General features: G+C 67.5%; 54 protein-coding genes (2 of these 54 only partly in view). 33 read left to right on the top strand and 21 right to left on the bottom strand.

The window, feature by feature from the left end:
• Both ACWDUN_RS11775 and ACWDUN_RS11770 read left to right on the top strand, forming a co-directional pair.
• Positions 1 to 1,349 carry the 3' portion of a DNA polymerase III subunits gamma/tau gene (locus ACWDUN_RS11775; protein WP_449928654.1) on the top strand. It extends 595 nt beyond the left edge of the window, so only the last 1,349 of its 1,944 coding nucleotides appear in the window; its start codon lies off the left edge, out of view; its stop codon occupies positions 1,347 to 1,349.
• 80 nt (positions 1,350 to 1,429) lie between these two features.
• Positions 1,430 to 2,560 carry a diguanylate cyclase domain-containing protein gene (locus tag ACWDUN_RS11770; RefSeq protein WP_449928652.1) on the top strand — a complete coding sequence of 377 codons (1,131 nt, stop codon included), beginning with the start codon at positions 1,430 to 1,432 and terminating at the stop codon, positions 2,558 to 2,560.
• Here ACWDUN_RS11770 and ACWDUN_RS11765 read toward each other — a convergent pair.
• Entirely contained in the window at positions 2,499 to 3,806 is a 1,308-nt protein-coding gene (locus ACWDUN_RS11765; RefSeq protein ID WP_449928650.1) for a class I SAM-dependent methyltransferase, read from the bottom strand. The genes ACWDUN_RS11770 and ACWDUN_RS11765 overlap by 62 nt on opposite strands.
• The gene (locus tag ACWDUN_RS11760) at positions 3,803 to 5,173 is read right to left on the bottom strand and encodes an FAD-binding oxidoreductase (protein ID WP_449928648.1); all 1,371 of its coding nucleotides are present in this window, start codon (positions 5,171 to 5,173) and stop codon (positions 3,803 to 3,805) included. The genes ACWDUN_RS11765 and ACWDUN_RS11760 overlap by 4 nt, the downstream gene beginning before the upstream one ends.
• 70 nt (positions 5,174 to 5,243) lie before the next feature.
• Here ACWDUN_RS11760 and ACWDUN_RS11755 point away from each other — a divergent pair, with 70 nt between their 5' ends.
• Positions 5,244 to 5,681 carry an SRPBCC family protein gene (locus tag ACWDUN_RS11755; protein WP_449928646.1) on the top strand — a complete coding sequence of 146 codons (438 nt, stop codon included), beginning with the start codon at positions 5,244 to 5,246 and terminating at the stop codon, positions 5,679 to 5,681.
• Here the strand turns inward: ACWDUN_RS11755 and ACWDUN_RS11750 are convergent.
• Complete coding sequence (locus ACWDUN_RS11750; RefSeq protein WP_449928644.1) at positions 5,678 to 6,433, bottom strand: Rv3717 family N-acetylmuramoyl-L-alanine amidase; 756 nt, start codon at positions 6,431 to 6,433, stop codon at positions 5,678 to 5,680. The genes ACWDUN_RS11755 and ACWDUN_RS11750 overlap by 4 nt on opposite strands.
• A gap of 124 nt (positions 6,434 to 6,557) precedes the next feature.
• Here ACWDUN_RS11750 and ACWDUN_RS11745 point away from each other — a divergent pair, with 124 nt between their 5' ends.
• The 3 genes from ACWDUN_RS11745 (at position 6,558) to ACWDUN_RS11735 (ending at position 8,539) form a co-directional block, all read left to right on the top strand.
• Positions 6,558 to 6,893, top strand: coding sequence for a YbaB/EbfC family nucleoid-associated protein (locus tag ACWDUN_RS11745; protein ID WP_449928642.1), 336 nt, complete (start codon positions 6,558 to 6,560; stop codon positions 6,891 to 6,893).
• A gap of 11 nt (positions 6,894 to 6,904) precedes the next feature.
• Entirely contained in the window at positions 6,905 to 7,516 is a 612-nt protein-coding gene (gene recR / locus ACWDUN_RS11740) for a recombination mediator RecR (RefSeq protein WP_449928640.1), read from the top strand.
• Between the two features lie 105 nt (positions 7,517 to 7,621).
• Positions 7,622 to 8,539 (top strand): hypothetical protein, encoded by a 918-nt coding sequence (locus ACWDUN_RS11735; protein WP_449928638.1) that lies wholly within the window; start codon positions 7,622 to 7,624, stop codon positions 8,537 to 8,539.
• A 10-nt stretch (positions 8,540 to 8,549) separates the two neighbouring features.
• Here the strand turns inward: ACWDUN_RS11735 and ACWDUN_RS11730 are convergent, their stop codons facing one another.
• Both ACWDUN_RS11730 and ACWDUN_RS11725 read right to left on the bottom strand, forming a co-directional pair.
• The gene (locus ACWDUN_RS11730) at positions 8,550 to 9,254 is read right to left on the bottom strand and encodes a type 1 glutamine amidotransferase (protein ID WP_449928636.1); all 705 of its coding nucleotides are present in this window, start codon (positions 9,252 to 9,254) and stop codon (positions 8,550 to 8,552) included.
• Entirely contained in the window at positions 9,251 to 10,474 is a 1,224-nt protein-coding gene (locus ACWDUN_RS11725) for a MurT ligase domain-containing protein (protein ID WP_449928634.1), read from the bottom strand. Before ACWDUN_RS11725 ends, ACWDUN_RS11730 begins: the two co-directional genes overlap by 4 nt.
• A gap of 73 nt (positions 10,475 to 10,547) precedes the next feature.
• On the opposite strand from ACWDUN_RS11725, the gene ACWDUN_RS11720 reads away from it, so the two are divergent.
• Complete coding sequence (locus tag ACWDUN_RS11720) at positions 10,548 to 11,537, top strand: DEDDh family exonuclease (protein ID WP_449928632.1); 990 nt, start codon at positions 10,548 to 10,550, stop codon at positions 11,535 to 11,537.
• Here ACWDUN_RS11720 and leuA read toward each other — a convergent pair.
• On the bottom strand, positions 11,519 to 13,354 hold the full coding sequence (gene leuA, locus ACWDUN_RS11715; protein WP_449928630.1) for a 2-isopropylmalate synthase: 1,836 nt from the start codon (positions 13,352 to 13,354) through the stop codon (positions 11,519 to 11,521). The two genes, ACWDUN_RS11720 and leuA, sit on opposite strands and share 19 nt — an antisense overlap.
• A 231-nt stretch (positions 13,355 to 13,585) precedes the next feature.
• Between leuA and ACWDUN_RS11710 the strand changes: the two genes are divergently transcribed.
• Genes ACWDUN_RS11710 through ACWDUN_RS11700 form a run of 3 tightly spaced genes read left to right on the top strand, consistent with a single transcriptional unit; the run spans position 13,586 to position 17,239 of the window.
• Positions 13,586 to 14,398: a WXG100 family type VII secretion target gene (locus ACWDUN_RS11710; protein WP_449928628.1), complete on the top strand. Its 813-nt coding sequence runs from the start codon at positions 13,586 to 13,588 to the stop codon at positions 14,396 to 14,398.
• The gene (locus ACWDUN_RS11705) at positions 14,398 to 14,688 is read left to right on the top strand and encodes a WXG100 family type VII secretion target (protein WP_449928627.1); all 291 of its coding nucleotides are present in this window, start codon (positions 14,398 to 14,400) and stop codon (positions 14,686 to 14,688) included. Before ACWDUN_RS11710 ends, ACWDUN_RS11705 begins: the two co-directional genes overlap by 1 nt.
• 4 nt (positions 14,689 to 14,692) lie before the next feature.
• The gene (locus ACWDUN_RS11700) at positions 14,693 to 17,239 is read left to right on the top strand and encodes a hypothetical protein (RefSeq protein ID WP_449928625.1); all 2,547 of its coding nucleotides are present in this window, start codon (positions 14,693 to 14,695) and stop codon (positions 17,237 to 17,239) included.
• 315 nt (positions 17,240 to 17,554) lie between these two features.
• Here the strand turns inward: ACWDUN_RS11700 and ACWDUN_RS11695 are convergent, their stop codons facing one another.
• From ACWDUN_RS11695 to glnT, 6 genes are read right to left on the bottom strand one after another with little or no spacing between them, the layout of a single operon-like run.
• The gene (locus ACWDUN_RS11695) at positions 17,555 to 18,202 is read right to left on the bottom strand and encodes a helix-turn-helix domain-containing protein (RefSeq protein WP_449928623.1); all 648 of its coding nucleotides are present in this window, start codon (positions 18,200 to 18,202) and stop codon (positions 17,555 to 17,557) included.
• 18 nt (positions 18,203 to 18,220) lie between these two features.
• Positions 18,221 to 19,414 carry an NAD(P)/FAD-dependent oxidoreductase gene (locus tag ACWDUN_RS11690; RefSeq protein WP_449928621.1) on the bottom strand — a complete coding sequence of 398 codons (1,194 nt, stop codon included), beginning with the start codon at positions 19,412 to 19,414 and terminating at the stop codon, positions 18,221 to 18,223.
• Positions 19,411 to 20,724 (bottom strand): FMN-binding glutamate synthase family protein, encoded by a 1,314-nt coding sequence (locus ACWDUN_RS11685; RefSeq protein WP_449928619.1) that lies wholly within the window; start codon positions 20,722 to 20,724, stop codon positions 19,411 to 19,413. The genes ACWDUN_RS11690 and ACWDUN_RS11685 overlap by 4 nt, the downstream gene beginning before the upstream one ends.
• Positions 20,724 to 21,407 (bottom strand): protein glxC, encoded by a 684-nt coding sequence (locus ACWDUN_RS11680; RefSeq protein WP_449928617.1) that lies wholly within the window; start codon positions 21,405 to 21,407, stop codon positions 20,724 to 20,726. The genes ACWDUN_RS11685 and ACWDUN_RS11680 overlap by 1 nt, the downstream gene beginning before the upstream one ends.
• Positions 21,395 to 22,264 (bottom strand): glutamine amidotransferase, encoded by an 870-nt coding sequence (locus ACWDUN_RS11675; protein WP_449928615.1) that lies wholly within the window; start codon positions 22,262 to 22,264, stop codon positions 21,395 to 21,397. The genes ACWDUN_RS11680 and ACWDUN_RS11675 overlap by 13 nt, the downstream gene beginning before the upstream one ends.
• Positions 22,265 to 22,283: 19 nt before the next feature.
• A complete protein-coding gene (glnT, locus tag ACWDUN_RS11670) occupies positions 22,284 to 23,597 on the bottom strand; it encodes a type III glutamate--ammonia ligase (protein ID WP_449928613.1) in 1,314 nt (437 codons plus the stop codon).
• A 269-nt stretch (positions 23,598 to 23,866) separates the two neighbouring features.
• Here glnT and ACWDUN_RS11665 point away from each other — a divergent pair, with 269 nt between their 5' ends.
• The 19 genes from ACWDUN_RS11665 to ACWDUN_RS11575 all read left to right on the top strand — a co-directional run bounded on the left by ACWDUN_RS11665 (position 23,867) and on the right by ACWDUN_RS11575 (position 44,397).
• The gene (locus tag ACWDUN_RS11665; protein ID WP_449928611.1) at positions 23,867 to 25,132 is read left to right on the top strand and encodes an aspartate kinase; all 1,266 of its coding nucleotides are present in this window, start codon (positions 23,867 to 23,869) and stop codon (positions 25,130 to 25,132) included.
• A complete protein-coding gene (locus ACWDUN_RS11660) occupies positions 25,132 to 26,169 on the top strand; it encodes an aspartate-semialdehyde dehydrogenase (RefSeq protein WP_449928609.1) in 1,038 nt (345 codons plus the stop codon). The genes ACWDUN_RS11665 and ACWDUN_RS11660 overlap by 1 nt, the downstream gene beginning before the upstream one ends.
• 49 nt (positions 26,170 to 26,218) lie before the next feature.
• Positions 26,219 to 27,274: a DUF4185 domain-containing protein gene (locus ACWDUN_RS11655; protein ID WP_449928836.1), complete on the top strand. Its 1,056-nt coding sequence runs from the start codon at positions 26,219 to 26,221 to the stop codon at positions 27,272 to 27,274.
• A 23-nt stretch (positions 27,275 to 27,297) separates the two neighbouring features.
• Complete coding sequence (locus ACWDUN_RS11650) at positions 27,298 to 27,723, top strand: RidA family protein (protein ID WP_449928607.1); 426 nt, start codon at positions 27,298 to 27,300, stop codon at positions 27,721 to 27,723.
• Positions 27,724 to 27,839: 116 nt separating this feature from the next.
• Positions 27,840 to 30,074, top strand: coding sequence for a maltose alpha-D-glucosyltransferase (gene treS, locus ACWDUN_RS11645; protein WP_449928605.1), 2,235 nt, complete (start codon positions 27,840 to 27,842; stop codon positions 30,072 to 30,074).
• A gap of 52 nt (positions 30,075 to 30,126) precedes the next feature.
• Positions 30,127 to 30,513: a hypothetical protein gene (locus ACWDUN_RS11640; RefSeq protein ID WP_449928603.1), complete on the top strand. Its 387-nt coding sequence runs from the start codon at positions 30,127 to 30,129 to the stop codon at positions 30,511 to 30,513.
• A 107-nt stretch (positions 30,514 to 30,620) separates the two neighbouring features.
• Positions 30,621 to 31,100, top strand: a complete 480-nt coding sequence (locus ACWDUN_RS11635) for a hypothetical protein (protein ID WP_449928601.1) — start codon at positions 30,621 to 30,623, stop codon at positions 31,098 to 31,100.
• Between the two features lie 21 nt (positions 31,101 to 31,121).
• Positions 31,122 to 31,766: a sensor domain-containing protein gene (locus tag ACWDUN_RS11630; RefSeq protein ID WP_449928599.1), complete on the top strand. Its 645-nt coding sequence runs from the start codon at positions 31,122 to 31,124 to the stop codon at positions 31,764 to 31,766.
• Positions 31,767 to 31,849: 83 nt separating this feature from the next.
• Entirely contained in the window at positions 31,850 to 33,100 is a 1,251-nt protein-coding gene (gene egtA / locus ACWDUN_RS11625) for an ergothioneine biosynthesis glutamate--cysteine ligase EgtA (protein ID WP_449928597.1), read from the top strand.
• Positions 33,097 to 34,377, top strand: a complete 1,281-nt coding sequence (egtB, locus tag ACWDUN_RS11620) for an ergothioneine biosynthesis protein EgtB (protein WP_449928595.1) — start codon at positions 33,097 to 33,099, stop codon at positions 34,375 to 34,377. Before egtA ends, egtB begins: the two co-directional genes overlap by 4 nt.
• A complete protein-coding gene (gene egtC, locus ACWDUN_RS11615) occupies positions 34,377 to 35,063 on the top strand; it encodes an ergothioneine biosynthesis protein EgtC (RefSeq protein WP_449928593.1) in 687 nt (228 codons plus the stop codon). The genes egtB and egtC overlap by 1 nt, the downstream gene beginning before the upstream one ends.
• Entirely contained in the window at positions 35,063 to 36,013 is a 951-nt protein-coding gene (gene egtD / locus ACWDUN_RS11610) for an L-histidine N(alpha)-methyltransferase (protein ID WP_449928591.1), read from the top strand. Before egtC ends, egtD begins: the two co-directional genes overlap by 1 nt.
• The gene (egtE, locus tag ACWDUN_RS11605) at positions 36,010 to 37,092 is read left to right on the top strand and encodes an ergothioneine biosynthesis PLP-dependent enzyme EgtE (protein WP_449928589.1); all 1,083 of its coding nucleotides are present in this window, start codon (positions 36,010 to 36,012) and stop codon (positions 37,090 to 37,092) included. Before egtD ends, egtE begins: the two co-directional genes overlap by 4 nt.
• A gap of 220 nt (positions 37,093 to 37,312) precedes the next feature.
• Positions 37,313 to 38,584 carry an NDMA-dependent methanol dehydrogenase gene (gene mdo, locus ACWDUN_RS11600; protein ID WP_449928587.1) on the top strand — a complete coding sequence of 424 codons (1,272 nt, stop codon included), beginning with the start codon at positions 37,313 to 37,315 and terminating at the stop codon, positions 38,582 to 38,584.
• A gap of 70 nt (positions 38,585 to 38,654) precedes the next feature.
• Positions 38,655 to 39,614: an AAA family ATPase gene (locus ACWDUN_RS11595; protein ID WP_449928585.1), complete on the top strand. Its 960-nt coding sequence runs from the start codon at positions 38,655 to 38,657 to the stop codon at positions 39,612 to 39,614.
• Positions 39,611 to 41,104 carry a MadC family VWA domain-containing protein gene (gene madC, locus ACWDUN_RS11590; RefSeq protein WP_449928583.1) on the top strand — a complete coding sequence of 498 codons (1,494 nt, stop codon included), beginning with the start codon at positions 39,611 to 39,613 and terminating at the stop codon, positions 41,102 to 41,104. The genes ACWDUN_RS11595 and madC overlap by 4 nt, the downstream gene beginning before the upstream one ends.
• A 133-nt stretch (positions 41,105 to 41,237) precedes the next feature.
• Positions 41,238 to 42,413: an iron-containing alcohol dehydrogenase gene (locus ACWDUN_RS11585; protein WP_449928834.1), complete on the top strand. Its 1,176-nt coding sequence runs from the start codon at positions 41,238 to 41,240 to the stop codon at positions 42,411 to 42,413.
• Complete coding sequence (locus ACWDUN_RS11580; RefSeq protein ID WP_449928581.1) at positions 42,410 to 43,753, top strand: MadS family sensor histidine kinase; 1,344 nt, start codon at positions 42,410 to 42,412, stop codon at positions 43,751 to 43,753. Before ACWDUN_RS11585 ends, ACWDUN_RS11580 begins: the two co-directional genes overlap by 4 nt.
• On the top strand, positions 43,750 to 44,397 hold the full coding sequence (locus ACWDUN_RS11575; protein WP_449928579.1) for a MadR family response regulator transcription factor: 648 nt from the start codon (positions 43,750 to 43,752) through the stop codon (positions 44,395 to 44,397). Before ACWDUN_RS11580 ends, ACWDUN_RS11575 begins: the two co-directional genes overlap by 4 nt.
• Here ACWDUN_RS11575 and mftM read toward each other — a convergent pair.
• The 6 genes from mftM to ACWDUN_RS11545 all read right to left on the bottom strand — a co-directional run bounded on the left by mftM (position 44,394) and on the right by ACWDUN_RS11545 (position 49,493).
• Positions 44,394 to 45,269, bottom strand: a complete 876-nt coding sequence (gene mftM / locus ACWDUN_RS11570; protein WP_449928577.1) for a mycofactocin oligosaccharide methyltransferase MftM — start codon at positions 45,267 to 45,269, stop codon at positions 44,394 to 44,396. The two genes, ACWDUN_RS11575 and mftM, sit on opposite strands and share 4 nt — an antisense overlap.
• A 78-nt stretch (positions 45,270 to 45,347) precedes the next feature.
• Positions 45,348 to 46,829 carry a glutamate--cysteine ligase gene (locus ACWDUN_RS11565; RefSeq protein WP_449928575.1) on the bottom strand — a complete coding sequence of 494 codons (1,482 nt, stop codon included), beginning with the start codon at positions 46,827 to 46,829 and terminating at the stop codon, positions 45,348 to 45,350.
• A gap of 10 nt (positions 46,830 to 46,839) precedes the next feature.
• Positions 46,840 to 47,574 (bottom strand): class I SAM-dependent methyltransferase, encoded by a 735-nt coding sequence (locus tag ACWDUN_RS11560; RefSeq protein WP_449928573.1) that lies wholly within the window; start codon positions 47,572 to 47,574, stop codon positions 46,840 to 46,842.
• Positions 47,575 to 47,576: 2 nt separating this feature from the next.
• A complete protein-coding gene (locus tag ACWDUN_RS11555) occupies positions 47,577 to 48,254 on the bottom strand; it encodes a hypothetical protein (protein WP_449928571.1) in 678 nt (225 codons plus the stop codon).
• Between the two features lie 20 nt (positions 48,255 to 48,274).
• Entirely contained in the window at positions 48,275 to 48,895 is a 621-nt protein-coding gene (locus ACWDUN_RS11550) for a PadR family transcriptional regulator (protein WP_449928569.1), read from the bottom strand.
• A 64-nt stretch (positions 48,896 to 48,959) separates the two neighbouring features.
• Positions 48,960 to 49,493 (bottom strand): PadR family transcriptional regulator, encoded by a 534-nt coding sequence (locus ACWDUN_RS11545; protein ID WP_449928567.1) that lies wholly within the window; start codon positions 49,491 to 49,493, stop codon positions 48,960 to 48,962.
• Between the two features lie 58 nt (positions 49,494 to 49,551).
• Here ACWDUN_RS11545 and ACWDUN_RS11540 point away from each other — a divergent pair, with 58 nt between their 5' ends.
• The 3 genes from ACWDUN_RS11540 (at position 49,552) to ACWDUN_RS11530 (ending at position 53,169) form a co-directional block, all read left to right on the top strand.
• Positions 49,552 to 50,865: a carotenoid oxygenase family protein gene (locus tag ACWDUN_RS11540; protein ID WP_449928565.1), complete on the top strand. Its 1,314-nt coding sequence runs from the start codon at positions 49,552 to 49,554 to the stop codon at positions 50,863 to 50,865.
• Positions 50,866 to 51,369: 504 nt separating this feature from the next.
• Positions 51,370 to 52,668 (top strand): hypothetical protein, encoded by a 1,299-nt coding sequence (locus tag ACWDUN_RS11535; protein WP_449928563.1) that lies wholly within the window; start codon positions 51,370 to 51,372, stop codon positions 52,666 to 52,668.
• Positions 52,669 to 52,722: 54 nt separating this feature from the next.
• Positions 52,723 to 53,169, top strand: coding sequence for an anthrone oxygenase family protein (locus ACWDUN_RS11530; RefSeq protein WP_449928561.1), 447 nt, complete (start codon positions 52,723 to 52,725; stop codon positions 53,167 to 53,169).
• On the opposite strand, the gene lfrA is transcribed toward ACWDUN_RS11530, so the two are convergent.
• From lfrA to ACWDUN_RS11515, 3 genes are read right to left on the bottom strand one after another with little or no spacing between them, the layout of a single operon-like run.
• Positions 53,117 to 54,670 carry an efflux MFS transporter LfrA gene (gene lfrA, locus ACWDUN_RS11525; protein ID WP_449928559.1) on the bottom strand — a complete coding sequence of 518 codons (1,554 nt, stop codon included), beginning with the start codon at positions 54,668 to 54,670 and terminating at the stop codon, positions 53,117 to 53,119. The genes ACWDUN_RS11530 and lfrA overlap by 53 nt on opposite strands.
• A gap of 8 nt (positions 54,671 to 54,678) precedes the next feature.
• On the bottom strand, positions 54,679 to 55,248 hold the full coding sequence (locus tag ACWDUN_RS11520; protein ID WP_449928557.1) for a TetR/AcrR family transcriptional regulator: 570 nt from the start codon (positions 55,246 to 55,248) through the stop codon (positions 54,679 to 54,681).
• 52 nt (positions 55,249 to 55,300) lie between these two features.
• Positions 55,301 to 56,149, bottom strand: a complete 849-nt coding sequence (locus ACWDUN_RS11515) for an RDD family protein (RefSeq protein WP_449928555.1) — start codon at positions 56,147 to 56,149, stop codon at positions 55,301 to 55,303.
• Positions 56,150 to 56,177: 28 nt separating this feature from the next.
• On the opposite strand from ACWDUN_RS11515, the gene ACWDUN_RS11510 reads away from it, so the two are divergent.
• Positions 56,178 to 56,841, top strand: the 5' portion of a protein-coding gene (locus tag ACWDUN_RS11510; RefSeq protein ID WP_449928553.1) for a stage II sporulation protein M. Its footprint extends 329 nt past the window's final position; 664 of the gene's 993 nt are visible here — the first part of the coding sequence; the start codon lies at positions 56,178 to 56,180; its stop codon lies beyond the right edge, outside the window.

Genomic DNA, 56,841 nt, shown 5'->3' with positions numbered 1-56,841 from the left:
ACGCCGTCTATCCGTTGGTGATCCGGGCCGGCGGCGGTTCGCCGCGGGACAGCCTGTCGGTGCTCGACCAGCTGGTCGCCGGCGCCGAGGGCAACCGCGTCGTCTACCAGCGCGCGTTGTCGCTGCTGGGCGCCACCGATGTCGCGCTGATCGATGATGCCGTCGACGCGCTGGCGGCCGGGGACGCCGCCGCCCTGTTCGGTGCCGTCGAATCGGTCATCGACGCCGGCCACGATCCGCGCCGGTTCGCCACCGACCTGCTCGAACGGTTCCGCGATCTCATCGTGATGCAGGCGGTTCCGGATGCCGCGGACCGTGGCGTGGTCGACGCCCCGGACGCCGTGCTGGAACGCATGCGCGAACAGGCCACCCGGCTCGGCGCGGCGACGCTGGCGCGTTACGCCGAGGTCGTGCACGCCGGGCTGGGAGAGATGCGCGGGGCCACCGCGCCGCGCCTGCTGCTGGAAGTGGTGTGCGCGCGGCTGCTGCTGCCGTCGGCCAGCGATACCGAATCGGCTCTGCTGCAACGCATCGAACGCATCGAGACCCGGCTCGACATGGCCGTGCCTGCAGCGATTCCGGGTGCGGCGCCCGCCGAGGCGCCGCCGACACCGGCCCGGCAGTTCGTCCGGGCCAGCCAGGCGCAGGCCCCGGCCGCACCCGCCGCACCGTCGCCGGCCGCGCCACCGCCTGCTGCACCACCGCCGCCTGCTGCACCACCAACACGGCCCGCGCCCCCGACACCGCCGCCGGCACCGACACCGCCGGCGCCGCGGCCGGAACCCACACCCGATCCGGTGCCCGAGCCGGAACCGCAGCCGCGTCCGGTGCCAGCTCCCGAGCCCACTCCGGTGCCGGTACCCGAACCCGGTCCCGAACCGCCACCGCCGGTGCCGACGCCGGCTGCGCCCGTCGGGCAGCCCGACGCGGGAGCAGTCCGGTCCATGTGGGACACGGTGCGCGAGAAGGTGAATCTGCGCAGCAAGCCGGTCAACGCGATGCTCGCCGATGCCATCGTCCGAGCGGTCGACGGTGACACCCTGGTGCTCAGTCACCGGGCGCCGCCGTTGGCCAAGCGGTTGAGTGAGCCGCGCAACGCCGACGTGATCCGCGAGGCGCTCAAGGATGCGCTCGGCGTCAACTGGCAGATCCGCTGCGTGCCCGACACCGGCGAGCCGGTGCCCTCGGACTCCGGGCCTGCCGCACGGCCCGATCCGGCCGCCGAGGAGGAACGGATGCTGGCCGAGGCCAGCGCCGACACCTCGGAGATGGTGCGCCGCGATCCGGAGGAAGTCGCCATCGAGCTGCTCCAGACCGAGCTCGGCGCCCGCCGCATCGACAAGGCCTAGTCCGGCAAACCGTTTGCTGACGAATTCGGCGAGACCGGCTAGGCTGTTTGCCCGGGGGCTGAATTCGGAGGAAGTGCGTTTTGCGCGGCGTAGCTGACAGATGGGGCGCACGGGAATATCGATTCGCCACCGGGGCGCTGCGTGAGGGCCGGTTCATGCGGGTGTTCATGCTCGTGGCCGGCGTCTCCTGTATCGGACTGGCCGGGTTGCTCACGGTCATGCAGTTCCACCCGCAGGGCCCGACCGGTGCTGTCGGGCGCGGCGCGCAGATCCTCGCCTCGGCGACGGCCGTCGCCGTCGGGGTGCGATGGCTGCGCGGTCCCTGGCCGACCTACCGGCAGTCCATCGCCTTCGTGATATGGGCCGATATCGCGGCGGGGCTCGGGGCGGTCACCATGTCGACGCCGGAGGCGCAGCTCAGTGGGTCCACCTACATCGGTTTGATCGGCATCTTCGCAGGATTCATCTTGGGCGCACGAATCCTGTTCATGCACTGCCTTTTTGCGTCCGCGTTCATCACCGGCGTCACCGTCTGGGCGGTGCTCTACGAACACCACGACGGCTTCGACCTGTTCATCCAGTACATCCCCGCACTGACCTGGGTGGTGGCCGTGCCGCTGATCGGATGCGCGCTGATCGACCTCGGCCGTCGGGCCATCGTGCGGACGGCACGCTCGGCGCACTACGACTCGCTGACCGGGCTGCGCAACCGGCGCGGTATGCACTCCTCGGTCGGTCGGGTGATCACCGCAGGCCCGCACACCACCGTCGCGATGGCGGTATGTGACATCGACCGTTTCAAGCAGCTCAACGACGACAACGGCCATGCGGTGGGAGATGCGGCCCTGGTCGCGCTGGCCGCCCGGCTGCGCCAGGTCGCGCGACCCGACGAGGTGACCGCGCGGATCGGCGGTGACGAACTGGTGTTGGTGTCCTTCGTCGACGACAGCGACCCGGTGATCGAGCTCGTCGAGCGGATGTCGGCGTTGACCAACGTCGAGTTGGGCGACAGCGACCTCACCGTCAGCGTCGGCATCGCCACGATGCCCGCGTCGGCCGCGCACTTCTCGATCGACGATGTGCTGCGCCACGCGGACGATGCCATGTACGAGGCCAAACGCTCCGGCGGGGCGTCGTGTGTCGTCTACGCTACGGAGCCCACCATGGCCGCAACGGCAACCCGCGGTCATGACCATGATCGTCGAGTTTGACCGCCAGAACCTGGTGCAGCTGCACCACATTGGACTCGAATCCCAGCCGTGACCCGGCCATGTAGAGCCCCCACACCCGGGCAGTGGCCAGACCCACCTCGGCGACCGCCTCATCCCAGTGCTGCACCAGATTGCGGCACCAGTCCCGCAACGTCAGTGCGTAATGGTGGCGCAGATTCTCCTCGTGCACGACCTCCAACCCGACGTCCTGGATCCCGGTGATGATGCGTCCCGAACCGGTCAACTCCCCGTCCGGGAAGACGTAGCGGTCGATGAAGAAGCTCGCCGAGGCGCCCGCACGGTTGTTGGGTCGGGTGATGCTGTGGTTGAGAAGCATTGCACCGGAACGCATCCGGGCCTGCAGGAAGGCGAAATACGCCGGGTAGTTGGCGACGCCGATGTGCTCGGTGAGCCCGATCGAGGACACCGCGTCGAAACCGGACTCCCGGACGTCGCGATAATCGCCGTGGCGCACCTCGGCCAGCTCGGACAGTCCCTCGTCGATGATGGCCTGCCGCGCCCAGGCGGCCTGCTCGGCTGAGAGCGTCACGCCGAGGGCCTTGACCCCGTGCCGCGCAGCGTATCTGACCATTCCACCCCAACCGCAGCCCACATCCAGCAGGCGGTCGCCGGGACGCAGTCTCAGCTTCTCGAACACCAACCGGTACTTGTTGTCCTGTGCCTGCTCGAGGGTCGCGTGCTCGTCCGGGTAGCAGGCGCAGGTGTAGGTCATCGACGGGCCCAGCACCCACTCGTAGAAGGTGTTGGAGACGTCGTAGTGGTGGTGGATGGCCTCGGCATCGCGGGACTTGCTGTGCCGCAGACCGTCCGCGAATCGGCGCCAGCGCGGGAGCGCCTCCTGCGGCGGCGGTGCGATGGGCAACAGATGTTCCAGGCCGACCGAGGCGATGATGTTGGCCAGTACCCGTGCCGGGGGCCGCTTGAAGGCCATCTTCTCGGCCAGCGCGCACAGCAGGTCGTAGGGGTCACCGGGATGCACGCCGAGCGGTTCGATGTCACCGGCGACGTAGGCGCGCGCCAGGCCGAGTTCGCCCGGAGCGGTGGCCAGATACGTCGTACCGCGCGGACTGCGCAGCTCGAGTCCAACCTCGGCGTCGTCGGGACCCGAGGAACTGCCGTCGTAGGCGGTGAACTTCAGCGGGAGGCGTCCCGAGGCGAAAATCTCCAATATCTCTGCGAGGCTGAGTTTGCGCTGGCCGTGTGATTGGTCCTTGAATGTCGTCACTTGTTCTGTACCGCCTTCGCATAAAGGTCGAGCAGTCGTGAGTCCGGGTCGTAGGTCTTCTTCGCGGTCCGGTATGCCTCGCCGCCGTACATGGCGTCGAATTCCGCGGCTCCGTAGAACGATTCCGAGTACAGCGATTTGTGGCCGTCGAGTTCGGCGACCTTGTCCTCGATGAGTCGATTGGTGTGTCCGGCGACGGGGCCGGCCGGTACCGACGACCAGAACCCGATGTTGACGTAGGTGTGGTGGGGTCTGATCGGATACAGCGGCCACGAGCGGTCATCGCGTAACCGCAGCGGGCACAACCACACCGGTTCGATGGGCACGGTGCGCAAGAACCAGTCGAGGAACGCTTCGCACTGCTCGATCGGCACCTCGATGTCCTGTACCACTCGTTCGCGCGGTGGTCGGCCGTGGCGTTTCTCGATGCGGTCGGCGATGCCGAACCGACGGTCGTAGCCGATCAACTTCCAGTAGAAGCTGCTGCGCCGGTAGCGGCGCGGCCACAACCGGCGCACGACGGGATGCTGGGCGCCGAAGGCCCGCGAACACCAGAACCAGTCGGTGTCCCAGCGCCACAGGTAATCGGCGATGGTCAGCCGGTCCCGGGTGCGGTGTTGGATGGACCGGTAGTAGATGTCGCGGCCGGTGTAGTCGCTGACCGGGCCCGGGGTCACGGTCTGCGCGCCCAGACACAGGTAACTCTCGTCGGCGCTGAACACCACGCCGTCCAGATAGTCCACCGGCGCACCCTGGTAGGCCTTGGTCTCGATGATGCCGTCCATGGCGGCGACCAGTTCGGCCTGCGAGTGAAAACGCAGATGGTGCAGGGACACGAACGGTTGCACGGGTTCCAGCTCGATCTTCAAGCGCACCGAATAGCCCAGCGTGCCATAGGAATTCGGGAACGCGTGGAAAAGGTCGGCGTGCAGGTCGCGACTGGCGGTGATGAGGTCACCCGCTCCCGTGAGGATGTCGAGTTCGAGGACGGATTCGTGCGGCAGGCCGTTGCGGAAGGAGGCCGACTCGATGCCGAGGCCGGTGACCGCGCCGCCCAGGGTGATCGTCTTGAGTTGTGGGACCACCAGCGGCGACAGCCCGTAGGGCAGCGTCGCGGCGACCAGATCCGCATAGGTGCACATGCCGGAGACATCGGCCGTGCGGGTGTGCGGATCGACGGTGATAACGCCGGTCAGGCCGGAGGTGTCCAGGCCCTTGACATCGGCGGGCGTCCGCGCCCGGAAGAGATTGGACGTGGGTTTGCTCAGCCGCACAGTCGCTGTCGCGGGGATGGCGCGGTAACTGGCCAGTAGTCGCTGCACGCCCGCCTCGTGGACAGCTTGTGCGTCGGTCGCACCGACAGACACACATATACGCTAGTCCTCGGTCGCCGCGCATGCGACCGGACAGCTACGTGATGACGGGAGTTTTGCACGCATGGGACAGGTCAGCGCCTCCAGCACTGTGTTGATCAACGCCGAGCCGGACGCTGTGCTCGCCGCGGTCGCCGACTACCAGACGGTACGGCCGAAGATTCTCTCCTCGCACTACAGCAACTATGCGGTGCTCGAGGGTGGCCAGGGTGCGGGCACCGTCGTGACGTGGAAGCTGCAGGCCACCGAGTCGCGCTCGCGGGACGTGAAGGCCGACGTCGACGTCGCAGGCAAGACCGTCATCGAGAAGGACGCCAACTCGTCGCTGGTCACCAACTGGACCGTCGCCCCGGCGGGCACCGGCTCGACCGTGACCGTCAAGACGTCGTGGACCGGCGCGGGCGGTGTCAAGGGCTTCTTCGAGAAGACGTTCGCGCCGCTGGGCCTGCGCAAGATCCAGGCCGAGGTGCTGGAGAACCTGAAGAAGGAGCTGGAGGCCTAGCGGGGCTTGTTGGCCAGCCAGGTGGCGACCCCACGCGCCACCGCGTCGGCCAGCTTCTGACGGCCGGACTCGGCCTCCATCAGCGCCGAGTCGGCCGGGTTCTTCATGTTGCCCAGCTCGACCAGGATGGACGGGAATTGGGCGTGGTTGAGGCCGGCGATATCCGAGCGTGGGTTCAAACCACCCGAGCCGATGTAGTTGGCCGGCGGAATGCCCGAGCCCTGCAACTGGTCCTTCATGATCTGGGCGAACTGCACCGACGGCCCGGCCTGCACCGCGTTCAGCGGTGGCGAGGAGTACAGCACGTGGAAGCCGCGTCCGGTGGCCGGGCCGCCGTCGGCGTGGATGCTGACGATGGCGTCGGGGCGCAGCGCGTTGGCCATGGCGGCCCGCTCGTCGACACAGGGGCCGAGCGCGTCGTCGTTGCCGCGTGACATGGCCGTCCGCACGCCGTTGGCGTGCAGGATGGCGCGTACCCGCAGCGCGACATCCCAGTTGAAGGTGTGCTCGGGGTAGCCGGAATCGGTGGAGGTGCCACTGGTCTGGCACTCCTTGGTGCCGCCTCGGCCGGTCGGCACCTGGCGGCTGATGGACGCGTCGTTGGCGCCGTTGTGGCCGGGGTCGATGAAGACGATGGTGCCGGCGATGCTGTTGGGTGCGGCGCCGGCCGGCGGCGCGGCGGCGCCGGTGGCGGCCACCAGCAGCGCTGCCGCTGCGGCCGCGCCGACACGCAAGCTGTTGGGGACGTGCACGCCGCCACGGTAGTCGGGCCGACGGCTAGTGTTGAAGGGCAAATTGCCTTGGTCTCGTGAGCGCAACGAAGTCGAGACCGGGCCGCAATCAACACGCAGTGCCAGCTTCGAGAGGGGACAGCTCATGCAGCCCGGTGGTGGACAGCCCGATATGTCGGCTCTGCTCGCGCAGGCACAACAGGTCCAGCAGCAGTTGATGGAGGCGCAGGAGGCCTTGGCCAACGCCGAGGTGCACGGCCAGGGTGGCGGCGGTCTGGTGCAGGTGACGATGAAGGGCAGCGGTGAGGTGATCGCGGTCGCCATCGACCCCAAGGTGATCGACGCGTCCGATCCCGAGACGCTGCAGGACCTGATCGTCGGGGCGCTGGCCGATGCGTCCAAGCAGGTGACCATCCTGGCCCAGAGCCGGCTCGGTCCGCTGGCCGGCGGACTCGGCGGGTTCGGGATCCCGGGAACCTGACTTGTACCGCAATGTTTGAGGGACCTGTCCAGGATCTGATCGACGAACTCGGCAAGCTGCCGGGGATCGGGCCCAAGAGCGCCCAGCGGATCGCGTTCCATCTGCTGTCGGTCGAACCGCCGGATATCGACCGACTGACCGCGGTGCTCGGCCGGATCCGTGACGGTGTGACCTTCTGCGCGGTGTGCGGAAACGTCTCCGACGAACAGCGGTGCCGGATCTGCAAGGACCCGCGCCGGGACGCCTCGCTGGTGTGCGTGGTCGAGGAACCCAAGGACATCCAGGCCGTCGAGCGCACCCGCGAGTTCCGCGGGCGCTATCACGTGCTCGGTGGTGCGCTGGATCCGTTGTCCGGTGTCGGACCCGACCAGCTGCGCATCCGCGAGTTGCTCAACCGCATCGGTGAGCGGGTCGACGGTGTCGATGTCGCCGAGGTCATCATCGCGACCGATCCCAACACCGAGGGCGAGGCCACGGCGACCTATCTGATGCGGATGCTGCGCGATATCCCTGGGTTGACCGTCAGTCGCATCGCGTCGGGCCTGCCGATGGGCGGGGACCTGGAGTTCGCCGACGAGCTCACGCTCGGCCGGGCGCTGGCCGGCCGCCGCGCCATGGCCTGACCCCTTTTTTCGCCCAAACGAACAAACGGGTGAATTTGTTCGAGTAGATCCCACCAATTCGTCAACCTCGGGGACGGTGTCGGACCCTGGGACGACGATGCCGCCATGACAGAGATATTCCTGGGCCGTGAGGCCCTCGGCGAGGGGATGCCTCGCCAGACACTGCGGCAGTGGTACAAGCCGATCTTCCGCGGCGTGTACACGGGCAAGAGGGTCGTGCCGACCCTGGCGGACCGGGCGATGGCGGCGTGGCTCACCTCCGATCGCACCGGCGTGATCACCGGGGTGGCCGCCTCGGCGTTGCACGGCGCCGACTGGGTCGACGACACCGAACCGATCGAGATCCTGACCGGGCAGCGACGGCGTCAACCCGGCCTGCACGTGCGCATGGATCGGATTCGACCGGACGAGTGGACCATGCTGGACGGCATCCCGGTGGCCACCCGGGCGCGGACGGCCTTCGACCTCGGGCGTTACCAGCCGCGTTCGCAGGCGATCGGCCGACTCGACGCCTTGATGCGTGCCGCCCCGTTCGACCGGTACGAGGTGGCGGCGCTGATGGGACGCTACAAAGCGGTGCGCGGTGTCCGGCAACTGCGCGAACTGCTTCCGCTGGTTGATCCGGGGGCGGCGTCGCTGAAGGAGAGCTGGTTGCGACTGTTGCTGATGGACAACGGCTTTCCGAGACCTCAGACGCAGATTCCGGTGTACGACGTGGACGGCAGGGTCTTCGCCTATGTCGACATGGGCTGGCAGGAGATCGGGCTGGGAGTCGAGTATGACGGTGATCAGCACCGGACGACTCGTCCGCAGTATGTGAAGGATCTGCGGCGGTTGCCGAAGATCCGTGCGCGCGGCATCGAGGTGATCCGGGTGATCAACGAGGACACCAAGTCCGAGGTCTTGGAGCGCGTCGGTGAGGCGTTCGTGGGTCGTGGCGGCGCCGAGATCGACGAAAAGGTTTGGGCTTCTCGCACTTTCGCACCCGTATGTTCGTTTGGGCGGGAAGGGGAGGTGGCTTAGAAGCTGGGCGCTAGACGCGGCGCGGGGCGGCCAGTCGCTCGGTGCGCAGCCGGTCGACCTCGGGGAGTTCCAGCGGCGGCAGGTCGCCGACGACCTGGGACAGCAGATGATCGGCGAGTTCGGGGTTGCGCGCCAGGCACGGCCCGTGCAGATACGTGGCCACGACGCTGCCCTGCACCGCCCCGTCGTAACCGTCGCCGGCGCGGTTGCCCGCACCCTTGGTGACGGCCGCCAGCGGCTGCGCATCGGGACCGAGAACCGTCCCGCCGCGATGGTTTTCGAATCCGGTGAGCGGCTGGGACAGACCGGTCAGCAGCGGCTTGGACGCCACCTCGCCGATGGTGCGGGTCTGCTGCGGTGCCGTGGTCACGTCCAGCAGTCCGACCCCGTCGACGCGTTCCCCGGCCGAGGTCTCATACCAGTGGCCGAGCACCTGGATGGCCGCGCAGATCGCCAGCACCGGGGCGCCGCGCACCGCGGCACGCTGCAGTCCGGGGTAGCGGATCAGGTGCTTGGTGGCCAGCCGCTGCGCGTAATCCTCGGCGCCGCCCAGGGTGTAGATGTCCAACGAGTCGGGCACCGGGTCGGCCAGGGTGATCTCGACGATCTCGGCGTCGATTCCGCGCAGCGCCAACCGTTGCCGCAACACCACCGCATTGCCGCTGTCACCGTAGGTGCCCATGACGTCGGGCAGCACCAGTCCGATCCGGATCACGAGACGCGCCGATTCAGTTGCAGGAACGCGGTGTAGTTCGCGATCACCTCGACGTGCCCGGGTGGGCAGGAGGAGATGGCGGCGACGGTGTCGTGCACCAGGGTGTGCTCCACACCGGCGTAACCGAGACGCACCGCCAGATCGGTGCCGCGCTCACCGGCCGCGACCACCTGTGTCTGTTCGAAGTGTTCGAATCGGACATCCCACAGCCAGGACAGATCCTCCCCGTCGGGAACCTGTCCGTTGACCGAGATGACCACGCCCGCAGCGTCTTTGTCGATCATCGACAGCGCCTCCTGCCAGCCGGCCGGGTTCTTGGCCAGCAGCAGACGAGCGGTGTGGTTGCCCACCCGCACGGTTCGATAACGCCCGGCGACCTCGTCGACGCCGGCCACCGCGGTGACCGCGGCGGCCGGATCGGCGCCCAGCGCCACTGCCGCGGCGACGGCCTGGGTGGCGTTGCCGCGGTTGGCCGCCCCCGGCAGGGCCAGCGTCATCGGCGCGGTGAACCCTTCGGGCCCGTGGATCTCGGTGGCGTCGTAGGACCAGTGCGGCGTCGGTCGCTTGAAATCGGTTCCGGTGGAATACCAGTGATCGCCGTCACGGACGATGATCTCGCCGCTGCGTGGACAGCTCACCGAGTCGCCGGCCCACGACCCGCCGGCGGCCACCCACACCACGTTCGGACAGTCGTAGGCCGCCGAGGTCATCAGCACGTCGTCACAATTGGCGATCACGACCGCATCGGGATGCCGGGTCAGGCCGGCGCGCAGGGTGCGCTCGATGTGATTGATCTCACCGACCCGGTCGAGCTGATCGCGGGACAGATTCAGCAGCACGATCACCGACGGGGACACCGCATCGCTGACATGCGGCACGTGCATCTCGTCGACTTCCAGCGCCGCCAACTCGGCCTTGCGGGTCCCGGCGAGCGCCGCCACCAGCCCGGCATCCATGTTGGCGCCCTCGGCGTTGGTCGCCACCGGACCCAGCGTGGCCAGCGCGGCGGCGGTCATCCGCGTGGTGGTGGACTTGCCGTTGGTGCCGGTCACCACGACCGTGCGACGTCCGGAGCCGAGCTGGCCGAGGATCGATTTGTCGATCGACATGGCCACCAGCCCGCCGATCATCGCTCCGGCACCGCGCCCCGTCACCCGGGAGGCCCAGCGTGCGGCGGCGCCGGCGCCCAGCGCCACGCGTCCCCGCGCTGAAATGCTCATCCCGCGAATTTTAAGGGCCCGACACGCGGCACCGCGATCCGGTGTTGTCGGAGGCCCGTGCCATCCTCGGGTTATGAGCCAGTGCTGGGGCCGGCCGTCGGCCGAAGCGGGCGCCGGATGGGCCGTCGTCGATGTGGAGACGACGGGCTTCCGGCCGGGCAAGGCTCGGGTGGTCAGCGTCGCGGCCCTCGCGGTCGGGGATGACGGCAACGTCGAACATAGCGTCGCCTCGCTGCTCAACCCGGGCGTCGACCCGGGGCCCACGCATGTGCACGGCTTGACCGCCGAGATGCTGGAGGGCCAGCCCACGTTCGCCGATATCGCCCCGCAGTTGATGGAGGTGTTGCACGGCCGGACCCTGGTGGCTCACAACGTCGCCTTCGATTACGCGTTCCTGGCGGCCGAGGCCGAACTGGTCGGCGCGCAACTGCCCACCGACACCGTGATGTGCACTGTGGAGTTGGCCCGCCGGCTGGACCTGGGCACCGAGAACCTCCGGTTGGAGACGCTGGCGCGGCACTGGGGTGCCACCCAGTTGCGCCCACACGACGCGCTCGATGATGCGTTGGTGCTCGCCCAGATCCTCAAGCCCGCCCTGGCGCAGGCGCGGGAACGCAAGTCGTGGTTGCCGATCCGTCCCGTCAGCCGGCGCATCTGGCCCAACGGTCAGGTCACCCACGATGAGCTGCGTCCGCTGAAGGTGCTGGCCGCGCGCCTGCCGTGCACGTACCAGAACCCCGGGCCGTTCGTACCCGGACGGCCGCTGGTGCAGGGCATGCGGGTGGCGTTGTCGGCCGAGATGACGCGCACGCACGAAGAGGTGATCGAGCGCATCCTGGATGCCGGGTTGGCCTACGCCGAGAACGTGGACCAGCAGACCTCACTGGTGGTGTGCAATGACGCCGCGCCCGAGCAAGGTAAGGGCTATCAGGCCGCGGACCTGGGAATACCGCTGGTCAGCGACGCCGATTTCATGGCAATGATCGACCGGGTGGTCGGTGGCACCGATGTCGAGGAGTTCACCGATGCCACCGCCGACGGGGATCAGTTCACGCTGTTCTGAGCGCGCGCGGCCCGGTTCACCGCCGAGACCACCGCGCGCAACGATGCCGTGGTGATCGAGGTGGCGATGCCCACGCCCCATACCGTGCGGCCGTCGATGGAGGCCTCGACGTAGGCGGCGGCCTGCGCCTCCTCGCCCGAGGACATCGCATGCTCGGAGTAGTCCAGCACGTTGACGTTGAAGCCGATGGCGCCGACGGCATCCACGAACGCGGCCAGCGGGCCGTTGCCGGCACCGACGATCTCGCGCTCCTCGCCGTTGACCTTGACCACCGCAGTGATGGTGTCGGTGCCACCGTCGACCTCGGCCGCGTCGACCTTCTGCCGGATGCGCTCCAGCGGCTCGATCGGGCGCAGGTACTCCTCGGAGAAGGCGTCCCAGATCTCCTTCGGCGAGACCTCACCGCCCTCACCGTCGGTGATCTGCTGGATGGCCTGGCTGAACTCGATCTGCAGCCGGCGCGGCAGCGCCAGCCCGTGATCGGCCTTCATGATGTAGGCCACGCCACCCTTGCCGGACTGCGAGTTGACCCGGATGACGGCCTCATAGGTGCGCCCGACGTCCTTCGGGTCGATGGGCAGATACGGAACCTGCCACAGGATGTCATCGACATCCGAATCCTGTTCGTCTGCAGCAACTTTCATCGCATCCAGACCCTTGTTGATGGCGTCCTGGTGGCTGCCGGAGAACGCGGTGTAGACCAGGTCGCCACCGTAGGGGTGGCGCTCGTGCACCGGCAGCTGGTTGCAGTACTCGACGGTGCGACGGATCTCGTCGATGTTGGAGAAGTCGATCTGCGGGTCGACGCCACGGCTGAACAGGTTCAGCCCCAGCGTCACCAGGCAGACGTTGCCGGTGCGCTCACCGTTGCCGAACAGGCAGCCCTCGATACGGTCGGCGCCGGCCTGATAACCCAGTTCGGCTGCGGCGACGGCGGTTCCGCGGTCGTTGTGCGGATGCAGGCTCAGGATGATCGAGTCGCGCGGGGCCAGGTGCCGGTTCATCCACTCGATCGAGTCGGCGTAGACGTTCGGGGTCGCCATCTCGACGGTGGCGGGCAGGTTGATGATCAGCGGCACCTCGGGGGTGGGCGCCACGATCTCGGCGACGGCGTTGCAGACGTCGACGGCGTACTCCAATTCGGTGCCGGTGTAGGACTCCGGCGAGTACTCGAAGCGCCACTGGGTGTCCGGGTACTTCTTGGCCTCCTCGACGCACATCCGGGCGCCGTCGGTGGCGATCTTCTTGACGGCCTCGCGATCGGCGCGGAACACCACGCGGCGCTGCAGGATCGACGTCGAGTTGTAGAAGTGCACGATGGCCCTCGGCGCGCCGGCACACGCCTCGAAGGTGCGGGTGATCAGCTCCGGACGGCACTGGGTCAGTACCTGAATGGTGACATCGTCGGGAATGGCGCCCTGTTCGATGATCTCGCGGACGAAGTCGAAGTCGGTCTGGCTGGCCGACGGGAAGCCGACCTCGATCTCCTTGTAGCCCATCCGCACCAGCAGGTCGAACATGCGGCGCTTGCGGGCCGGGCTCATCGGGTCGATCAGCGCCTGGTTGCCGTCGCGCAGGTCGACGGCACACCACAGGGGTGCGGTGTCGATGACCTTGTCCGGCCAGGTGCGGTCGGTCAGCCGGATGGGTTCGACTTCCTCGGCGAAGCTGCGATAGCGGTTGACCGGCATGGAAGTGGCGCGCTGGGTGTTCCAGACGGGCTGGCCGGGGTTGGGAGCACCGTCGGGCGTGGTGATGGTGCGCACCGACGCGAACGCGTCGGGAGAATCTACTGAGGACTTGCTGAAGCTGGTCATGGTGGCTCCGGGGTCTTGTTCTGGATTTCAGACCGGCGCATCGCGAAGACCCGCGACGGGAGGCCAGTCTGGATCAGACCCCGTCGCGGCGTCCGAGAAGGAGCACCCGCTGCACGTGGGCAACTGTACTCCGGCTGGGTCCCGAGCCAAAACGGTGGTCGCAGAGTTTGGTGCAAGTGGGGGCCGTGCACCCCGCTTAAGGTGCTAGAGGACGACGAATGCGGGGGTTTGATGAGCGGGTCGGTCGAGGTGGTCACCTCGGAACTGCAGCTGGCAGCGGATCGGTTGCGCGCGTCCGGCCAGCGGTTGCAGGACGGATTGTCCGCCGTCGACCTGGAGACCGGCAACCTGCTCGGCTCGGGTTGGAAGGGCGAAGCCGCGACGGCGTTCGCGAAGTACTGGGACCAGTGGCACACCGGCGCGGGGCAGGTGGTCCGCGCGTTGCAGACGATGTCGGATGCGCTGGACGAGGCCGCGCGCGGCTACACGGCGCAGGACGAGCAGGCCAGCGGTGCGCTGGATACGACCATGGGCGGCGGCTCGGGATCGGGGTCGGGTGCTGCCGGCGCGGGCGGTGGCAGTCCGTCCGGTGCTGCGGCGCCGACGGGCGGTGGATCCGCCGCGCAGGACGGCGGTCCGGGCGCACAGACGGGCGGGGCCGGCGCACCCGGTGGCGGGCCGACCAACCTGGCCGATTCGATGAACCTTGGCCAGGCCTTGCAGCCGTTGTCGCAATTGGGCGCGATTCCTGCTCAGATGGCAGGCCAGCTCACCGCCGGCATGGTGCAGGCCGGTCAGTTGGCGGCCGGAGCTGCCCAGCAGGCGGTGCAGGCCGGTATCCAGCAGGCCGAGGCGGCCGAGGCCGCGGAGCAGGCACAGCAGGACTCCGAGAAGCCTGAGGAAAGCACCGAGGACGACAAGCCCCCGAGCGAAGCGCCCCAGGAAGCGGCCGCCGCCGAGCCCGGGGTCGCTGCGCCGGTCGATCCGCCGCGTGAGGGGCCGGGCACGTCGGGTCCGGAGTCCGCGGCCGGTAGGAGGTTGTGATGACGAAGCTGGTGGTGGACTTCCCGCAGCTGCAGGGCGCGATCGATCACATGACCGAGTTCGGCCGCGAGGTCGCCGAGGTACTCGAGGAGATCGACCAGGCGATGGCCGCACTGCGTGCCAACTGGGAGGGGCAGGCCTCGGACACCCAGGCGCAGACTCAGCAGCAGTGGGAGGACGGCGCCGAGCAGATGAGGACGTCGCTGGAGGCGCTGCGCAAGGTCGCGGAGAACGCGCACAAGAACTACACCGACGCGGTGAACAAGAACGAACAGATGTGGGCGGGCTGAATCGGTGCGCATCGAGGTAGAGCCGCAGGCGCTCATCGACGCGGGCAAGAATGTCGGCTCACTGGGGGCGCAGCTCGGGGCGTTGTCGGATGCGATGAGCCAGGTGCTGTCCAGTGGCATCGCGTCCGGTACAGATCCGGCGGGGCTGAATTTCGGTATCCAGTACGGCCGGCAGGCTGACGCCTTCGCCGAGTACCTTGCCCAACTGACCAACTCGTTCAAGAGCGTGGGGCTGATGCTGGAGGCCACCGGCATCAACTACCAGCACGCCGACCAGGCATCGACGCCCGGCGGGGCGGGGCCGTCGGGCGCGGTCAGCAACGAACAGGCCGAGACCAAGGCCGGTGATGCACCGTATGCATCGATCACCGGCTTCGTGCCGCCGCCGCCCAAATGGTGGTTGATCCAGCCGTTTCTGAACATGATTCCGCTATTCGGTATCGCGTTGACGTGGCCGACCGGAAACTCCGGGATGATGAATGTCACTGCGGCGCAGTGGACCAACGTGGGCCGCGGGCTCAAGGTCTTCGAGCCGGCGCTGCAGGCAGCCGCCATGGCCGCCGGCGCCCAGGACATCCCCGAGGTCGGTCAGATCAAGAAAGCCCTGCAGGATCTGGGGGAAGGTGCCACAAAGCTGGCCACAGTGGCCGACGGAATCGGCACCGCGATCACGGATTTCGCTCGCGGCGTACAAGAGACCCAGGACGCGATCCGCAGTCTTCTCGACCGGCTGTCACTGGACGGGTTGATCGACACCATCACCGGATTCTTCACCGGCGAGGGTGAGGACACTCTGCGGCAGATCGCCGACGAGGTCGGCACCGTGCTGGAGAATTTCTCGAACCAGATTCAGGGCGTCCTGGGATTGTTGGAGGAACTCGGGACGCTGCTGGGTGAGGCGTCCGACGCCTTCTCGAAATGGGCCAGACCCATTCTGGTGGAGACGTTCGGCGAAGATGCGGGCAACGCCCTGGCCACCGTTCTCGATGTCTACACCGATATCCAGGTCGGCGGCGCCGTCGCGGTGATCGGCCTGGTATCGGGCACGGTGGCTTTGGCCGATCCCGATACGTGGAAGGGCCTGGCGGACACCGCGGTCATGATCGCCAAGGATCCGAGCATGATCGACGATGTCCTCAAGCAGGCCGGCAGCGAGTTCATCGCGCTGGACGAATGGCAGGGCGAGAATCCGGGCCGCGGATTCGGTGAGGCCGTCGGCAATATCGCCACCCTGTTCATTCCCGGTGGCGCGCTGGCCAAGGGCGGTGCGGTCGCCAAGGGGCTGGCGGCCACCCGCAATCTGCTGCAGAAGGGTGAGTTGGGACCGCTCGGCCGGCTGCCGGGGCTCGGCGGCAACCGGACACCGGACATGCCGGAGCTTGCGGATGCGCCTGCCGCGCCTGATATTCCGGAGTTCACGCCGCCGTCGGGTGTCCCTGGGGCCATTCCCGGTCCCACGGGCGCCGGCCCGGGCTCGCCCAGTGGCGCCGGAAATGCACCTGTCCGTCCGCAGGGCGCCGATCCGGGATCGGGTGCGGGCACCGGTGATGCGCCGACAAGCGCCTCGCCCGACGGCTCTGGTTCGAATCCGGCGGGTGCCGGAGCGGGTAGCCCGTCCTCGGGCGGACCCGCGCCGACCGGCGGCTCGCCGAGTCCCGGCGGCGGTGACGGCGCTTCGTCGAATAACTCTGTGCCAGGCGGTGGCTCGCCGAGTTCGAGCGTTGGGTCGGGGGTGTCGCCGTCTTTGGGTTCATCCGATGACTCGCCCGGCTCCGGCGGATCGAGTAACCCGCCGATCAGCGCCTACGGCGATTCGACGACTTCGGGCGGACCGAGCAAGTCCGGTGGTTACGACGGCGTAGAACCATCTCCGAGCGGTGGTTCGGCCTCGGGTGGCAATCAGGCGCCGACGGATTCGTCGACCGCTGCTCAGGGGTCTGCCTCCGACGCGCCGACGGACCGTTCGGCTGACCACCCCGACGAATCGCAGACCACGGCGGGCGACGATGGTTCGACTCCGAACGGACATGGCGACCAGGGACCAGAGACACCGCCGACTGGACTGACTGACGCCCAGCGTGACGAGATTCTGGCGCAAGAGAAGGGCAGCCGTCCCGACCCGTCGGAATACCTGTCGCAGGAGTACATCGAGGCGCATCTGGAGAGATTCGACCAAGGTGGAACCAGATTCATGTTGAACGACTCGTACGAAGCCTACGGAATTGGGCAGCGGGACGGCACAACGTTCCTGTTTCCGACCAGTGAGATCGACGACTTGATGGCGCAGACCGGCGGCGACAACGCAGCTTTGGAGAGAGCGCTCGGGTTGCCCGAAGGATATCTGAATGACAATGTCATCCGCGTCGATGTGCCCGATCTCCGAGAGTACGATCTGCGGGTTCCGTCGGGTAACGAGGCAGGCGCAAATGACCAGTGGATTCCCGGCGGCTATCTTCCCCAAGGGACACCGGAGGCGGTGATCGACGGATCGCGAGTGCCGCCCGAAGATTTGACTATTACCGATCTGTCGGATCCGGAAGGGGCAGGATGAGGTTCGAGAAAACGCACTTCTCAAAGGAGAAAAGATATTGGCTTGGAGTCGAATCGGATTCCGGTAGGCACTATCTCGGCATCCCGATTTCAAACGCGATGGTCGACTACATCGAGTACTACTGGATCGACCCGCAGGAGTATCGCCTTTTCGCCGAAGATCCCCAATCTGCCTTCGACTTCGCGGAGGCGTGTCGCCGTCGAGAGAATGACGACCGCCTCGTTTACACCCCAGGAGCAGACCGAGGAACCCCACGGTAGCCGCGCCTATGCCAAGTGGTGTGGTCCATCGACCGATAAGCCGCTGGAAGGCCCGCTACACCTGTGAATCCGGGAACGCGATGACCGACAGGAACCGGATCGGCAGCTCCACCAGGTCCACCGGTCCGTGCGCCCCCTCGCCGTCGATCTGCAGCGAGTCCCCGGGGTGCAGCGTGTACACCGACCGGCTGTGGCTGTAGTCCATCACCCCTTCGAGCATGTAGATGAACTCGGTGCCCGGATGTTGGAACAGCGGGTAGGTCTGGCTCTTCTCGGTGAGCGTCACGTGCAGGCACTCCAGCCGCTTGTGCTCGCCGCGCAGCGAGCTGAGCAGCTGGTACTCGTGCCCCTGTTTGGTGCCGTTGCGCACGATCTCCGCCCCGGTACCGGCCTTGACGAAGGCCGCGGGCCGTTCGACGTCTGCTCCGCGGAACAGACTGGTCACCGGCACATCCAGGCCGCGGGCCAGCAGCGCCAGCGTCGACAGACTGCAGGAGGTCTGGGCGTTCTCGATCTTGGACATCATCGCCTTGGAGATGCCGACCCGCGCCGCCATCTCGGCCACGGTGAGGCCGTGCTGCTGACGCAACTGGCGTACGTTGCGCCCGATCGCCGCCTCGAACTCCAACTCCTCGACCGGCTCGTGCGGATCCCGCTCGCGAGCCGTTCCGGACTGGTTGCGCAGCAGCGGAACGTCACTCACGGCGGGCCCCCTCGTGGTCTAGCGCATCTCCCCGGCACCGACGTACGGATACGGGCTCTTGAGCAGTCTGCCATCGGCGAACCGGGACAGTGCAAAGTCGGTCTCCGGAATGCGCGGGTCGCTGCTGCGACCCTCGGTGATCAGGTCGGCCACCAGCCGCCCGACCGCAGGTGCGATTTTGAAGCCGTGGCCGCTGAACCCGGCCGCCACGATCAGTCCGTCGAGACCTCCGGTCGATATCACCGGGTTCCAGTCCGGGGTGACGTCATAGCAACCTGCGTAGCTGCCGGTGATCGCCGCGTCGGTCAGGCCGGGGAACCGGCTGCCCACCTTGTCCACGGTCAGATCGATGAACCCGTCGGTGGCCCGGTTGAGGTAGTCGTCGGGATCGGCGTCCTCACACTGCGCGAGATCGCTGTTGCCGAACAGGATCTCCCCGCCCAACTCGGGGCGCACGTACTGCAGCGACACCAGATCCGAGAACACCGGCACCGGACCGAGTTCCAGGCCGGGACAGATGGTGACGATCTGCTCGCGGACCACCCGGATCGGTACGTCCACACCGTGGCGGGCCAGGAAAGGCCGAGTCCAGGCGCCGGTGGCGACCACGACGGTGCCCGCCGAGACCTCGGTACCGTCGGTCAGTCGGATGCCGGTGACCCTGTCCCCGTCGATCAGCAGGTCGGTCACGTTGGCGCCCTGCTTGATTCGCACGCCGGCCGCACGTGCCGACACCGCGAACGCCTGCGCGGTCTGATAGGCGTCACCATAACCACCGCGAGCCTCCCAGCCGAACGCGGCGAAGTCGCTCAGATCGGCGCTCGGCCACATCTCGGCGACCTCGTCGACCCCGATCTCCTCGGTCTGCACGCCGACGGCGCGCTGGGCGGCCAGACTCGAACGCAGCGCCTCCACATTGGGTTCGCCGACGCCGACGACATAGCCGGTCTGCCGGAACCCGATGTCGGTGGCGTGGTCACCGAGGAACTGTTGCGGCTTCTCGAAGACGTCCAAGCTGGAGGTCGCCATCGCGGCCAGCGAGCTGACACCATAGTGACAGCGCACGATGCCACTGGATTTCCCGGTCATGCCGGAGCCGACGGTGCTGCGTTCGGCGACAAAGACATCGGTGACACCGCGCTGACTCAGCGCCCACGCCGCCGCCGTGCCTTCCAGTCCGCCGCCGACGATGACGACGTCTGCGGTGCTCATATGCCCATCCCCGGGCCCCGGCCTGGAATCCACTCAGTACCTGCCAGCGGCACCCGCGCCATGGCGGCGGCCTCGATGGTGATGGCCACCAGGTCCTCGGGTTCCAGGTGGGTGACGTGCGCCTTGCCGCACGCGCGGGCGATGGTCTGAGCCTCCATGGTGAGCACGCGCAGGTAGTTGGCCAGCCGCCGGCCACCCTCGATGGGGTCGAAGCGCGCGGCCAGTTCGGGATCCTGGGTGGTGATGCCGGCGGGGTCGCGGCCGTCCTGGAAGTCGTCGTAGAACCCGGCGGCACTGCCCAGCTTGCGGTATTCATCCTCGTAGCGGGGGTGGTTGTCGCCCAGCGCGATCAGTGCGGCGGTGCCGATCGCGACGGCGTCGGCGCCCAGGGCCAGGGCTTTGGCGACGTCGGCGCCGGAGCGGATGCCGCCGCTGACGATGAGCTGCACCCCTGATCGGTGAACGTCCAACTCCTGCAGCGCCTGCACGGCCTGGGGGATCGCGGCCAGGGTCGGGACCCCGACGTGTTCGATGAAGACGTCCTGGGTGGCGGCGGTGCCGCCCTGCATCCCGTCGACCACGACCACATCGGCTCCGGCGTGCACGGCCAGTTTCACGTCGTAGTAGGTGCGGGTGGCACCGACCTTGACGTAGATGGGCTTTTCCCAGTCGGTGATCTCGCGCAGTTCGTTGATCTTGATGGTCAGATCATCCGGGCCGGTCCAGTCCGGATGCCGGCAGGCGCTGCGCTGGTCGATCCCTTCGGGCAGGGTGCGCATCCCGGCCACCCGCGGGGAGATTTTCTGTCCCAGCAGCATTCCACCGCCGCCGGGTTTGGCGCCCTGGCCCAGCACGATCTCGATGGCATCGGCCTTGCGCAGATCGTCGGGGTTCATACCGTAGCGCGACGGCAGGTACTGGTACACCAGATGCTTGCTCTGCCCCCGTTCCTCCGGTGTCATACCGCCGTCACCGGTGGTGGTGGAGGTGCCGGCCTCGCTGGCACCGCGGCCGAGTGCCTCCTTGGCCGGGCCGGACAGTGCCCCGAAACTCATCCCGGCGATGGTGACCGGGATATCCAAATGCAGTGGGTGTTTGGCGTGCCGGCCGCCCAGCACGATGTCGGTGCCGCAGCGTTCGCGGTAGCCTTCCAGCGGGTAGCGCGACATCGACGCGCCCAGGAAGAGCAGATCGTCGAAATGGGGGAGTCGGCGCTTGGCGCCCCAGCCGCGGATGTCGTAGATGCCGGTCTCGGCGGCACGTTGGATGTCGGCGATCGTGTTGCGATCGAAGGTGGCGGATTCACGCATCAGTAGGCACTCGCATTGTCGACGTGGAAGTGGTAGAGGCTACGGGCGGACCCGTAGCGGGTGTACTCGGAGGTTTCATCGGAATAGCCGGCCGCAGAGAGCAATTCGGCCAGCTCGGCATGATGTTCGGGCCGCATGTCCTTTTTCACGCAGTCCGCTCCCAGCGAGGCGACGGCCCCGCGCACGTAGATGCGGGCCTCATAGATCGAGTCACCGAGTGCCTCACCGGCATCTCCGCGCACCACCAGGCGTCCGGCCTGGGCCATGAACGCGCTCATGTGGCCGATGCTGCCCCCGACCACGATGTCGACGCCCTTCATCGAGATACCGCAGCGTGCTGCCGCGTCACCCTCGATGACCAGCAACCCGCCGTGCGCGGTCGCGCCGGCGGACTGCGAGGCGTTGCCGGTCACCCGTACCAGCCCGCTCATCATGTTCTCCGCCACACCGGTGCCGGCATTACCGTTGATGAGCACCTGCGCCTGCTGGTTCATGCCGGCGGCGTAGTAGCCGACGTGACCGTTGACGGTGACGTGCACCGGCGCGTCCAGTCCGACGGCGACGTTGTGGGCGCCCGCGGGATGGTCGATGACGTACCCACCGCTGACGCCCTTCTGGTGCAGGGCGGAGTTGACGTCACGCAATAACGTTGTCCGCAGGTCGAATTCGGTCACCTTGTCCATGCGTACACCACCTCGGGCTCGGGTTCCCAGATCTTGGCCTTCTCGACGCCGGGCAGGCCGGAGAGTGCGCGGTACTCGCTGGCCATGGCCACCCACTCCGGGGTCTCGGCGATCACCGCGGGTTTGCAGGCGATCGCGTCGCGCACCACCGCGAACGAATCGTGGTTGGACACCAACAGGGTGTAGAAACCGTCGAAGGTCGCGCAGAGCTCCTTCAGTGCGGTCTCGACATCGCGTCCGGCGGCCAGTTGCGCGGCGACGAACCGGGCGCCGACCTCGGTGTCGTTCTCACTGTCGAAGACGACACCCGCCCGGCGTAGCTCGCGCCGGATGGTGGCGTGATTGGCGAAGGATCCGTTGTGCACCAGGCACTGTTGTGGACCGACAGTGTAGGGATGACAGCCCGAGGGCGTCACGGCGGATTCGGTGGCCATCCGGGTGTGCCCGACACCCTGCCAACCCTGCGCCCCGGACAGCCCCCACGCATCGGTCAACGCGCGAGGATGTCCGACACCCTTGAGTACCGCCAGATCGGCTCCGAACCCGGACACCAGCGCGTGCGGGTACATCCGCCGCACGCGTGCCAGCAACTCCTCGGACGACATGTCGGCCGACAGCAGGTAGCTCGAATCCACCCGGACCACATCGACATCGGCGCCGAGGTCAGGGGCGGTGCCCAAATCGGTCACCGAGACGCAACCGCGTCCCGGTGGTGACCAGACCGGATCTCCGTACACCGCGACCCCGGCCGAGTCCGCGCCCCGGTCCGCCATCTCCCCGAGCATCTCCGAAAGCAGTTCCCCCAGCCGGGGGTGGAGCTCCGGAGTGCGCAGGTGCAACCCCACGATCCCGCACATACGTTGTTTCCTGCCCTTCTCAGAATGCCGTCAGGTATGAATCGATCTCCCACGGCGTGACGGTGCCGTGGTAGGTGAAGAACTCCTCGCGTTTGAGCCCGGCGAAGTAGGCCGACACACCGTCGCCGGCGGCGTCGAGCACGCCGGCGACCACCGGGTCGGATTCCAGTTCGTCGACCGCATGCAGCAGCGTCGGCGGCAGATGTGAGGGTCCCTGGGCGCCGACGGTGCCCGGATCGAGGCTGCGTTTGATGCCGTCCAAACCGGCTCCGAGTGCCGCCGCGATCGCCAGGTAGGGGTTGGCCGATCCGTCGCCCCCGCGCAGTTCGACACGCTGGTCGTCGGGCACCCGGATGTAATGGGTGCGGTCATTGCCGCCGTAGCTGGGTTTGCGCGGTGCCCATGAGGCGCCGGAGGTGGTTGTCGTGGCCCCGGTTCGCTTGTAGGAGTTGACGGTCGGGGCGATCACCGATTGCAGCGCGCAGGCGTGGTCGAGGATGCCTGCGATGAATCCGTAGGCGGTCGCCGACAAACCCAGGCCGCGCTTATCGGGGTCGTCGGATCCTGACGGGAACACCGGGGTGCCGCCGCTGGTCAGTGACAGGTGAAAGTGCAGGCCGCTACCGGTGCGATCGCCGAACGGCTTGGGCATGAACGTGGCGATCATGTCGCGTTCGGCGGCGATCATCGACAGCAGGTAGCGCAGCGTGATCACCCGGTCGGCGGTCACCAGTGCCTCGGCGAAGGCGAAGTTCTGCTCGAACTGGCCGTTGCCGTCCTCGTGGTCGTTGGCGTAGTTGGACCAGCCCAGGCTGTTCATCGCCGTGGAGATGTCGGTCAGGTGTTCATACATCCGGGTGACCCCGCGCGCGTCGTAACAGGGCTGTGCGGCGGTGTCGTCGGCGTCGGCGGTGACCAGTGCGCCCTCGGCGGTGCGTCGCAGCAGGAAATACTCGACCTCTGCGCCCACCCACGGTTCGAAGCCGGCGTCGGCGGTCTGCTGGATCAGGGTCTTGAGAATGACGCGGGGCGCGTAGGGCCACGGTTTGCCGTTCACGTGCGGGTCGCAGTGCACCAGCGCCAGGCCGTCCTTGATGAACGGGATGGGCGTGAACGATGCCGGGTCCGGCACGGCGATGAGGTCGGGGTCCTTGGGCTCCTGCCCCATGGCGCCGACCGCGTAGCCGGCAAAGCCCACGCCCTCAATGGCCAGTTGCTCCACCGCCTCGACGGGAACCAGCTTCGCGCAGGGCTTTCCGCGCAGGTCGACGAACAGCGCGAGGATGAATCGGGTGCCGGACTGCTCGGCGAGGGTGGCGAGTTCGGAGGTCATGGGTACCGGAACTTTCGTCTCTTGTCATGAATCAAAGTATCACAGTGTGAAACTCATGTGAGCCCAGAAGGCTCGGTGACCGAGTGGCCACAACCAGTAACCCCCGCCGCTGTTACGAGGGCAGCATCACCGCGTTTCGGCACGGTAAACGTCCTCGGGTCCCGCCAGACCTGCGCCGACAGCGGGCCGTGCGCCGACGGTGGGGGATAAACAGATGCGTCGACCCCTTATCCTTGTCAGGACATCCCCGGCTGGTTGAGAGGTAGACAGTGGCGCTCGTCGTGCAGAAATACGGCGGATCATCGGTGGCGGACGCCGATCGGATCCGACGCGTCGCCGAGCGAATCGTGGAGACCAAGAAGGCCGGAAACGACGTCGTCGTGGTCTGTTCGGCGATGGGGGACACCACCGACAACCTGCTGGATCTGGCGCGTCAGGTCTCCCCGGCCCCGCCGGCGCGGGAGATGGACATGCTGCTGACCGCCGGTGAGCGGATCTCCAACGCGCTGGTCGCGATGGCCATCGAGTCGATGGGTGCGCAGGCCCGGTCCTTCACCGGCTCGCAGGCCGGCATCGTCACCACCGGCACGCACGGCAACGCCAAGATCATCGACGTCACGCCCACCCGGTTGCGCGAGGCGCTCGACGAGGGACTGATCGTGTTGGTGGCCGGCTTCCAGGGCGTCAGCCAGGACAGCAAGGACGTCACCACCATGGGCCGCGGCGGCTCGGACACCACCGCCGTGGCGCTGGCCGCGGCGCTGAACGCCGACGTCTGCGAGATCTACACCGATGTCGACGGCATCTTCACCGCCGACCCGCGCATCGTGCCCAACGCCCGCCACCTGGATCACGTCTCCTTCGAGGAGATGCTCGAGATGGCCGCCTGCGGGGCCAAGGTCCTGATGCTGCGGTGCGTGGAATACGCGCGGCGCTACAACGTTCCGATACACGTCCGCTCGTCGTACTCGGATAAGCCCGGAACCATCGTCAACGGATCGATCGAGGACATCCCCATGGAAGACGCCATCCTGACCGGAGTCGCCCACGACCGCAGCGAGGCCAAGGTCACCGTCGTCGGCCTGCCCGATGTGCCCGGCTACGCCGCCAAGGTGTTCCGCGCGGTCGCCGACGCCGATGTCAACATCGACATGGTGCTGCAGAACATCAGCAAGATCGAGGACGGCAAGACCGACATCACCTTCACCTGCTCGCGGGAGAACGGCCCGTCCGCCGTGCAGAAGCTGACTTCGCTGCAGAGTGAGATCGGCTTCACCCAGGTGCTCTACGACGACCACATCGGCAAGGTGTCCCTGGTCGGCGCGGGTATGCGCAGCCACCCGGGCGTCACCGCCACCTTCTGCGAGACGCTGGCCGAGGCCGGTATCAACATCGAACTGATCTCCACCTCCGAGATCCGGATCTCGGTGCTGGTCCGCGATACCGACCTGGACAAGGCGGTCGCCGCGCTGCACGAGGCCTTCGGGCTCGGTGGCGACGAGGAAGCCATCGTGTACGCGGGAAGTGGCATCTGATGGTCGCGATCGGTGTGGTGGGCGCGACCGGTCAGGTCGGCCAGGTGATGCGCAAGCTGCTCGAAGAGCGCAACTTTCCGGCCAGTTCGGTGCGGTTCTTCGCCTCGGCGCGCTCGGAGGGCAAGAAGCTGACCTTCCGCGGCGAGGAGATCGAGGTCGAGAACAGCGAGACCGCCGACCCGTCTGGTCTGGACATCGCGCTGTTCTCGGCCGGCGCGACGATGTCGCGGGTGCAGGCGCCGCGATTCGCCGCCGCCGGCGCGATCGTCGTCGACAACTCCTCGGCCTGGCGCAAGGACCCCGAGGTTCCGCTGGTCGTCAGCGAGGTGAACTTCGACCGGGACGTGCGCGGCGTCCAGCTGAAGAAGGGCATCATCGCCAACCCGAACTGCACCACCATGGCCGCGATGCCGGTGCTCAAGCCGCTGCACGATGAGGCCGGTCTGACCCGGCTGATCGTGTCGAGCTACCAGGCGGTCTCCGGCACCGGTCTGGCCGGTGTCGAGGAGCTCGCCACCCAGGCCCGCGCCGTCATCGACGGTGTCGAGGGCCTGGTGCACGACGGTGCTGCCGTCGACTTCCCCGCGCCGGTGAAATACGTTGCCCCCATTGCCTTCAACGTCGTTCCGCTGGCCGGGTCGTTGGTCGACGACGGCTCCGGTGAAACCGACGAGGACCAGAAGCTGCGCAACGAGAGCCGCAAGATCCTGGGCATCCAGGAGCTGGCCGTGAGCGGTACCTGCGTGCGCGTGCCGGTGTTCACCGGGCACTCGTTGTCGATCAATGCCGAATTCGCCGAGGCGCTTTCGGTCGAGCGGGCGCGAGAGCTGCTGGCCTCGGCGCCGGGCGTCGCGCTGGTTGACGTGCCGACGCCACTGGCCGCCGCGGGCGCCGACGATTCCTTGGTCGGCCGGATCCGGCAGGACCCCGGCGTGCCCGAGGGGCGCGGTCTGGCGCTGTTCGTGTCCGGTGACAACCTGCGCAAGGGTGCCGCGCTGAACACCATTCAGATCGCCGAACTGCTGGCTCAACGCTAGTTTGCGCCGAAACGTACGTTTGGGTGCGAAAGTGCGAGTGGCGTGCGCCATTTCGTCGATCTCGGCGTTGGTGATCGCCGCGCCCGCGTATGCCGACCTGGTGCTGCAACCCGGCCAGGTTTTGATGCTCGGCCCGGTCGCCGGAACCGGAACCGCCACTGGCGATTACGGTATCGGCGCCACCGATCTGTGCGAGTTCATGGAGTTTCCGAGTCGGCTGCTGCAGGTGTGCGGTGACAGCTTCGCCGGTCAGGGTGTCGGCTTCGGCGGTTGGTACTCGCCGGTGGCGCTGCACGTCGATCCCGACTCCATCACCGATGAGCTGCGCGTCACCGGAGTCACCGGTGTCGACGCACCGCTGCTGGCCGACCCGACGCCGCCGGGCGCCTCGCAGCTTCCCGCCGGGGTGGTGTCGATCAACCGGCAGAACTACCTGCTGGTCACCACCACCGAGCAGTTGTGCCCGGCGTCATCACGACTTGTGAAAGCCGATGCCGCTCAAGGAAACTGGCCGACGATCGCCGATTCAGAACGTCCCGCCGACCATGCCGGCGGCGGGCAGTCTCAGATCAGCGGGTATTACGATCCCGTCCCCACGCCGGACTCCGAACGTGGCTGGGTCTACATCGTGGCCGACAACTTCGACCGCAGCGCACCCGTGACGTTGTATCGTGTTGCGCCACAGCACTTCACGGACCGTGCCGGATGGCAAGGCTGGTCGGCCGATGATGGTTGGGGGCACCCGCCGACCCCACTGTGGCCCGACCGGGTGGGGGAGATGAGTATCCGCCAGATCGACGGCAAGGCGGTGCTGTCGTACTTCAACGCCAGCACCGGCAACATGGAGGTGCGGGTGGCCGCAGACCCCACGCAGCTCGGTTCGGCCCCGGTGACCACCGTCGTGGTCGCCGCCCCGTGGCCCGACCGTCCCGAGCAGCTACCCGCACCGAACGACAACCGGCTCGCCCAGCCCTACGGTGGCTACATCTCACCGGCATCCACCCTCGACGAACTGCGCGTGTTCGTCAGTCAATGGAACACCACGCCCCGCGGCGGCACCCCGTACCGGGTCATCCAGTACGCGGTGAACCCCCGCAAGCGGTGACGACGACAAAAGGGAACAAGGCTGTGACGACAGAACAGAATTCCGGGTCCATCGAGCGCACCATCCCCGATATCGGCTACCTCGACCGGCAGGTATTCGAGGATCTGGGCATCGTGCAGACCGCGGTGGTGCGCGACACCGTCTACGTCTCGGGCATCGCTCCGCTGCGGGGCGGCGCCCAGGACATGGAACTGGTCGGCGCGACGTTCGCCGAACAGCTGTCCTTCATCCTCGACGTACTCGATCGCTCGCTGGCGGCGGCCGGTGTGAGCCGCTCCCGGCTGGTGGCGTGGACGATCTACACCACCGACATGGATGCGCTCAATGCCAACGCGTCGATCTTGCGCGAATGGGTCGGCGACAGCCCGCCGACCAGCACCTGGGTCACCGTCGCCGGTCTGATCCACCCACGACAACTGCTCGAGTTGACCGCCGTCGCCGTCCGATAGCGGACGGATACCGTTGACGGACAAGCCCTTCGAATCAGTGCTCTGCGGGACGTTTCAGCTACCGGTAAGAATGGCAATACTGGAACGCAGGCTTGTCCACGCGCGGGAGGAGACAGATGTCATCGCAGGCGGCCGATCCATCAGATTCTGCCGTGGAGGGGCAGGCCCACGAGCCTGCCGAAATCACCTTCGATGAGCATCTGCACCCCGCCCGGCCCCGGACGCTGCGCTTCCGGCCCCGGGTCCGCACCCCATTCGTGCGGCGGTCGCTGGCCCAGGACGGATCCCCGACGGGAGCCAACCCGGCCTATGTCTCGTGGCTGCTATCGCAGTCCATGCTCGCCGACGCCAACGAGATCAGCCAACAGTTCTCCGGCCAGGGTTCGATGTGGCAGAACCCCTTCGCCACACCCAACCCGCGCACGGCCGTGGAGACGGCATCGGTGTGGTTCACCGCCTATCCGCTGTCGTTGATCACCCGCCGCGACGAGTCCTTCCTCAAGGCGATGGCCGATGAGGACATGTGGAAGGCGTTTGCAGAGATCGGCATCCAGGCCGTCCACACCGGACCGGTGAAGCGTGCCGGCGGAATCTCCGGCTGGCAGCTCACCCCGAGCGTCGACGGCCACTTCGACCGCATCAGCACCCAGATCGATCCGGCATTCGGTTCCGAGGACGATTTCCGCCAGATGTGCGGCACCGCCAACTGGTACGGCGGCACCATCATCGACGACATCGTGCCGGGCCACACCGGCAAAGGGGCCGATTTCCGGCTGGCGGAGATGAAGTACGCCGACTATCCGGGGATCTATCACATGGTCGAGATCGATCCCCGCGACTGGGAACACCTGCCCCAGGTGCCCGACGGAGCGGACTCGGTGAACATCGATGCCCACACCGAGGACTGGTTGGACAAGGCCGGTTACATCATCGGCCGCCTGCAGCGCGTCATCTTCTACGCCGAGGGCATCAAGGAGACCAACTGGAGCGTCACCCGCCCCATCGTCGGGGTCGACGGTGTCGAGCGGCGTTGGGTGTATCTGCACTACTTCAAGGACGGTCAGCCCTCGATCAACTGGCTGGACCCCAGTTTCGCCGGTATGCGTCTGGTGATCGGCGACGCCCTGCACTCGCTGTCGGATCTCGGGACCGGCGGGTTGCGCCTGGACGCCAACGGGTTCCTGGGCGCCGAGAAGTCCGCCGAGGACGACGTGGGCTGGTCGGAGGGGCATCCGCTGTCGCTGGCCGCCAACCAGTTCATCGGCAGCATGGTCCGCAAGCTCGGTGGCTTCACCTTCCAGGAACTGAACCTGACCATCGACGACATCCGCGACAACAGCGTCGCCGGGCCGGATCTGTCCTACGATTTCATCAATCGGCCCGCCTATCACCACGCGCTGGCCACCGCCGACACCGAGTTCCTGCGGTTGACGCTGCGCACCACGCTGGAAACCGAGGTCGACCCCGCATCGCTGGTGCATGCGCTGCAGAACCATGACGAGCTGACCTACGAACTGGTCCACTGGTCGGCCGGGCACCGAGACGACGTCTACACCTATAAGGGCGAGGAGATCACCGGCGAGCATCTGGGCCAGAGTGTGCGCGAGGACCTGACCCGGGTGCTCACCGGACCGGATGCGCCCTACAACCTGGTGTTCACCACCAACGGCATCGCCTGCACGACAGCCACCGTCATCGCGGCCACCCTGGGCATCACCGATCTGGACCAGATCGGTGACATCGACCGCATCCGCCGCGCCCACCTGTTGATGGCCATGTTCAACGCCCTGCAACCCGGCGTTTTCGCACTGTCGGGCTGGGACATCTGCGGCATGCTGACCCTGCCCTCGGACGAGGTCGGCGAACTGCTGCGCGGCGGTGACACCCGCTGGATCCACCGCGCCGCGCACGACCTGATGGGCGTCAACCCCGACGCCACCCATTCGCCGGCCGGAATGCCCAGGGGCAAGAGCCTTTACGGTTCGATCCCCGAGCAACTTTGCGACGAGACCAGTTTCCTGCGCCAGCTGCAGGCGATCCTGGCGGTGCGAACCCACTTCGGCATCGCGACCAGCACCCAGATCGACATCCCCGAGGTCTCGCACCGCGCCATGTTGGTGATGGTCCACCGGTTGGCCGACCCCGCGCAGCTGCAGTTGACGGTGCTCAACTTCGCCAATGCCGATATCGCCGGCACGGTCCGCTCGGAGTTCCTGCCCCCGCAGGCGGTCGTCACGGATATGTTCAGCGGCAAGGAGATCGCCCACGTCGACGATCTGCACAGCTTCCCGGTGGAGATGACGGCGCATCACGGGATGTGCCTGCGGGTCGAGGCGCCGCTTCACAGCTGATTCATATGCTCTAGCCAGCGGGCGCATTGGCTGATCTCGGCATCATATTTTCATGACAGACAGCGCCGAGAACGCCGACAACCCCACCACCCCTACGACTCCCGTGGTCACTGCGCCACCACCTCCGGTGCGCCCCGCGCGGACCGGCCGACTGACGCAGATCGCCGCGTGGGTGGGCATCGTGGCCGGAACGGTGTTCGTGGTCGCCGTGATCTTCTTCTCCGGTTTCGTTCTCGGCAAGAGCGCCGACGGCGGCGATCGCCACCACGGGGGACCGCGCCACGAGTCGGTGATGTTCCACCGCGGCGGGCCGCCGATGGCACCGCCGCGGATGTTCTTCCCGGGGCAGGGGCCGGGGGCGCCCGGTTTCGGTGCGGGACCGGCCCAGGGGCCCGATGCCGGCGATCTGCCGGGCCCGACCACCCTGCCGCGGCCCTGAAAAACTGAGAAACATCCGTAACTCTTGGCACTTGCGGCTCAGTCGTGAGATGGTCGCTAACCATGACACGCCGAACTCCGCGCCTTGCCGCGCTCCTCGGAGTTTCCGTGGTAGGGGCGGCGCTCAGCGGTTGCGCCGGTGCCGAGCCCGATATCGCGGCGGCCGCGGTCTTCGCCGTCGGTGACTGCGTGCAGATCGAGTCCGGCGAGGCGCCCTCGCCGGACCCGGCACGCGCCCGTGAGGTGTCCTGCAGCGCCGATCCCAGCTATACCGTCGGTGCCACCACCGACGCGGACGGGGACTGCCCGACCACCGAGTACCAGCATCTGCCCAGCGAGTACGCCGACCCGTCGACGACGCGGCTGTGCCTGGTGCCCAATCTGGTCGCCAACCAGTGCTATCTGATGGAGATGCCGATCGGCCTGGTCGAAAAGGCCGACTGCCGCGAGCGCGGACACGGTGTGCTGGTGCAGATCACGCAGCGTCTCGATGTGCGTGACCAGTCCGCCTGTCCGGCCCAGGACGGCGCCTACGCCTGGCCGTACCCGGAACCGGCCCGCACGTACTGCACCCAGACGTTGTTCTGATCCGCTGGCATGATCGATGCCATGCGCCTGAAAGCCGTAGCTTGCGGGGTAGGGCTGATCCTGAGCGTCGCCGCGGCGCCGCCGGTCCGCGCCCTGCCGTCCGACCCGGGCGTCGTCGCCTACGCGGTACTGCCCAAAGGGTCGGTCAGCAATATCGTCGGCGCCCCGCTGACCTGGGAAGCCGAATTCAGCGCACCGGGGCAGGCGTTCCACGTCGACAACCCGGTGTGCAACAACTGGGCCGATATCGGCCTGCCCGACGTCTATGCCGACCCCGACCTGGCGTCGTTCAACGGCGCCGTGGCACAGACCTCGGCGACCGACGCCAGGCATCTGGTCAAGCAGGCCGTCGGCGTGTTCGCCACCACCGATGCGGCCGCGCGCGCCTATCACCGCGTCACCGACCGCACCGTCGGCTGCGAGGGGCAGACCACCGCGATGCACCTGGAGAACTTCGTGACCCAGGTGTGGACGTTCTCCGGCGGCGAGGCGACGGCCACCGACGCGGTTTGGGTGAAGCAGGAGGCGGGTACTGACCGGCGGTGCTTCACCCAGACCAGATTGCGGGAAAACGTTCTGCTGCAGGCCAAAGTCTGCCAGCCCGGCAACGGCGGCCCCGCAGTCAACGTGCTGGCCGGCGCCATGCAGAACACCCTCGGGCAATGACGGCCGAAAAACCCCCGGGAATATGTCAGACCCATCTGGCAGATTGACAAGCAGAAGGTCCTAGCCGGGGAGGGGTGCCTCGCATGACGACCGCCGCCACATGGGATGTGGACTGCCCATCCGGGCAAGCGGCTGCAGCGATCGCTGCCGACTGCCTGCGCGACGGCCCGATCGGCACGGTCGGGCTGGAGGTCGAGGCGCACTGCTTCGACATGACCGATCCGATGCGACGTCCCGGTTGGGACGAACTCAGCGATGTCATCGCGGGTGTGCCCACGCTGCCGGGTGGCAGCGCGATCACGGTCGAACCCGGCGGAGCCGTCGAACTGTCCGGGCCGCCGGTATCGGGGGTTGCCGCCGCGATCGCGGGCATGACCGCCGACCGGGCGGTACTGCGCCGCCACTTCGCCGATCACAGCCTGGGCTTGGTGCTGCTGGGTGCCGACCCGCTGCGCCCCGCCGAGCGGGTCAATCCCGGCGGGCGTTACCAGGCCATGGAGCAGTTCTTCGCGGCCACCGGCACCGCCACCGCCGGTGCGGCCATGATGACCTCCACCGCGTCGGTGCAGCTCAACATCGAAGCCGGCCCGCGCGCGGGGTGGGCCGATCGGATCAGACTGGCGCATGCGCTCGGGCCCACCATGATTGCCCTGTCGGCGAATTCTCCTCTGCTGCAAGGACAGTTCACCGGGTGGCGCAGCAGTCGGCAGCGGGTCTGGGGCCAACTGGACTCCGCCCGTTGCGGGCCGGTGCTCGGCGACCGTGGGGATGACCCGGCCGCCGACTGGGCGCACTACGCGCTGCGCGCACCGGTGATGCTGGTGAACACACCCGATGCCGTGCCGATGACCGAATTCGTCTCCTACGCGGACTGGGCCGACGGGCGTGTCGCGATCGATGGCCGCCCGCCCACGCGAGCCGATCTCGATTACCACCTGACCACGCTCTTCCCGCCGGTGCGGCCGCGCCGATGGCTGGAGATCCGGTATCTGGACAGCGTCCCCGATGCCATGTGGCCCGCGGTGGCCTTCACCCTGGCCACCCTGCTCGACAATCCCGACGCCGCCGAAATCGCGTACACCGCAACCAAGCCGGTGGCCACCGCGTGGGATCTGGCCGCGCGTATCGGGCTCGGCGACGCGCGCCTGCGTAACGCGGCGCTGCGCTGTGTGGCCGCCGCCGCCGAGCACGCACCAGCGGAGTTGGCGGAGCCGATGACCCGGCTGCTGCGCAACGTGGAATCGGGCCGCTGCCCGGCCGACGACTTCTCCGACTTGGTCGTCACCCACGGCATCCCGGCGGCCATCACCCACCTGGCGGAAGGCGATTCGTGACCTCACCGGAGCTGTTGGCCGCAGAACTCACCCGGGCCCGCGACCGCACGCTGGCGCTGGTGGATTTCGACGACGCCGAACTGCTGCGCCAGTACGACCCGCTGATGAGCCCACTGGTGTGGGACCTGGCCCATATCGGCCAGCAGGAGGAACTGTGGTTGCTGCGCAACGGTGATCCGCAGGTCCCCGGCATGCTGGCACCGTCGGTCGAGCGGCTCTACGACGCTTTCGAGCATTCCCGGGCCAGCCGTGTCGACCTGCCGCTGCTGCCGCCCACCGATGCCCGGGCGTACTGCCGCGAGGTGCGCAACCGCACCCTGGATGCGTTGGAGCGCGGCACCGCTGACCTGTTCCGCTTCGGGCTGGTCATCTCCCATGAGAACCAGCACGACGAGACGATGCTGCAGGCGCTGAACCTGCGATCCGGCCCACCGATCATGAGCACCGGGACGGCGCTGCCGCCCGGCCGGGCCGATGTGGCCGGAACCTCGGTCCTGGTCCCCGCCGGACCGTTCACCCTCGGCGTCGACGCATCCGCGGAGCCGTATTCGCTCGACAACGAACGTCCGGCGCACACCGTCGACGTGCCTGCCTTCCGGATCGGACGGGTTCCGGTCACCAATGCCCAGTGGCGCGAGTTCATCGACGACGGCGGCTACCGGACGGCGCGTTGGTGGTCCGACCCCGGGTGGGCGCACCGCGACGCCGCCGGATTGACGGCACCCCAGTTCTGGCATCCCGACGGCAGTCGAACCCGATTCGGTCACCGTGAGGACATTCCGGCCGACGAACCCGTGCAGCACATCACCTACTTCGAAGCCGAGGCGTTCGCGGCGTGGTCGGGTGCGCGGCTGCCCACCGAGATCGAATGGGAGAAGGCCTGTGCGTGGGATCCGGCCGTCGGTGCGCGGCGTCGGTACCCCTGGGGATCGGCACCGCCGAGCCCCGACCTGGTGAACCTGGGTGGTGACGCGTTGCGGCCGGCGCCCGTGGGTGCCTATCCGGCGGGCGCCTCGGCCTACGGGGTGGAGCAGATGCTCGGCGACGTGTGGGAGTGGACCAGCTCGGCGCTGCGACCCTGGCCCGGATTCACCCCGATGATCTACGACCGCTACTCCGTCCCGTTCTTCGAGGACCAGACCTCAGGGGATTACCGGGTGCTGCGCGGCGGGTCCTGGGCCGTCGGCGCCGATATCCTGCGGCCCAGCTTCCGCAACTGGGACCATCCGGTCCGCAGGCAGATCTTCGCCGGCGTCCGGTTGGCCTGGGACGCCTGATGTGCCGCCATCTGGGCTGGCTGGGTGCGCCGGTGTCGGTGTCAGCGCTGATGCTCGATCCGCCGAACGGGCTTCTGGTGCAGTCGTATGCGCCGCGCCGCCAGAAACACGGCACCATGAACGCCGACGGCTGGGGTGCCGGGTTCTTCGATCGGGGCCCGCGGCGCTGGCGCAGCGACAAACCGCTGTGGGGTGATGCGTCGTTCGCATCGGTGGCTCCAGCGTTGCGCAGCGACTGCATCATCGCCGCGGTCCGCTCGGCGACCATCGGGATGCCCATCGAGCCGTCGGCATCGGCGCCTTTCTCCGATGGCACGTGGTTGTTGTCGCACAACGGTGTGGTGGACCGCACGGTGCTGCCCACCACGCGTGTCGCGGAGTCGACCGTCGACAGCGCGGTCCTGGCGGCGCACATCTTCGACCGCGGGCTCGACGCGCTGGGCGACACCATCCGCGAGGTCGGTGCGCTCGATCCCGGAGCGCGGCTGAACATACTGGCGGGCAACGGATCCCGGCTGCTTGCCACCACCTGGGGTGACACCCTGTTCGCGCTGGAGCGCGCCGATGGCGTGGTGCTGGCCAGCGAACCCTACGACGATGACCCGACCTGGCGTGACATCCCCGACCGACACCTCATCGAGGTGTCGGACGCGGGACTCACGCTCACCGCACTGGAAGGATCGTGATGCCCACCCAATCCGCCGCCGACCTGGCCGAGTCGCTGCGCCGCGACGTCTCCGAGGGGCTGCGCCAGAAGCCGAAATCGCTGCCGCCCAAATGGTTCTACGACCAGACCGGTAGTGATCTGTTCGACCAGATCACCAGACTGCCGGAGTACTACCCGACCCGTACCGAGGCCAAGATCCTGCGCGCGCACGCCGCTGAGATCGTGGCGGCCTCCGGCGCGGACACCCTGGTGGAACTGGGCAGCGGCACCTCCGAGAAGACCCGGTTGCTGCTGGACGCGCTGCGCGACGCCGGCGTGCTGCGCCGTTTCATCCCCTTCGATGTGGATCCCAGCGTGCTCAGCGATGCGGCCACCGCGCTGCGTGGCGAATATCCCGGCATCGACATCGACACCGTCTGCGGGGATTTCGAGGCCGACCTCGCGTTGCTCCCCAAGGTCGGGCGCCGGATGGTGGTGTTCCTCGGATCGACCATCGGCAACCTGACACCGGGTCCGCGCGCGGCCTTTCTCGCCGCGGTCGCCGACACGATGCAGTCCGGTGATTCGCTGCTGCTCGGGACCGATCTGGTCAAGGACGTCGACCGCCTGGTCCGCGCCTACGACGACAGCGCCGGGGTGACGGCGGCGTTCAACCGCAATGTGCTGGCGGTGGTGAACCGCGAACTCGGCGCCGATTTCGACCTGGACACCTTTGCGCACGTGGCGAAGTGGAACAGCGAGCAGGAGCGCATCGAGATGTGGCTCAGATCGTCGCTGGCACAACAGGTACACGTGCGGGATCTGGATATGACGGTGGACTTCGACGCCGGTGAGGAGATGCTGACCGAGGTGTCCTCGAAGTTCCGACCCGAAGGAGTGGCCGCCGAGCTGGCGGCCGCCGGTCTGCGTCGCACCCATTGGTGGACCGATCCGGCGGGCGACTTCGGCCTGTCGCTGGCGGTGAAGTGAGCCTCGGACAGCAGTGGCGCGACGCCCGGGTGCCGGTGGCCGGCCTGCACCTCGACAGCGCGGCCTGCTCGCGACAGAGCAACGATGTGATCGAAGCCGCGGCCACGCACGCCCGCCATGAGGCCGAGGTCGGTGGCTATGTCGCGGCCGAGGCCGCCGAACCGGCGCTGGCGGCCGGTCGGGCGGCGATCCGGCTGCTGGCCGGGATGCCCGACGCCGAGGTCGTCTTCACCACCGGCTCCAACGCCGCCCTCGATACACTGCTGAGCTGCTGGCCCGGCCGGCGCACGGTCGCCTGCCTCAACGGTGAGTACGGCCCCAACCTGACCATCATGGCCGCCAACAGCTTTCAGGTGCGCCTCCTGCCGAGCGATGAGCTGGGACGGCTGCTGGTCGACGAGGCCGCCGAGGTGCTGCGCGCCGATCCGCCGGCGCTGGTGCACCTGACGGTGCTGGGCAGCCACCGCGGTGTCGCGCAGCCGCTGACCGAGCTGATGGCGGTCTGCCGTGGTCTCGGTCTGCCGCTGGCCGTGGACGCCGCCCAGGGTTTCGGTCATCTCGATTGCGCCGTGGGCCCCGACGTCCTGTACACGTCATCACGTAAATGGCTGGCCGGTCCGCGCGGCGTGGGCGCGCTGGCGGTGCGGCCGGAGTTGTTCGGGCAGCTGGTGCCGCGCTGGGCCCCGCTGGAGCTGCACGAGGCCAATATCGCGGCGCGGCTCGGGTTTTCGCTGGCACTCGGCGAGCATTTGGCCGCCGGGCCGGCGCAGGTGCGGCAGCGTCTGGCCGAGGTCGGTCGGCTGACCCGCACGGTGCTGGCCGAGGTGCCCGGGTGGGCCGTGGTGGAACCCGTCGAGGAGCCGACGGCGTTGACGACGCTGCGGCCACTCGACGGTGCGCAACCGAGTGCCGTGCGGGCCGCGCTGATCGCCGAGTACGGGATCGTCACCACGGCGTGCGAGGTGGTGCGCGCCCCCAACGAGATGGACACCGCGGTACTGCGGGTGTCCCCGCATGTCGATGTCACCGCCGAGGAGTTGCAGCAGTTCGCGAAGGTGCTCGCGGCGGTCGGTTCGTAGCCGGGGCACGCGCCCGCCGAACCACGCGTCCTGGGGATCGTCGCGGCCCTGCGAACCCCGGCTGCGCGGGTTTGGCCGAGATCGGCCCCTACCCGATCGGACGGTTTCTGCGATCCGGACGGCGGGTAGTGCCGCGAAGTCATTGTGACGCGGGCCACGCCGGGCCACGGTGGTGTCCACGGGGTGTTCCCACCCGTCCGATACCGCGAGGAGGCGTTCGATGGCCATTGAGCTGAACCAGATTTGGGACTTTCCGATCAAGGAGTTCCACCCCTTCCCCCGCGCCCTGATGGGGGTGGGCGCCCACGACATCATCGGTGTGGAAGCCAAGAACCTGGGTTTCAAGCGCACCCTGCTGATGACCACCGGTCTGCGCGGGTCGGGCATCATCGAGGAACTCACCGGCAAGATCGAGTACCAGGGCGTCGAGGTCGTGCTCTACGACAAGGTGGAGTCCAACCCCAAGGACTACAACGTCATGGAGGCCGCCGCGCTGTACCAGCAGGAGAAATGCGACAGCATCATCTCCATCGGCGGTGGCTCCAGCCATGACGCCGCCAAGGGCGCACGCGTCGTGATCGCCCACGACGGCCGCAACATCAACGAGTTCGAGGGCTTCGCCAAGTCCACCAACAAGGAGAATCCGCCGCACATCGCCGTGTCCACCACGGCGGGAACGGGTTCGGAGACCTCGTGGGCCTACGTCATCACCGACACCTCCGATATGGATCATCCGCACAAGTGGGTCGGCTTCGACGAGGCGACCATCGTCACCCTGGCCATCGACGACCCGCTGCTGTACTACACCTGCCCGCAGCACTTCACCGCCTACTGCGGTTTCGACGTCCTGGCCCACGGCAGTGAGCCGTTCGTGTCCAGGCTGGACTTCGCGCCGTCGCTCGGAAATGCCTTGTACTCGGTGGAACTGGTCGCCAAGAACCTGCGCGAGGCGGTTTTCGAGCCGCGCAACCTGAAGGCCCGCGAAGGCATGATGAACGCGCAGTACATCGCCGGTCAGGCCTTCAACTCCGGCGGCCTGGGCATCGTGCACTCGATCAGCCATGCGGTCAGCGCGTTCTTCGACAGCCACCACGGGCTCAACAACGCGATCGCGCTGCCCCGCGTGTGGGAGTACAACCTGCCCGCACGCTATGAGCGCTATGCACAGCTGGCCACCGCCATGGGGGTGGACACCCGCAACATGACCACCGTGCAGGCCGCCGACGCCGCCGTCGAGGCCGCCATCCGGCTGTCCCAGGACGTCGGTATCCCGGATAACTTCAGCCAGGTCCGCACCGACTCCTACGACAAGAACCGGATGAACACCGGCAAGTACTCCGGGCGCGGTGAGCAGATTCTGGGTGACGACAAGACGGTGCTGGCCATCTCCGAGCACATTCAGGACGACTGGTGCACACCCGGCAACCCCCGCGAGGTCACCGTCGAGTCGATGATCCCGGTCGTCGGACACGCCATCAACTCGACCTATTGATCTGGTGCCACGGCAGGGGCACCCCCACCTCGGTCCGCCCCTGCCGTGCCACCCCATCCGGGAGGCTGCCGTGACCACCGCATCACTACCCACGCGTGAGAATCCGTCATCGTTGCGCACCGCAACCGAACTCGCCGACGCGTTACGCGCGCAGGACTATGTCATCGACGACGACCTGGCCACGGTGGTACACCTGGCCACGGCCTTGGACCGCCCCCTGCTGTTGGAGGGTCCGGCCGGTGTCGGCAAGACCGAACTGGCCAAGGCGCTGGCCGCGGCCGGCGACCGACGGTTGATCCGGCTGCAGTGCTACGAAGGTCTCGACGACAACCGCGTGCTCTACGAATGGGATTACGCCAAACAGTTGCTGCACGTCCAGATGGGTAACGGTGGTGATGTCTACGGCGAGGAATTCCTGTTGGTGCGGCCGCTGCTGGAGGCGGTGCTGTCCGAGCAACCGGTGGTGTTGCTGATCGACGAGGTGGACCGCACCGAGGAGGCCCTGGAGGCATTGCTGCTCGAGGTGCTCGCCGAACGTCAGGTGACTATCCCCGAGATCGGGACCTTCACCGCGCGCTCGGTACCGTGGGTTGTGTTGACCTCCAACGACACCCGGGAACTGTCGGCGGCGCTCAAGCGTCGTTGCCTGCACTACCATCTGGGATTCCCGACCCCGGAGCGGGAGCGGGAGATCGTCGGAGTCCGGGCCCCGCAGGTCGAGCCCGCCGTGGTGGCCGATGTCGTCGAGTTCGCGCGGACGCTGCGGGAACTGCCGTTGCGCAAGAGCCCGTCGATCTCCGAGGTGATCGACGCGGCACGCGCGGCAGCGCTGCTGGGCCATGTCGGTGCTGATCGCACGCTGCTGTCGGCCCTGGTGAAGTTCACCGGTGATCGCGATATCGCATTGCGTCATCTCGACGAAAAACCCTCTGCTGCAGTACGGTCGGAGAGTCCGGAGCGGGTGACGGTGGCGTCGAGACCGGCCAACACGACCACCTCGGCATTCCGGGGCAGGGGCGGCAGGAAGTGACACCGTCGCAGATCCTCGACGTCGCCGCGGCGATGTTCGGGCAACTGCTGCGCCGCGCCGGGGTGGCGGCCTCACCGGCCGAGGTGATCGAGGTGCGTCGGGTGCTTGGCCTGCTCGGCGCCGCGGACAGGACCGCCCTGCGGGCGGCGCTGCGCGCGACCTGCGCCAAATACGGCCGGGAGCAACGAGGTTTCGACCGGGCCTTCGACGCCATGTTCGGCGCCGTCGTGGTCGGACACCACGATCAGGTGGCGGGCCCGAGCCGTGCACACACCGGCTCGGGCCTGCCCGACCACCTCGACATCGACGAGGATGCCGAGATCGGGCGGTACGCCGAATACAACGAGCGCGCCGCCGAGGTCGGCGATCACTTCGATACCCCGGAGGCGAACAAGGGTTTCAACCCGCACAAGGACGACGACGACTTCAGCGTGACCGGCGCCGATGACCAGTTGTCGGTATCGGCCGAGGCCGATGGTGGTCGGCGGGGAATGCGCTATACCGTCGAGGTGGATCGGGCGGCTTCGGTGATGGCCGGTCAGCTCGCCGATTCGGTGACGCCCGTGGTCGCGGGAACGTTGAGCTTCGATGACCCCGATTCGATCCTGGCCTGGCTGGACGCCTACGACCCGGCACACACCTACGGCAGCGACGCCGGTGAGCCGCTGACCGCCGAGCAACTCCAGCAGCTGACCGATGCGGTCGAGGGGTTCGTCGCGGCGCTGGCGCAGCGCAGCGGCCTGTCCGCCGAGTCGGACGACCCCGACCCCGCCGGGGAGGTCGGGTTGGGCACCGATATCGACCTGGCCTGCCACGAGGTGCTGCGTCGTATGCGGGGTGCGCCGCGCCCGCGGCCACGCGAACGAGGACGAGGGCGGCTGGACATGCGCCGAACGGTGCGGTCCAGTATGCGCACCAACGGCGTGCCGTTTCATCTGATCACCAAGACCCCGCTGCCCGACCGGGTTCGGCTGCTGGTGATCGCCGACGTCTCCCTGTCGGTCCGCCCCGTCACGGCGTTCACGCTGCGGTTGGCCCAGGCGATGCACCGGCGGGCCCATCGCTGCCGGGTGATGGCCTTCGTGGACCGGCCCGTGGACGTCACCGAGATCCTGGTGCGGGCCGGCGGCGACGACGCGCTGGCCGCGGTGCTGGCAGAGGGACAACTCGATCTGCAGGCGAGCAGCGATTACGGGCAGGTGTTCGACGAGATGCTGCGCGGACAGGCCGATGCACTGGACTCACGCACCGCCGTGCTGATCGTCGGTGACGGGCGCAGTGGTGGGCTGCCGTCCGGGGTGGATCGGTTGCGCGCGCTGCGCCGCCGGGTGCACCGGATGGCCTGGGTGACCCCGGAACCGCAGCGCTACTGGCGGCAGGCGACCTGTGCGATGCCTGACTACGCTGCGGTGTGCGACCACGTCGTGGTGGCCAGTGATGCCGAGCAGTTGACCGCCCGTGCCGGCGAACTCGCGCACGCGCTGAGCTGACCTGCCACCTACCCGATCGGGTAGGTGATGACCTGCCCACCTGCAGATTGGTCGCGGCCGGTCGACCACGTAGGCTGGCGGTGTTAGGTGGATCACACAGCAGGGAGTGTGCGCGGTGACAGCGCAGGCGGAGATGACGGGACCGGCCAACCAGGTGCCGACCCGGCTGCTGAAATTCCATGCGCCCGAGATCGTGTTCGGCATCGATTCGATGGCCGAAGCGGCGCACGCCGCCCTGCGGCTGGGCGGCATGCGTCCGCTGCTGGTCACCGATCCCGGCCTGATCGAGGCCGGGTGGGTCGACGAACTCGTCGGCCACCTGCGCGCCCAGGGCGTCGGGGCCCATGTGTGGAGTGCGCTGACCCCCAACCCCAAGGATCACGAGATCACGGCCGGACACGAGTTCTACCGGTCGAACGGCTGTGACGTGTTGATCGCCCTCGGCGGCGGATCGGTCATCGATGCCGCCAAGGGCATCGCCATCCTGTCGGCCAACGGCGGTGACATCCTGGAATACGCCGGCGTCGACAAGGCGACCATGCCGATCCCGCCGCTGGTGGTGTTGCCGTCGACGTCGGGAACCGGCGCCGACGTCTCGCAGTTCTGCATCGTCACCGACACCACCCGCAACACCAAGGTCACCATCCTGGGCCGGGCGCTGGTCCCCGATATCACCGTCATCGACCCACGCCTACTGACCACCATGCCTGAATGGTTGAACGCCGCAACGGGTCTGGATGCGCTGACGCACGGGATCGAGGCCTTCGTGTCCCTGGGGCACAATCAGCTCACCGACCATCACGCGTTGCGATCGGTGGTGATGGTGACCGAAAACCTGGTCACCACCATCGAACAGCCCAAAGAGATGGGTGCCCGGGTGTTGATGGCGCAGGCGGCGCTGGAGGCCGGGCTGGCATTCACCAACGCCATCCTCGGTGCCGCGCATGCGATGAGCCACCAGGTCGGCGGGTTGCTCGACCTGCCACACGGGGTGATCAACGGCGTGTTGCTACCCCATGTGGTGCGGTTCAACGCCGAGGCGGACCCGGCGCCGTTCGCGACGATCGCGACCTGTCTGGGCATCGCCGACAAGCGGGCCCCCGAGCTGGAATCCGCTCTCGCCCTTGCCGACCGTCTGCAGGAACTGGCTCGTCAGGTCGGGGTACCGCGAGGGTTGTCCGAACTCGGTGTGCGCGAAGAGGATGTGGCGGTGCTGGCGCACAATGCGATGGCCGACGCGTGCATCACCACCAACCCGCGGGCCGCGGACGAGGCGCAACTGCGGGCACTGTTCCGGTCCGCGCTATGAAGGCGCAGCCGCTGCGGCGGCCGGCGCCCGATCTGGAGCGGCTCACCGGGGTGCGCTCCGGTAAGCCGACGTTCTATCCCGAGTTCCGGGTCGCCGCGCAGCGCACCGAACGGGTGATCGCGGCGCTGGACGCCATCTCACGGGCGCTGGTGCAGACCGTCAACGGCCCGGAGAAGCTGGTGCGGGCCGTCGCCGAGGCGGCGCGCGTACACCTCGGGGCGGACTGGGTGCTGCTGGCACTGGCCGACGGTGCGCTGCCCGAGGCGCGGCCACGCCACCTCATCCTCGATGCGAACGGGCACGCGTACTCCTTCGAGGGACTGTCGGGAGCCAAGCATCCGGTGCCCCACCTTCCGGACGCAGTCCTCAACCGGCTCAACGACATTCTGCGTGGTCAGCTCGCGCAGTTCCGGTTACCGGTCATCGAGCCGCACCACGCGCATGTGCCGATCGAACTCGACGGCGGAGTGATCGGTGCGTTCGCCGCGTGGACGCCCAACCACCGGACGCTCGACGGCACCGACGAGACGGTGATGCGCATCCTGTCCAGCCAGACCGCGGTCGCGCTGCACAACTGTGAACTGTTCCAACGTTCACAGGCGCTGCTGGCCCAGTCCGAGGCCCGCAACGCCGAGCTGCTGGCCACCCAGCGCGAACTCGGCGCGGCACAGCGGCATCAGGTGCTCGACAACGAGCGCCACCGCATCGCCCGCGAACTGCACGACAGCGTGACCCAGACGGTGCTGTCGGCCGGGATGCAGATCGAGGTGTGCCGCAGTGAGATCGGATCCCGAGGTGGCTCCGATGACCTGGTCGAACGGCTCGACATCGCCAAGACCCTGACCCGGTCGGCCACCGAGCAGCTGCGCTCGGCGATCTACGCGCTGAACCATCCCGAGGATGCCGGCCGCTCCACGCTGCCGGAGCTGCTGCAACAGCTGGCCACCGTGCACATGCCCGAGGACCTACGGGTCGTGCTGAAGGTGGAGGGCCCGGTGGCCGAATTGCCCAGTGCCACCGAGCATGCGCTGCTGCGGGTGGCCGGCGAGGCGCTGTTCAACACGGCCATGCACGGAGGCGCCACCCGCGCCATCGTGCGCCTGCGCTACCGCACCGACGCCGTGGCCCTTTCCATCTCGGACGACGGTGTCGGTGATCCGGAGAAGCTGCGCCTGATGCTGCGGATGGCCGACGCGGCCGATGTCGACGGCCACCATCGGGGGTTGGCCAACATGCTGGCCCGGTGCCGCGAACACGGCGGATCCTTTGCCGTGCAACGGTCCCGCATCGGTGGTGTCCGCGTGGTCGCCACCATTCCCCGGGAAGGGAGCCTTCGATGACGTTGACACGGGTGATCCGGCTGGCGCTGGTCGACGACCACGCCATCCTGCGCCAGGGGCTGAGGTCGCTGCTGGAGCGTGAGGACGATCTGATCGTCGTCGGGGAGGCCTCCTCCGAACCGGAGGCCGAGGCCATGGTGAACGCGGTGCATCCCGACGTCGTGCTGCTGGACCTCAAACTCTCGGCGGGATCGGATTTCGAGGGACTGTCGCTGTGCAGCAAGCTTTCCGCGGCTCACCCGGACCTGGGCCTGCTGGTGCTCACCACCTTCCTCGACGAGGATCTGGTGGTACGCGCGGTGCACGCCGGTGCCCGCGGCTACGTCGTCAAGGACGTCGACACCACCGAACTGGTCCGGGCCATCCGGGCGATATCGGTCGGCGACAGCGCCTTCGATTCCCGCAGTGCGGCGGCGGTGGTGCGTTCACTCAACGGTCGGAGCGAGCCGCGAGAACAACTCACCGACCGCGAGATCGAGGTGTTGCGCCTGCTCGCCACGGGTCTGTCCAACGCCAAGATCGGTGAGACGCTGTTCATCTCGGCCACCACCGCGAAGTTCCACGTCAGCAACATCATGCGCAAACTCGAGGTCAGTCGCCGCGCCGAGGCGGTGTACGCGGCGAGCAAGCGCGGGCTGATCTAGGGCCGGTCCAGCACCAGCCAACCGCCGTGATGCTCGAAGGTCCTGGCGCGCAGGCCCGAATGCCGTGCGGCGAGATCCTGCAGGGCCGCGGTGTCGAAACGGCGCACGTGTCCGTAACACGCCTGGGGTTCGTCCTCATAGGGCACCGCCACGACGACCCGTCGCCGGGCCAGTCGCATTGCCTCGTCGAGCACGGCCGCACCCGCGTCGGGCGGCAGGTGTTCCAACAGGTGCAGCGCCGTCACCGTGTCGGCAACCCTGTCCGGCAACGGAACCCGGGCGGCGTCACATACCAGTGTGTGCACCGGTCGGTCCAGCACCGGGCCGACGCGGTCGAGCAGGCCCATGGTGGGCGCACTCAGATCGGTGGCGGTCACCTGGTATCCGAACCGGCGCATGCGCAGCGGGAAGAAGCCGAAGCAGGATCCCAGGTCGAGGATGCGATCACCGGTGACCAGTTCACCGGCGCGCTGGTGAACGGGCGAGAACTCGGCGCGGCCGGACTCCAGGGCGTGCAGTGAGTTCCGGTAGAAGCGGACCCAGGCGTCCAGGCCGCCCGGCACGGTCGAGCGCACGATTCCGGTGAACACCGACTCGAAGTCGGCCTGACCGTGCAGTACTCCGCTGCGGCCGAGTTGGTCGGTGAGCAGCACGGCAAGCCCATCGGACAGTTCCTCGGGCGTCAGATCGTGCTCGACGGTCAGCATGTCACCGTCGCGGTGGACGCAGAACCGTGACATGCAGATCATCGGAGGATGTGCGATATGCGGCCCGCGGCGCCGCCGTACCCGCACACCGTTGCCGTTCCATGAGTCGGCGGGCGCAGGTGCCAGAGGATCCACCCGCGCGGGTCCGAGCAGGGTAACCGTCATGCTGGACAACGCTATTCGTCATCTCGCCGGCTCCGCCCGGGTCGACCGGGCGGAATTGACTACCCGATCGGCCAGTTGTCACGCGCTGGGTGTCTCCCAGGTGTGCACGGGTGCGTTGGTGTGCATGGACTCGCAGTACAGTCGCAGCATCTCGGCCAGTGCGGCCGGACGTGGCAGACCACGTTCCTGCAGGGCGTGCACCGTGGCAGTCTGCCATACCGCGCCGTTGCGACCGCTCTTGGCGCGACCCTCGATGACACCCAGGAAACGGTCCCGCACATCGGCGGCGACGCCCCAGCGGCGCAGCCCCTCGTGGGCGAGCGGCAACAGTTCCCGCAGGACCAGTTCGTCCGGTGTCACCTCGCCCAGGCCGGGCCAGTACAGCCGGGCGTCCATTCCGCGGCGGGCGGCAGCGAAAAAATTGTGTTGTGCCGCGGCAAAACTCATCTTCGTCCACAGCGGCCGGTCCTCGTCGGTGAGTGCGCGCAGTGTCCCGTAGTAGAACGCGGAGTTGGCCAGCATGTCGATCACGGTGGGACCGGCCGGCAGCACCCGGTTCTCGACTCGCAGGTGCGGTCGACCGTCGACCACGTCGTACACCGGGCGGTTCCAGCGGTAGATGGTGCCGTTGTGCAATCGGAGTTCGGCCAGCGCCGGGGTGCGTCCGGCGGCCAGTTCGGCCACCGGGTCCTCGTCGGACAGTTCGGGCAGCAGCGCCGGAAAGTACCGCACGTTCTCCTCGAACAGATCGAAGATCGAGGTGATCCACCGCTCGCCGAACCACACCCGCGGGCGGACGCCCTGGGTTTTGAGCTCGTCGGCACGGGTATCGGTGGCCTGGCCGAAGAGTTCGATGCGGGTCTCGGCCCACAGTTCGTGGCCGAAGAAGTACGGCGAGTTGGCGCCGACCGCCAACTGCGGTCCGGCCAGCACCTGGGCGGCATTCCAGTTCTTGGCGAAGTCGGCCGGGGACACCTGCAGATGCAGTTGCATGCTGGTGCACGCGGATTCGGGAGCGATATCGGCCGATTGCAGGCACAGCCGTTCGGGGCCGGTGATGTCGATGTCGATGTCCTCACCTCGGGCGGTGAAGATGGAATCGTTGAGCGCCTGGTACCGGGTCGAGTCACTCATCCAGTCCGACTGCAGATGTTCGGGCAGCAGCGTCGGCAGGATGCCGATCATGACGATATGGGCGCCATGGGCATTGGCCTTGGCCTCGGCCGCGTTCAGGCTGGCCCGGACCTCGGCTTCCAGATCCAGGGCGGACTGACCGGGCAGCGGCCGTGGCGGCACATTGAATTCGATGTTGTAGGCGCCCAGTTCCGTCTGATAGGCCGGGTCGGCGATGGCGGCGAGCACCTCGCGGTTACGCAACGCGGGTTGGTAATCGTCGTCGACCAGGTTGCACTCGATCTCCATCCCGGTCAGCGGGCGGTCGAATTCGAAACTGGACTGCGACAGCATCGTCTCGAATACGTCCAGGCACAGCTGGACCTTGCGCCGGTACTCGCGGCGCTGTGCGCGGCTGAACTCCGTACGGGAAACCTCTTCGCCCACAGCGTCGAGACTAGCGTCGGGTGACCACCGCGACCTGCGGACCGAACAGACTGCTGCGCAACTCGATGTCGACGCCGGCGTGGTCGGCCAATGCGCGCAGGGCCGACGGGCTGTAGCTGCGCAACGAACTGATGAGACCGTCGTGCACGAACGGGATGAACGGCGCCAACGGCAGCATGCCGGCCAATCGCAGCATGTGCAGCGGCGCCGGCGGCCGGGGTAGGTCGATGATCAGGAGCTTGCCGGCCACCCGGGTGCCCTCGGCCAGGACCGCCGCGGCCGCGGCCGGGGGAAGATGGTGAAAGGACATCGCGAAAACCGCCAGCGCGAACTGCTGTTCGGCGGCGTCGATGGCGGTGGCGTCCATGGGACGCACCAGTGCGCGCGGGTGCTCGCCCAGCGGGCCGGCGAGCATCGCGGCCACGGAGTCGGCCTCGATGTCGGTCACCGTGACATGGGCACTCGGATGGGATTCGAGCAGCTTCGCCGACAGTGCGCCGTGTCCGGCGCCGAGTTCGAGGATCCGTGGATCGGGGACTTCGGCGACTTCTTCGAGTGCGATGTGGGCGAATTGTTCGTGGTGGCCGAACACCCGCCCGGTCCAGTCCAACGCGTCGACCACGCTGCGCTTGACCGCCGAATCGACATCACTGCGGTCCAGAAACTCGGTGCGGTCGGTCCACAGCAGCCGGTCCAGACACGATGCTTCGGGACCACCGCGCGGCATGCTGTTGATCTCGGACATGACTAGCTGGGCCTGCATTCCTTGAAAAGCGTTCCCAGTACGTCGAAATACTCGGTGCTGATCAGGGCTTGCCGCGCCCAGTCATTGTCGGCGGCCGCGGCGGCGATCTCATCGGCGATGCCGGCCAGCCGCTGCGCTTGGGATCGCACGCCACCTGCGGTCACCTTGTCGGCGTCGGCATGGATCCGCTCGGCCCAGTCCGCAACCTCGCCCGGAGTCGGGCCCTGGCCGGGCATTCCCGGCTGTGCATAGCCGGATTCGACCCAGGCCGTCGTCAGCAGCGGCTCGGCCTGTCGACAGCCCTGGCCCGCCACGTAGGTCAGTGTCACCGCCGAGATGATCACCGCGACGGCCAGACCGATGGCGATCCGCGCCAACCGGACGGTGCGGGGTTCGGAATCGGGAACGAGGCGACGCCACAGGAAGTGGGTGCCGATCGCTGCGGCGCAGGCCGACACCGTCAGGCCCGCGGCCGGTATCGGCCTGCCGATACCGGAAGCCGTCTCCATTGCCGCCATCGTCACGATGCCCGTCGCGATCACCAACATCCACAGCCACATTCCGCGGCGGCGGTCGTAGGCATCCGCATCGCGGAAGGTGACGCCGACGACGCCACCGGCCGCGGTGAGGATCGCCACTACGACAGGCACCAGGTAGTTGACGAGGGTGTTGGTGTTCATCGTGACCCGATGCTAGCGAGTCACTCCTCGCTCAAGATCTGGTAGACCTCGCGACGTGCGTTGTTGATGACGTCGAGGATGCGCTGCTGCTGTTCTTCGCCGGCGGCATGCGCCGACTGTGCGACCGCGCCGAAGAGCTGACCCAGTGCGGCACGCAGGTTGACCGTGTTCGGGTCGACGTCGCCGGCGATCTGCTCCCAGGGCGGTGTCTCGATGTTGGCGGCGGCGGCGCGGCCGTCATCGGTGAGTTCGAAGGTCTTCTTGCTGCCGGCACTCTCGGTGGGCACGATCAACCCCTCGTCGACCAGCAGTTGCAGTGTGGGGTACACCGAACCGGGGCTCGGCTTCCACAGATCGTTGCTGCGCGAGGCGATTTCCTGGGTCATCTCGTATCCGTGCATGGGTCGCTCGCTGAGCAGGACGAGGATCGCGGCGCGGACATCGCCGCGCCGTCCACGCCCGCCACGTCCGCGATGACCGCCGCGGGGTCCCGGCCCGAAGCCGAAACCGGGACCGAAGCCGAAACCGGGACCGGTGCCGAAGGGTCCCTGCGGTCCGCCGGCGTGCGCGCGCATGTGATCGCGGAACTCGCGTCGCGCGAAGCCGAAGCCGGGATTGGGTGGTGTGAAGGGGAAGTTCATGGGTGTTTCCTCATCGGTAGGGAAACGCAGAATGCGTTTCGATACGTTGACGATATATCGGAAACTATCGCGATGCAACGTCCCTGTTCGCGATGGCGGATTCCAGCCAGCGTGCCCAGTCCGCGCGCATGCTCTCGACGCGCAGTCCGTACTGCAGGGCGGCCATCCCGTAGAAATCGGCGTCGCTGTCCCCGCAGGTCAGGCTGTCACGCAGAGTTGTGAGGCGAACCAGTTCCGATTCGGCGTGCTCGGCGAGTGAGCGGACGTAGGCGATCGCGTCCGCGCGGGGCAGTTCGGTGAGCAGGAAGATGCGCAGCAGTTCGGTGCTGCGCAGGGGTGGGTCGTCCTGCGGGTTGGTGACCCAGCGCAGCAGTTCGGCGCGGCCGGCCTCGGTGGCGCGATACACCTTGCGGCCCCGTGGTCCGATCTCGGCCACCTCGATGAGCCCATGGTCGGCCAGTCGGTTCAGTTCGCCGTAGAGCTGGCTCTGGGTGGCAGGCCAGACGTTGGCCATCGATATCTCGAAGCGTCGGAGCAGGTCGTATCCGCTGCCTGGGTGTTGTGCCAACAGCCCGAGTGCCGCCATCCGCAAACTCATGGCGATCATCCTACATTTCACTCTTGACATGTCAGTAGTGGAATGTGATGGTGGAGTCATGACCACGACCTCCGCTCTGCCCGCCACCGGCGACTTCTTCCGCCGTGACAACTACGCACCCGTCGCCGACGAACTGACCGAATACAACCTGCCCGTCCAGGGCGCGATACCTCCGGAACTGGACGGTTGGTACCTGCGCAACGGCCCCAACCCGCGGCAACCCACCGGGCACTGGTTCACCGGTGACGGCATGATCCACGGTGTCCGCATCGAGAACGGTGCCGCCAAGTGGTATCGCAACCGCTGGGTACGCACCGACAGCTTCATCAAGGACTTCCCGCTCTACAACGCCGACGGCACGCGCAATCTGCGCGCCGCCGTGGCCAACACCCACGTGGTGAACCACGCCGGCAAGACACTGGCGCTGGTCGAATCGTCGCTGCCGTACCAAGTGAGCAACGAACTGGAAACGTTGGGCGCCTACGACTTCGGTGGCAAACTCACCAATTCGATGACCGCGCACCCGAAAATCTGCCCGACCTCCGGCGAGATGCATTTCTTCGGCTACGGCAGCATCTTCGCCCCGCATGTCACCTATCACCGCGTCGATGCGGCGGGGGAGTTGGTCATCAATCGGCCGGTGGACGTCAAGGCCTTGACGATGATGCACGATTTCGCGATGACGGCCGACCACATCGTCTTCATGGACCTGCCCGTCGTGTTCGACCTGAACGTGGCCATCGGTGGCGACGGTGACATGCCCTACCGGTGGAACGATGAGTACGGCGCCAGGTTGGGCGTGATGCGTCGCGACGACCCCTTCGGTGCTATCCGCTGGTTCGATATCGATCCCTGCTATGTCTTCCATGTGGCCAATGCCTTCGAGGAAGCGAATTCGATTGTGCTGCAGGCGGCCCGGTATCCGGAGCTGTGGCGCAACGATGGTGGCTTCGCCGAGAGCGCGGTGATGTGGGAGTGGCGCATCGACCTGAGCGGCGGCGCGGTGTCCGAGCGTCAGCTCGACGACCGTGCCGTGGAGTTCCCGCGGATCGACGATCGCCTGGCCGGATTGCCGGCGCGCTATTCGGTGGCCGTGGGCGATACCGAGTTGGTACGTCACGATCTGTCCACCGGCGCGGCCGTCACGCATTCGTTCGGTGCGGGGGTGTCCGGCGAGGCGGTGTTCGTGCCGGGCGCGGGACCGGCCGATGAGAGCAACGGTTGGTACATCAGCTACGTGTACGACCCGGTGCGCGACGGCAGCGATCTCGTCATCCTCGACGCCTCGGACTTCGCGGGTGACCCCGTCGCGACGATCGCGCTACCGCAGCGGGTGCCGTTCGGATTCCACGGGAACTGGATCGGCGCCTGAGGGCGCCTCCCACTATCTGAGATGAGTGATTCGCGTCCGCCGGCCGCCGGCGGCGGGGTGGGCTACCGCCGCCGCGGCCCGGGTTCGCGTTGCTGTGATCACCCAACGGAACATGCCGAGTGTCCATTCAGCGCAGAACGGCGATTTACACCGGCGTAAGTGGTGTAAACCACTCAACACGGTGCTTGTGGGTCGGATCACGCAGGTCAGTACCGGTCGGTAACAACGTCCGGCAAATTCGTTACTTGCGTTGCGCAATGTTGAGCGTGCAATTAGTACCGTTGCGGGATCGATAGTTGCGATCGCTACCAGAAGAGTTTGCTGTGGTTTTCCGCAAGCTAAAAAATCACCGTCACCAGCAATGTTACGAACACGCAATGTGTCCATTCGCGCAAAGTGTCAGTGTCTGCAACTTTACAAATGTCGCTTGACGTCAACTTACTTGCCGGTAAGTTCTCACGCGTCCGGGGGATCCGTGTGAAGGGATGGCAAAGAAGAATGTCCATGCAAATGACGATGAAGCCGTATGTCACGGTCGGTGTCGCACTAGTGGGGGCCAGCGTGATCGCGGTGGCGCCGATCGCGCCGCGCGCAGATCTGCACCTGCCCGCCGTGAACCTGACTGCCTCCATCGACAACCCGATCACCGTCTTCGCCCCGGTGGTCAACGCCGCCGGCGATCTGATCAGGGAGACGCTGCAGGCCGAGTTCGCGGATCCGTTCCCGATTCTGCGCCAGATCTTCGCCAACCAGCAGTACACCGTCCAGCAGGTGCTGGCCGCCGTCAACAACGGTGGCGCCGCACTCACCGAGTTGGTCCAGGGGCTGCCGGCAGCACTGGAAGCCGCCGGGGCCATTTTGCGCACGGGCGATATCAACGGTGCGATCGACAGCCTGGTCGCCAGCGGCCTGAACCCGATTCTCAACTTCATCACTGGAGTCAGCGTGCCGCTGCAAGCGGCACTTGAGCGGCCTTTCGCGGTGGGCCAGGAATTGGTCGCGGCGGCTTTTGAATCCGGGCTCGCGCTCACCGTGGCGTTCGCGCAAACCTTCATCGGCATCGGATTCCCGGTGGGCACCACGCCGGTGCTGCAGAACCTCATCTCCGTCACCGAGTCGGTGGTCCAGTCGATCGGGACGCTGAACCCGATCAACGTCATCAACGCCCTCCAGAACGGCGTGGCCGATGTGCTGCTGAACGCGATCACCCACATCAGCGACTTCATGGTCCAGACCGTGCCGTACATCCGCGGAGTGATCGTCAACGCGCTCAAGGCCGGTCAGACCACACCGGTGGCCCTGACCGCCGAGGTGTCGTCGGTTCCCAAGGTGGCCGCCGATACGGTCACCATCTCCGTCCCGGGTGTTGAGACGCCGGGTGGCGGCGGTGCGCCGGTGGCCGCACCGGTCAGCGACACCGAGGAGCCGGTCGAGGTGCCCGCCGCGCAAGAGCCAATCGCCGAGGAGCCCGCCGCCGAGGAGCCCGTCGCCGAGGAGCCGGTTGTCGAGGAGCCCGTCGCCGAGGAGCCGGTCGCCGAGGAGCCGGAGACGGGCACGGAGACGGGCACCGGATCCGAGGACGAGACCGAGTCCGAGGACACGACCGACGAGTCCGACAAGGACGACACCGACACCAAGGACGACACCAAGGACGACACCAAGGACGACACCAAGGACGACGCCAAGCAGGACAGCTCGGACGACAGCAAGTCCGGCGCAGGCGAATCGGACTCCAAGAAGACCGATTCCGGTTCGGACTCCGACTCCGGCTCGTCCGACTCGGGTTCGCGCGCCGCGGCCTGATCGAACGTCGAAAAGCAGTCTCCCCCGCCGGTATCGGCGGGGGAGACTCTTTGTATGACCGACCCTGTGTTCGTCCTGACCATCGTCACCGCCATCGCCAGCGCGGCCGTCGGTGGTCTTTTCTACGCGTTCTCGACGTTCGTGATGCGCGGGCTGAACCGCACCGACCCGGTCGAAGCCGCCACCGCGATGCGCGGCATCAACGCCGAGGCGCAGGCCAATGCGCCTTTTCTGGTGCTGTTTCTCGGCACGGGGGTGCTGGCCGTGGTGCTCGGCATCATGGCGGCCGTCGCCGGCGAGCCCTACGTCATCATCGGCGCGGCGCTCGCGCTGCTACCGGTGATCGTCACCATCGCCTTCAACGTGCCCTTGAACAACCGGCTCGAAGCCGGACTGGACTGGCCGTCCTACCTCGGTCCGTGGAGTGCGTGGAATCACGTCCGAACGGTCAGTGCCCTGCTGGGTGCAGCGGTGCTGGTGATCGCCGGAATGCCGCGATGACGACGACGGCCGCCGTCAGCGCGAGCACCGCGGCGATCGACGCGGTCGGGGCGATGCCCGAATCGAACGCGGTGTGCGCCGATTCGAGCAGCTTCTCCGCGGTGGCCGGGGGCAGTTCGGCGGCCACCGAGGTGGCTCCGCCGATGCTCTCGGCGGCATCGCCGGCCTGAGCCGGTGTCAGACCCGCGGGAACCTCGACATTGGCGCGGTAGAACGCGGTGAAGATCGTTCCCAGCGTGGCCGCGCCCACCACCGCGCCCAGCTCGTAGGCGGTTTCGGAAACCGCCGACGCCGCACCGGCTTTCGCCGCGGGCACCGACGCGACGATGGTGTCGTTGGAGATCGTCTGCGAGACGCCGACGCCGAGCTCGAGCACCAGGAACGACACGATGACCGCCGTCACCGACAGGTCGTGCCGGAACAACAGGATCATGATGAAGCCCGCGGCGACGAACACCAACCCGAACACGATCAACGCCTGCGGTGAGAAGTGTTTGGCGGCCTTGACCACCGAGATGCCGGCGATCATCGACAGTACCGCGCCCGGCAGCGTCACCAGTCCCGCCATCAGCGGGCTGAGGCCGAGTACCAGCTGCAGGTGCTGGGACACGAAGAAGATGAAGCCGATGAGCCCGACGATCGACAGGAAATTGGCCAGGATCGAGGATGTGAACGGCCCCGAGCGGAACAGTGCCATGTCGAGCATCGGTGTGGCACTGCGGGTCTGACGCCTGACGAACAGCACACCTGCCGCGATCCCGAGTGCGAACGCGGCCGCCACCACGGCCGTGAGACCGTCGTGGGCGGCGGTCTTGATTGCCCACACGAACGGCAGCATGGCCACGAAGGACAGCGCCACGCTGATCGGATCCAGCGGACCCGGATGGGGATCCTTGGACTCGGGGACGAGCTTGGGGGCCAGGATCAACAACGGCAACAGAATCGGCACCGCGATCAGAAAGACCGCGCCCCAGTGGAAATGCTCCAGCAGTGCGCCACCGACGATCGGACCCAGCGTCGAGCCGGCGGTGAAACAGGAGGCCCAGATGGCGATGGCGAGCCGCCGCGCGGAGGCCTCGGTGAAGATGTTGCGGATCAGCGACAGCGTCGAAGGCATCAGCATCGCGCCGAAGAACCCGAGAACGGCGCGGGCGAGCACCAGCATCTCGGCGCTGGGAGCGAACGCGGCAGCGGCGGACACCACGGCGAAGCCGGCGCCACCGATCAGCAGCAGGCGCCGCCGGCCGATCCGGTCGCCGATGCTGCCCATGGCGACGAGCAGCGCAGCCAGCACCAGGGAGTACACGTCGACGATCCACAGCTGTGTGGACGCCGGCGGGCGGAAATCCTCGGCGATTGCCGGCAGCGCGAACGCCAGCACGGTGTTGTCGATGGCGATCAGCATCACCGGCAACGTCAGGACGGCCAGGGCCAGCCAGGCGCGGCGAGGTGTGGCGGTGGAGGGGGTCACCGATGCCGTCGCATCGGAGGGGGTGGTCATGGGTTTCCTTAGCGGGAAGAGATGGTGCCTTCGGTGAGGCTGTTCATGATGGCGTCGACGACCAGGTGGCGGGGGAGCCCGTCGTCACGCACCGCGGAGTAGCCGGTCAGCAGGAGCGCCCAGAAGACGCGGCGAGCCCATCCTGGGGGATATTCGGGCCGATCCGGCGTCGCGCGGGAGAGTATTTCGGCGATCACCTCATCGCCGGTGTCGAGAAAGGCCGCAAACTCCCGGTCGGACTGGATCAGCGGTTCGGTGTAGACGTACTGCATGATCGGTCCGAGATCGAGTTGACTCTCCACCACTCGGCGCAGGGCCGAGACGGTCGGTCCGCTGGTCGGATCGGCGGCCTCGATGGCGGCATTGCTGGCCGCGTGCACCTGCAGGGCCACTGCGCGCAGCAGGTCGATGCGCTCGGGAAAGTACCGGTGCAGGGTGCTGCGCCCGACGCCGGCGGCCTCGGCGATATCACTCAGCGGAGCCGTCGGATTGTCGGTGATCACCCCGATGGCGGCCTCGACGATCGCACGCCGGGTGCGGTGACGCACACCGGATTCGGCGAAGTCGTGGACACTCATGACGCTAAAGCTAGCACAAATATCCCAAAATGGGACATCGATGTCTCATTCGCTAGCTCGGCGGAGAGAACCCGCCGTTCGGTGGCGGCGCCATGGTCGGGCCCGGAACCGGTGGCGGGGCCGCCGGGCCGAACCCCGGGCCCTGCAGGCGGGCCAACTCGCGGTGGTGTCGCTCGGCCAGCACCGCCGCCAGCACCTGCTCGGGCGGGGCGCCGGGTGGGGGCGGCGGTGCGATACGGGCCGCCACCTCGGCGAGGATGCGCGCGCCCATCTCGGCACGCAGCTGCGGTTGCAGCTGCCATGCGCGCGTGAGGAACTGTCGTGCCATGTTCGCCTGCTCGGCGCCCAGCCCCGACAGCTGAAGCGTCGCGGCCCACCACGCCAAACCCGGCGGCATCGGCGGTGGCGGACTCAGGCGCGGTACCCGCTCGCTGATGACGACGGTCCCGGCGAACACATCACCGATGCGCTTGCCCTTCGGCGAGATCATGCTGCAGATCACGGCGGGTCCGCCGGTCAGCATCCAGATCTCGATCACGCTGGACAGCGCGCGAAAGACGGCCTGGCGCAATCGTTCCGGCCCGCCGTCGTCGGAGACAACCCGCAGGCCCAGCGCCATCTTGCCCAGTGATCGGCCACCCGAGGCGGTTTCGAAGATCGCCGGGTACCCGACGAGCACCAGCACCAGGAAGATGATCAGCACCGCGGCCGACAGCGCCGGATCGACATCGGACAGCGTCAGTGCCCACAACATGGCCAGGATGGCGTAGCCGAAACCCATCACCGTGATGTCGATCAGGGCCGCGGCGGCGCGCACCGGCAGCTGGGCAATCGATATCTCGAGTGCCACGGCGTCGCCGGTCACGATGCTGTCGGGCGAATGGGCCGGCTGGGGAACCATGCCTTCCGACGCTACTAGGATCGCGGACGTGGATGTCGACGCGTTCGTGCTCGCCCACAGCCCCGCATGGGGTCGGCTTGAGATTCTGCTCAAGCGCCGCCGCAGACTCACCGGCGCGGAGATCGACGAACTCGTCGACCTGTATCAACGGGTTTCCACCCATCTTTCGATGGTGCGCAGCGGCTCCGGTGACGCCGTGCTGGTCGGCCGGCTGTCGGGGCTGGTGGCCCAGGCGCGTGCCGCGGTGACCGGCGCCCGCGCGCCGCTGTGGCGAGAGTTCATCCGATTCTGGACGGTGTCCTTCCCGGTGGTCTCCTACGACTGCCGGCGGTGGTGGCTCGGCTCGGCGGTGGGTTTCCTGCTGGTCGCGGTGATCATCGGATTCTGGGTGGCCGGCAACCCCGAGGTGCGGGCGACCCTGGGTACCCCTGCCGAACTCGAACAGCTGATCAATCACGACTTCGAGTCGTACTACAGCGAGAACCCCGCCGGGTCGTTCGCGCTGCGGGTGTGGGTGAACAACGCCTGGGTTGCCGCGCAGTGCATCGCGTTCGCCGTCCTACTGGGCCTGCCCATCCCGTGGGTGCTGCTGCAGAACGCCGCCAATGTGGGTGTGTCCGGCGGCCTGATGTTCGGCGCGGGCAAAGGTGATCTGTTCCTCGGGTTGCTCACCCCGCACGGACTGCTCGAGC

It is taken from the genome of Mycobacterium sp. NPDC003323, assembly GCF_053589535.1.
Note: the sequence above shows the minus strand (reverse complement) of the source record. Positions and strands in the feature narration are given on the sequence as shown.

Excerpts from the sequence above, each read along its gene's own strand:
- ACWDUN_RS11545 (WP_449928567.1), bottom strand. The coding sequence starts at position 49,493 with ATGAGTTTGCGGATGGCGGCACTCGGGCTGTTGGCACAACACCCAGGC.
- recR (WP_449928640.1), top strand. The coding sequence starts at position 6,905 with ATGTTTGAGGGACCTGTCCAGGATCTGATCGACGAACTCGGCAAGCTG.
- ACWDUN_RS11680 (WP_449928617.1), bottom strand. The coding sequence starts at position 21,407 with ATGGACAAGGTGACCGAATTCGACCTGCGGACAACGTTATTGCGTGAC.
- egtA (WP_449928597.1), top strand. The coding sequence starts at position 31,850 with ATGACGACCGCCGCCACATGGGATGTGGACTGCCCATCCGGGCAAGCG.
- ACWDUN_RS11725 (WP_449928634.1), bottom strand. The coding sequence starts at position 10,474 with ATGAGCATTTCAGCGCGGGGACGCGTGGCGCTGGGCGCCGGCGCCGCC.
- egtC (WP_449928593.1), top strand. The coding sequence starts at position 34,377 with ATGTGCCGCCATCTGGGCTGGCTGGGTGCGCCGGTGTCGGTGTCAGCG.
- ACWDUN_RS11745 (WP_449928642.1), top strand. The coding sequence starts at position 6,558 with ATGCAGCCCGGTGGTGGACAGCCCGATATGTCGGCTCTGCTCGCGCAG.
- ACWDUN_RS11675 (WP_449928615.1), bottom strand. The coding sequence starts at position 22,264 with ATGTGCGGGATCGTGGGGTTGCACCTGCGCACTCCGGAGCTCCACCCC.
- ACWDUN_RS11515 (WP_449928555.1), bottom strand. The coding sequence starts at position 56,149 with ATGGTTCCCCAGCCGGCCCATTCGCCCGACAGCATCGTGACCGGCGAC.
- glnT (WP_449928613.1), bottom strand. The coding sequence starts at position 23,597 with ATGACCTCCGAACTCGCCACCCTCGCCGAGCAGTCCGGCACCCGATTC.
- ACWDUN_RS11585 (WP_449928834.1), top strand. The coding sequence starts at position 41,238 with ATGACGGGACCGGCCAACCAGGTGCCGACCCGGCTGCTGAAATTCCAT.
- ACWDUN_RS11660 (WP_449928609.1), top strand. The coding sequence starts at position 25,132 with ATGGTCGCGATCGGTGTGGTGGGCGCGACCGGTCAGGTCGGCCAGGTG.
- ACWDUN_RS11555 (WP_449928571.1), bottom strand. The coding sequence starts at position 48,254 with ATGAACACCAACACCCTCGTCAACTACCTGGTGCCTGTCGTAGTGGCG.
- ACWDUN_RS11540 (WP_449928565.1), top strand. The coding sequence starts at position 49,552 with ATGACCACGACCTCCGCTCTGCCCGCCACCGGCGACTTCTTCCGCCGT.
- ACWDUN_RS11530 (WP_449928561.1), top strand. The coding sequence starts at position 52,723 with ATGACCGACCCTGTGTTCGTCCTGACCATCGTCACCGCCATCGCCAGC.
- ACWDUN_RS11520 (WP_449928557.1), bottom strand. The coding sequence starts at position 55,248 with ATGAGTGTCCACGACTTCGCCGAATCCGGTGTGCGTCACCGCACCCGG.
- ACWDUN_RS11535 (WP_449928563.1), top strand. The coding sequence starts at position 51,370 with ATGCAAATGACGATGAAGCCGTATGTCACGGTCGGTGTCGCACTAGTG.
- lfrA (WP_449928559.1), bottom strand. The coding sequence starts at position 54,670 with ATGACCACCCCCTCCGATGCGACGGCATCGGTGACCCCCTCCACCGCC.
- ACWDUN_RS11685 (WP_449928619.1), bottom strand. The coding sequence starts at position 20,724 with ATGCGTGAATCCGCCACCTTCGATCGCAACACGATCGCCGACATCCAA.
- ACWDUN_RS11705 (WP_449928627.1), top strand. The coding sequence starts at position 14,398 with ATGACGAAGCTGGTGGTGGACTTCCCGCAGCTGCAGGGCGCGATCGAT.
- ACWDUN_RS11755 (WP_449928646.1), top strand. The coding sequence starts at position 5,244 with ATGGGACAGGTCAGCGCCTCCAGCACTGTGTTGATCAACGCCGAGCCG.
- treS (WP_449928605.1), top strand. The coding sequence starts at position 27,840 with ATGTCATCGCAGGCGGCCGATCCATCAGATTCTGCCGTGGAGGGGCAG.
- ACWDUN_RS11735 (WP_449928638.1), top strand. The coding sequence starts at position 7,622 with ATGACAGAGATATTCCTGGGCCGTGAGGCCCTCGGCGAGGGGATGCCT.
- ACWDUN_RS11690 (WP_449928621.1), bottom strand. The coding sequence starts at position 19,414 with ATGAGCACCGCAGACGTCGTCATCGTCGGCGGCGGACTGGAAGGCACG.
- ACWDUN_RS11580 (WP_449928581.1), top strand. The coding sequence starts at position 42,410 with ATGAAGGCGCAGCCGCTGCGGCGGCCGGCGCCCGATCTGGAGCGGCTC.
- ACWDUN_RS11575 (WP_449928579.1), top strand. The coding sequence starts at position 43,750 with ATGACGTTGACACGGGTGATCCGGCTGGCGCTGGTCGACGACCACGCC.
- mdo (WP_449928587.1), top strand. The coding sequence starts at position 37,313 with ATGGCCATTGAGCTGAACCAGATTTGGGACTTTCCGATCAAGGAGTTC.
- ACWDUN_RS11720 (WP_449928632.1), top strand. The coding sequence starts at position 10,548 with ATGAGCCAGTGCTGGGGCCGGCCGTCGGCCGAAGCGGGCGCCGGATGG.
- ACWDUN_RS11710 (WP_449928628.1), top strand. The coding sequence starts at position 13,586 with ATGAGCGGGTCGGTCGAGGTGGTCACCTCGGAACTGCAGCTGGCAGCG.
- ACWDUN_RS11560 (WP_449928573.1), bottom strand. The coding sequence starts at position 47,574 with ATGTCCGAGATCAACAGCATGCCGCGCGGTGGTCCCGAAGCATCGTGT.
- ACWDUN_RS11550 (WP_449928569.1), bottom strand. The coding sequence starts at position 48,895 with ATGAACTTCCCCTTCACACCACCCAATCCCGGCTTCGGCTTCGCGCGA.
- ACWDUN_RS11640 (WP_449928603.1), top strand. The coding sequence starts at position 30,127 with ATGACAGACAGCGCCGAGAACGCCGACAACCCCACCACCCCTACGACT.
- egtD (WP_449928591.1), top strand. The coding sequence starts at position 35,063 with ATGCCCACCCAATCCGCCGCCGACCTGGCCGAGTCGCTGCGCCGCGAC.
- mftM (WP_449928577.1), bottom strand. The coding sequence starts at position 45,269 with ATGACGGTTACCCTGCTCGGACCCGCGCGGGTGGATCCTCTGGCACCT.
- ACWDUN_RS11630 (WP_449928599.1), top strand. The coding sequence starts at position 31,122 with ATGCGCCTGAAAGCCGTAGCTTGCGGGGTAGGGCTGATCCTGAGCGTC.
- leuA (WP_449928630.1), bottom strand. The coding sequence starts at position 13,354 with ATGACCAGCTTCAGCAAGTCCTCAGTAGATTCTCCCGACGCGTTCGCG.